Origin of the sequence: Streptomyces guryensis (genome assembly GCF_021261325.1) — a bacterium.
Classification (GTDB): domain Bacteria; phylum Actinomycetota; class Actinomycetes; order Streptomycetales; family Streptomycetaceae; genus Streptomyces; species Streptomyces guryensis.
The window spans coordinates 1-56,241 of sequence record NZ_JAJSBI010000024.1; the positions used below are offsets into that span (position 1 = coordinate 1).

At 70.7% G+C, this 56,241-nt stretch carries 51 protein-coding genes and 1 pseudogene; 20 read left to right on the plus strand and 32 right to left on the minus strand.

Features of this window, described 5'->3' with window-relative positions:
• Positions 1-626 precede the first annotated feature (626 nt).
• Entirely contained in the window at positions 627-1,664 is a 1,038-nt protein-coding gene (gene trpS / locus LJ657_RS35400; RefSeq protein WP_232653012.1) for a tryptophan--tRNA ligase, read from the plus strand.
• Here the strand turns inward: trpS and LJ657_RS35405 are convergent.
• On the minus strand, positions 1,592-2,614 hold the full coding sequence (locus LJ657_RS35405) for a GlxA family transcriptional regulator (protein ID WP_232653013.1): 1,023 nt from the start codon (positions 2,612-2,614) through the stop codon (positions 1,592-1,594). The genes trpS and LJ657_RS35405 overlap by 73 nt on opposite strands.
• A gap of 75 nt (positions 2,615-2,689) precedes the next feature.
• On the opposite strand from LJ657_RS35405, the gene LJ657_RS35410 reads away from it, so the two are divergent.
• On the plus strand, positions 2,690-3,277 hold the full coding sequence (locus tag LJ657_RS35410; RefSeq protein ID WP_232653014.1) for a cysteine hydrolase family protein: 588 nt from the start codon (positions 2,690-2,692) through the stop codon (positions 3,275-3,277).
• A gap of 16 nt (positions 3,278-3,293) precedes the next feature.
• Here the strand turns inward: LJ657_RS35410 and proC are convergent, their stop codons facing one another.
• The 3 genes from proC to LJ657_RS35425 all read right to left on the minus strand — a co-directional run bounded on the left by proC (position 3,294) and on the right by LJ657_RS35425 (position 5,835).
• The gene (proC, locus tag LJ657_RS35415; RefSeq protein WP_232653015.1) at positions 3,294-4,106 is read right to left on the minus strand and encodes a pyrroline-5-carboxylate reductase; all 813 of its coding nucleotides are present in this window, start codon (positions 4,104-4,106) and stop codon (positions 3,294-3,296) included.
• A gap of 131 nt (positions 4,107-4,237) precedes the next feature.
• Entirely contained in the window at positions 4,238-5,032 is a 795-nt protein-coding gene (locus tag LJ657_RS35420; RefSeq protein WP_232653016.1) for an ABC transporter permease, read from the minus strand.
• Positions 5,029-5,835: an ABC transporter ATP-binding protein gene (locus tag LJ657_RS35425; protein ID WP_232653017.1), complete on the minus strand. Its 807-nt coding sequence runs from the start codon at positions 5,833-5,835 to the stop codon at positions 5,029-5,031. The genes LJ657_RS35420 and LJ657_RS35425 overlap by 4 nt, the downstream gene beginning before the upstream one ends.
• Positions 5,836-6,082: 247 nt before the next feature.
• Between LJ657_RS35425 and LJ657_RS35430 the strand changes: the two genes are divergently transcribed.
• Positions 6,083-7,516, plus strand: coding sequence for a SulP family inorganic anion transporter (locus tag LJ657_RS35430; protein WP_232653018.1), 1,434 nt, complete (start codon positions 6,083-6,085; stop codon positions 7,514-7,516).
• On the opposite strand, the gene LJ657_RS35435 is transcribed toward LJ657_RS35430, so the two are convergent.
• The 3 genes from LJ657_RS35435 to LJ657_RS35445 all read right to left on the minus strand — a co-directional run bounded on the left by LJ657_RS35435 (position 7,480) and on the right by LJ657_RS35445 (position 9,663).
• Positions 7,480-8,250, minus strand: a complete 771-nt coding sequence (locus LJ657_RS35435) for a class I SAM-dependent methyltransferase (protein ID WP_232653019.1) — start codon at positions 8,248-8,250, stop codon at positions 7,480-7,482. The genes LJ657_RS35430 and LJ657_RS35435 overlap by 37 nt on opposite strands.
• A gap of 551 nt (positions 8,251-8,801) precedes the next feature.
• Positions 8,802-9,242 (minus strand): EamA/RhaT family transporter, encoded by a 441-nt coding sequence (locus LJ657_RS35440; RefSeq protein WP_232653149.1) that lies wholly within the window; start codon positions 9,240-9,242, stop codon positions 8,802-8,804.
• A 106-nt stretch (positions 9,243-9,348) separates the two neighbouring features.
• Positions 9,349-9,663, minus strand: coding sequence for an SH3 domain-containing protein (locus LJ657_RS35445; protein ID WP_232653020.1), 315 nt, complete (start codon positions 9,661-9,663; stop codon positions 9,349-9,351).
• A 181-nt stretch (positions 9,664-9,844) separates the two neighbouring features.
• Between LJ657_RS35445 and LJ657_RS35450 the strand changes: the two genes are divergently transcribed.
• Complete coding sequence (locus tag LJ657_RS35450) at positions 9,845-11,935, plus strand: serine/threonine-protein kinase (protein WP_232653021.1); 2,091 nt, start codon at positions 9,845-9,847, stop codon at positions 11,933-11,935.
• A 49-nt stretch (positions 11,936-11,984) separates the two neighbouring features.
• On the opposite strand, the gene ilvD is transcribed toward LJ657_RS35450, so the two are convergent.
• From ilvD to LJ657_RS35470, 4 genes are all read right to left on the minus strand, one after another.
• Positions 11,985-13,838: a dihydroxy-acid dehydratase gene (gene ilvD, locus LJ657_RS35455; RefSeq protein ID WP_232653022.1), complete on the minus strand. Its 1,854-nt coding sequence runs from the start codon at positions 13,836-13,838 to the stop codon at positions 11,985-11,987.
• A gap of 125 nt (positions 13,839-13,963) precedes the next feature.
• Positions 13,964-14,578, minus strand: coding sequence for a TetR/AcrR family transcriptional regulator (locus tag LJ657_RS35460; protein ID WP_232653023.1), 615 nt, complete (start codon positions 14,576-14,578; stop codon positions 13,964-13,966).
• A complete protein-coding gene (locus LJ657_RS35465) occupies positions 14,575-15,396 on the minus strand; it encodes a sugar phosphate isomerase/epimerase family protein (protein ID WP_232653024.1) in 822 nt (273 codons plus the stop codon). The genes LJ657_RS35460 and LJ657_RS35465 overlap by 4 nt, the downstream gene beginning before the upstream one ends.
• 149 nt (positions 15,397-15,545) lie before the next feature.
• Complete coding sequence (locus tag LJ657_RS35470) at positions 15,546-16,478, minus strand: Ppx/GppA family phosphatase (RefSeq protein ID WP_232653025.1); 933 nt, start codon at positions 16,476-16,478, stop codon at positions 15,546-15,548.
• Positions 16,479-16,549: 71 nt separating this feature from the next.
• On the opposite strand from LJ657_RS35470, the gene LJ657_RS35475 reads away from it, so the two are divergent.
• Positions 16,550-17,407 carry a DUF3109 family protein gene (locus LJ657_RS35475; protein ID WP_232653026.1) on the plus strand — a complete coding sequence of 286 codons (858 nt, stop codon included), beginning with the start codon at positions 16,550-16,552 and terminating at the stop codon, positions 17,405-17,407.
• Between the two features lie 12 nt (positions 17,408-17,419).
• Here LJ657_RS35475 and LJ657_RS35480 read toward each other — a convergent pair whose 3' ends face one another.
• Positions 17,420-19,090 carry a BACON domain-containing protein gene (locus LJ657_RS35480; RefSeq protein ID WP_232653027.1) on the minus strand — a complete coding sequence of 557 codons (1,671 nt, stop codon included), beginning with the start codon at positions 19,088-19,090 and terminating at the stop codon, positions 17,420-17,422.
• Between the two features lie 237 nt (positions 19,091-19,327).
• On the opposite strand from LJ657_RS35480, the gene radA reads away from it, so the two are divergent.
• Positions 19,328-20,737 carry a DNA repair protein RadA gene (gene radA, locus LJ657_RS35485; RefSeq protein WP_232653028.1) on the plus strand — a complete coding sequence of 470 codons (1,410 nt, stop codon included), beginning with the start codon at positions 19,328-19,330 and terminating at the stop codon, positions 20,735-20,737.
• Positions 20,738-20,817: 80 nt separating this feature from the next.
• Positions 20,818-21,942 carry a DNA integrity scanning diadenylate cyclase DisA gene (gene disA, locus LJ657_RS35490; protein WP_232653029.1) on the plus strand — a complete coding sequence of 375 codons (1,125 nt, stop codon included), beginning with the start codon at positions 20,818-20,820 and terminating at the stop codon, positions 21,940-21,942.
• A gap of 148 nt (positions 21,943-22,090) precedes the next feature.
• Here the strand turns inward: disA and LJ657_RS35495 are convergent, their stop codons facing one another.
• Positions 22,091-22,903 (minus strand): hypothetical protein, encoded by an 813-nt coding sequence (locus LJ657_RS35495; RefSeq protein ID WP_232653030.1) that lies wholly within the window; start codon positions 22,901-22,903, stop codon positions 22,091-22,093.
• 150 nt (positions 22,904-23,053) lie between these two features.
• Here LJ657_RS35495 and LJ657_RS35500 point away from each other — a divergent pair, with 150 nt between their 5' ends.
• The 5 genes from LJ657_RS35500 (at position 23,054) to cseC (ending at position 27,564) form a co-directional block, all read left to right on the plus strand.
• On the plus strand, positions 23,054-24,001 hold the full coding sequence (locus tag LJ657_RS35500; protein ID WP_232653031.1) for an HhH-GPD family protein: 948 nt from the start codon (positions 23,054-23,056) through the stop codon (positions 23,999-24,001).
• A gap of 262 nt (positions 24,002-24,263) precedes the next feature.
• Positions 24,264-24,803, plus strand: a complete 540-nt coding sequence (locus LJ657_RS35505; protein WP_232653032.1) for a SigE family RNA polymerase sigma factor — start codon at positions 24,264-24,266, stop codon at positions 24,801-24,803.
• Positions 24,791-25,423 carry a hypothetical protein gene (locus LJ657_RS35510; protein ID WP_232653033.1) on the plus strand — a complete coding sequence of 211 codons (633 nt, stop codon included), beginning with the start codon at positions 24,791-24,793 and terminating at the stop codon, positions 25,421-25,423. The genes LJ657_RS35505 and LJ657_RS35510 overlap by 13 nt, the downstream gene beginning before the upstream one ends.
• Positions 25,424-25,501: 78 nt before the next feature.
• Complete coding sequence (gene cseB / locus LJ657_RS35515) at positions 25,502-26,206, plus strand: two-component system response regulator CseB (RefSeq protein WP_232653034.1); 705 nt, start codon at positions 25,502-25,504, stop codon at positions 26,204-26,206.
• Positions 26,095-27,564 (plus strand): two-component system sensor histidine kinase CseC, encoded by a 1,470-nt coding sequence (gene cseC, locus LJ657_RS35520; protein ID WP_372488020.1) that lies wholly within the window; start codon positions 26,095-26,097, stop codon positions 27,562-27,564. The genes cseB and cseC overlap by 112 nt, the downstream gene beginning before the upstream one ends.
• 270 nt (positions 27,565-27,834) lie before the next feature.
• Here cseC and LJ657_RS49150 read toward each other — a convergent pair.
• Both LJ657_RS49150 and LJ657_RS35530 read right to left on the minus strand, forming a co-directional pair.
• Positions 27,835-28,077 (minus strand): annotated as a pseudogene (locus LJ657_RS49150) (hypothetical protein); the annotation flags it as partial.
• A gap of 125 nt (positions 28,078-28,202) precedes the next feature.
• A complete protein-coding gene (locus LJ657_RS35530) occupies positions 28,203-29,780 on the minus strand; it encodes an MDR family MFS transporter (protein ID WP_232653036.1) in 1,578 nt (525 codons plus the stop codon).
• Positions 29,781-29,946: 166 nt separating this feature from the next.
• Between LJ657_RS35530 and LJ657_RS35535 the strand changes: the two genes are divergently transcribed.
• A complete protein-coding gene (locus LJ657_RS35535) occupies positions 29,947-30,534 on the plus strand; it encodes a TetR/AcrR family transcriptional regulator (RefSeq protein ID WP_232653037.1) in 588 nt (195 codons plus the stop codon).
• Between the two features lie 13 nt (positions 30,535-30,547).
• Here the strand turns inward: LJ657_RS35535 and LJ657_RS35540 are convergent, their stop codons facing one another.
• Positions 30,548-31,270 carry a M23 family metallopeptidase gene (locus LJ657_RS35540; RefSeq protein WP_232653038.1) on the minus strand — a complete coding sequence of 241 codons (723 nt, stop codon included), beginning with the start codon at positions 31,268-31,270 and terminating at the stop codon, positions 30,548-30,550.
• A gap of 447 nt (positions 31,271-31,717) precedes the next feature.
• On the opposite strand from LJ657_RS35540, the gene LJ657_RS35545 reads away from it, so the two are divergent.
• Positions 31,718-32,317 (plus strand): HAD family acid phosphatase, encoded by a 600-nt coding sequence (locus LJ657_RS35545; protein ID WP_232653039.1) that lies wholly within the window; start codon positions 31,718-31,720, stop codon positions 32,315-32,317.
• Positions 32,318-32,385: 68 nt separating this feature from the next.
• Here the strand turns inward: LJ657_RS35545 and LJ657_RS35550 are convergent, their stop codons facing one another.
• On the minus strand, positions 32,386-34,914 hold the full coding sequence (locus tag LJ657_RS35550) for an ATP-dependent Clp protease ATP-binding subunit (RefSeq protein WP_232653040.1): 2,529 nt from the start codon (positions 34,912-34,914) through the stop codon (positions 32,386-32,388).
• A gap of 430 nt (positions 34,915-35,344) precedes the next feature.
• On the opposite strand from LJ657_RS35550, the gene LJ657_RS35555 reads away from it, so the two are divergent.
• Positions 35,345-36,004, plus strand: coding sequence for an SCO3374 family protein (locus LJ657_RS35555; protein ID WP_232653041.1), 660 nt, complete (start codon positions 35,345-35,347; stop codon positions 36,002-36,004).
• 8 nt (positions 36,005-36,012) lie between these two features.
• Here LJ657_RS35555 and LJ657_RS35560 read toward each other — a convergent pair whose 3' ends face one another.
• The 10 genes from LJ657_RS35560 to LJ657_RS35605 form a co-directional block, all read right to left on the minus strand.
• A complete protein-coding gene (locus tag LJ657_RS35560) occupies positions 36,013-36,348 on the minus strand; it encodes a histone-like nucleoid-structuring protein Lsr2 (RefSeq protein WP_232653042.1) in 336 nt (111 codons plus the stop codon).
• Between the two features lie 262 nt (positions 36,349-36,610).
• Complete coding sequence (locus LJ657_RS35565) at positions 36,611-37,153, minus strand: amino-acid N-acetyltransferase (protein ID WP_232653043.1); 543 nt, start codon at positions 37,151-37,153, stop codon at positions 36,611-36,613.
• A 9-nt stretch (positions 37,154-37,162) separates the two neighbouring features.
• Positions 37,163-37,594, minus strand: a complete 432-nt coding sequence (locus LJ657_RS35570; RefSeq protein WP_269787295.1) for a BlaI/MecI/CopY family transcriptional regulator — start codon at positions 37,592-37,594, stop codon at positions 37,163-37,165.
• Positions 37,595-37,750: 156 nt separating this feature from the next.
• A complete protein-coding gene (locus tag LJ657_RS35575; protein ID WP_232653045.1) occupies positions 37,751-37,930 on the minus strand; it encodes a hypothetical protein in 180 nt (59 codons plus the stop codon).
• Between the two features lie 73 nt (positions 37,931-38,003).
• Entirely contained in the window at positions 38,004-38,663 is a 660-nt protein-coding gene (locus tag LJ657_RS35580; RefSeq protein ID WP_232653150.1) for a hypothetical protein, read from the minus strand.
• A gap of 130 nt (positions 38,664-38,793) precedes the next feature.
• Positions 38,794-39,591 (minus strand): type III pantothenate kinase, encoded by a 798-nt coding sequence (locus LJ657_RS35585; RefSeq protein WP_232653046.1) that lies wholly within the window; start codon positions 39,589-39,591, stop codon positions 38,794-38,796.
• Between the two features lie 9 nt (positions 39,592-39,600).
• Positions 39,601-40,578 (minus strand): carboxylating nicotinate-nucleotide diphosphorylase, encoded by a 978-nt coding sequence (gene nadC, locus LJ657_RS35590; RefSeq protein WP_232653047.1) that lies wholly within the window; start codon positions 40,576-40,578, stop codon positions 39,601-39,603.
• A gap of 5 nt (positions 40,579-40,583) precedes the next feature.
• Positions 40,584-42,305: an L-aspartate oxidase gene (locus LJ657_RS35595; RefSeq protein ID WP_232653048.1), complete on the minus strand. Its 1,722-nt coding sequence runs from the start codon at positions 42,303-42,305 to the stop codon at positions 40,584-40,586.
• Entirely contained in the window at positions 42,302-43,303 is a 1,002-nt protein-coding gene (gene panC / locus LJ657_RS35600) for a pantoate--beta-alanine ligase (RefSeq protein ID WP_232653049.1), read from the minus strand. Before panC ends, LJ657_RS35595 begins: the two co-directional genes overlap by 4 nt.
• Positions 43,300-44,229: a Rossmann-like and DUF2520 domain-containing protein gene (locus LJ657_RS35605; protein ID WP_232653050.1), complete on the minus strand. Its 930-nt coding sequence runs from the start codon at positions 44,227-44,229 to the stop codon at positions 43,300-43,302. Before LJ657_RS35605 ends, panC begins: the two co-directional genes overlap by 4 nt.
• Positions 44,230-44,413: 184 nt before the next feature.
• Here LJ657_RS35605 and LJ657_RS35610 point away from each other — a divergent pair, with 184 nt between their 5' ends.
• Together LJ657_RS35610 and LJ657_RS35620 are read left to right on the plus strand one after the other, a co-directional pair.
• Positions 44,414-45,688: a threonine aldolase family protein gene (locus LJ657_RS35610; protein WP_232653051.1), complete on the plus strand. Its 1,275-nt coding sequence runs from the start codon at positions 44,414-44,416 to the stop codon at positions 45,686-45,688.
• A gap of 361 nt (positions 45,689-46,049) precedes the next feature.
• On the plus strand, positions 46,050-47,153 hold the full coding sequence (locus tag LJ657_RS35620; protein ID WP_232653052.1) for a DUF5937 family protein: 1,104 nt from the start codon (positions 46,050-46,052) through the stop codon (positions 47,151-47,153).
• 20 nt (positions 47,154-47,173) lie between these two features.
• Here LJ657_RS35620 and LJ657_RS35625 read toward each other — a convergent pair whose 3' ends face one another.
• Positions 47,174-47,845 (minus strand): response regulator, encoded by a 672-nt coding sequence (locus LJ657_RS35625; protein ID WP_232653053.1) that lies wholly within the window; start codon positions 47,843-47,845, stop codon positions 47,174-47,176.
• Between the two features lie 113 nt (positions 47,846-47,958).
• Complete coding sequence (locus tag LJ657_RS35630) at positions 47,959-49,161, minus strand: sensor histidine kinase (protein ID WP_232653054.1); 1,203 nt, start codon at positions 49,159-49,161, stop codon at positions 47,959-47,961.
• A gap of 118 nt (positions 49,162-49,279) precedes the next feature.
• Between LJ657_RS35630 and LJ657_RS35635 the strand changes: the two genes are divergently transcribed.
• Positions 49,280-50,293 carry an SAM-dependent methyltransferase gene (locus tag LJ657_RS35635; protein ID WP_232653055.1) on the plus strand — a complete coding sequence of 338 codons (1,014 nt, stop codon included), beginning with the start codon at positions 49,280-49,282 and terminating at the stop codon, positions 50,291-50,293.
• 27 nt (positions 50,294-50,320) lie between these two features.
• Here LJ657_RS35635 and LJ657_RS35640 read toward each other — a convergent pair whose 3' ends face one another.
• Positions 50,321-51,472: an NADH-quinone oxidoreductase subunit D gene (locus LJ657_RS35640; RefSeq protein WP_232653056.1), complete on the minus strand. Its 1,152-nt coding sequence runs from the start codon at positions 51,470-51,472 to the stop codon at positions 50,321-50,323.
• A gap of 31 nt (positions 51,473-51,503) precedes the next feature.
• Between LJ657_RS35640 and LJ657_RS35645 the strand changes: the two genes are divergently transcribed.
• The gene (locus LJ657_RS35645; protein ID WP_232653057.1) at positions 51,504-52,025 is read left to right on the plus strand and encodes a PH domain-containing protein; all 522 of its coding nucleotides are present in this window, start codon (positions 51,504-51,506) and stop codon (positions 52,023-52,025) included.
• Positions 52,010-53,359 carry a PH domain-containing protein gene (locus LJ657_RS35650; RefSeq protein WP_505016526.1) on the plus strand — a complete coding sequence of 450 codons (1,350 nt, stop codon included), beginning with the start codon at positions 52,010-52,012 and terminating at the stop codon, positions 53,357-53,359. Before LJ657_RS35645 ends, LJ657_RS35650 begins: the two co-directional genes overlap by 16 nt.
• A 4-nt stretch (positions 53,360-53,363) precedes the next feature.
• Here LJ657_RS35650 and LJ657_RS35655 read toward each other — a convergent pair whose 3' ends face one another.
• The gene (locus LJ657_RS35655; protein ID WP_232653059.1) at positions 53,364-54,794 is read right to left on the minus strand and encodes a hypothetical protein; all 1,431 of its coding nucleotides are present in this window, start codon (positions 54,792-54,794) and stop codon (positions 53,364-53,366) included.
• A 135-nt stretch (positions 54,795-54,929) separates the two neighbouring features.
• The gene (locus tag LJ657_RS35660; RefSeq protein WP_232653060.1) at positions 54,930-56,057 is read right to left on the minus strand and encodes an alpha/beta hydrolase; all 1,128 of its coding nucleotides are present in this window, start codon (positions 56,055-56,057) and stop codon (positions 54,930-54,932) included.
• Positions 56,058-56,241 lie beyond the last annotated feature (184 nt).

Here is a 56,241-nt window from a genome sequence, read left to right on the forward strand (position 1 = left end):
TTTCCTCCGGGCAGTTTCCCTTCGGTCTTGCGTTTCCGACTCTATCAGACCGTTTCCCGATCCGATTTCCTCGGCGCTTTCCAGGTTCCCGCTTTCGCGTTTCCCTTTCCGGCGGCTCCGACTCTATCAGATCCTTTCGGGCCTGACTCGCAGTCAGAGGGGCTGTCCTCCCGGCCGTTGGGCCGTTCCGACGAGTGAGACTTTAGCGGAATCCCGGCTCCCGAGCTAATCGGGGTCCGCGTCCTTTCGAACGTGGATTCCTCGTTTCGTAAATACGCATACCAATAACACGACGCCAGACAGATCGACTGGTTGTCGAGTAGTGGTTGGTACTTGCGAAGTGGCTGTCCGGGGACCGACCGGAGTCGGCGCTCACGTCGGACAACTCGGAGAACACTACGTAGCGGACGGGGGCGTGTCAACTCGCCTCCGGACGGCACCCGAGAGGCGTACTCTGAGGGCCATGACCACGCGTACGTGTACCCATCAGTGGTGGGCCGCCTGACGGCGGCCGTATTACGTGCGCTCAACGGCCGCCGCCTCGGCGGCCGTTCTCGTTTCTCCCTCCAGAGCTCCTGAGGGTCGGCCGGCCGGGACGGCGGTCTCGACCAGGAGGTGGAGAAGAGATGACGCGGGTTTTCAGTGGGGTCAAGCCGACCGGGCACCTGACGCTGGGGAACTACCTGGGAGCCATGCGGCAGTGGGCTGCGGTGGACCAGCACCGGGCGGATGCGCTGTTCTGCATCGTCGATCTTCATGCGCTCACCGTGGATCACGATCCGGCGCGGGTCCGCAGGCTCAGTCGGCAGGCGGCAACGCTGCTGCTGGCGGTGGGGCTGGATCCGGCGCTGTGCACCGTGTTCGTACAGAGTCATGTCGATGAGCACGCGCGGCTGTCGTACGTCCTGGAGTGCGTGGCGACCGACGGTGAGATGCGGCGGATGATCCAGTACAAGGAGAAGGCTGCGCGCGAGCGTGAGCGGGGTGGGAGTGTGCGGCTGTCCCTGCTGACGTATCCGGTGCTCATGGCGGCGGACATCCTGGTGTACGGGGCGGACGAGGTACCGGTGGGGGACGACCAGGCGCAGCATGTGGAGCTGACGCGGGATCTGGCGGTGCGGTTCAACCAGCGGTACGGGCACACGTTCGTGGTGCCGAAGGCCTCGCTTCCGACGGTCGCGGCGAGAGTGATGAATCTGCAGGAACCGACTTCGAAGATGGGGAAGTCGGACGACTCCGGGCCGGGGATCGTCTATCTGCTCGACGAGCCGGATGTCGTACGGAAGAAGATCACACGGGCTGTGACCGACAGCGGGCGGGAGATCGTGTACGACCGGCAGGAGCGGCCCGGCGTCGCGAATCTGCTGGAGATCCTGGCGGCCTGTACGGGTGGGAACCCGGAGGCATTGAGCGGTGTATATGAGTCGTACGGGTCCTTGAAGAAGGACACCGCAGAGGCCGTGGTCGAGCTCCTCAGTCCCGTACAGGAGAGGCACAGGGCGCTGTGCGCTGATCCTGGCTATGTGGAGGGGGTGCTGCGGGATGGTGCGGAGAGGGCTCGGGCGTTGGCCCGGCCGACCGTGGATGCCGCTTATCGCGCGATCGGGTTGCTGCCGGCTGCTTCTGATACCGGTGCCGAGGTGGTGCTGAACGCGGCGCGGTAGGCGCGCGGGCTGGTGGCGAGGCGCGATGCGAAGTGCTGGCGCATCGTGACCTCGCTACCGAAACCGGCGCGTCGGGCTACTTCGGGCATGGGCAGGTCGGTGCGTTCGAGGAGTTTCTGGGCTGCGGCGATGCGCTGGTCGAGGAGCCAGCGGAGCGGGGGTGTGCCGGTCTGCGCGGTGAAGTGGCGGGCGAAGCTGCGTGGGGACATGCCCGCGTGGGCAGCCAGGTCGGCGACGGTGAGCGGTTCGTGAAGGTGGCGCAGGGCGTGTTCGCGTACGGCGGCGAGGGCGTCGGCGTCGCGGTCCGCGTGAGGGGTGGGGTGCTCGATGAACTGTGCCTGGGTGCCGGTGCGGAAGGGGGCGGTGACCATCGAGCGGGCGATGGTGGCTGCGGCTTCGGCGCCGTGGGCCTGGCGGACCAGGTGGAGGCAGAGGTCGATGCCGGCTGCGGTGCCGGCTGCGGTCCAGAGGTTGTCGTCCTCGATGAAGAGGGCGTCGGGGACGACGGTGACTCGGGGGTGGTGTGCGCGGAGAAGGCTGACGAGGTTCCAGTGGGTGATGGCACGGCGGCCGTCGAGGAGGCCGGCCTGGGCGAGAGTGAAGGCGCCGCCGCACAGGGCCGCGATGGTGGTGCCGTGGGCGTGTGCGCGTCGGAGCGCGTCGAGGACGGGGGTGGGCGCGGGTGTGAGGTGGTCGTCGAGGCCGGGGATCACGATCAGGTCGGCTCGGGACAGCCAGCTGAGGGTGCGGTCGGGGTGGAGGGTCATGCCTCCGCGCATGGGGATGGGGGTGGTGGTGTCGGTGGCGACTCTGCGCAGGTCGAAGGCGGGGGCGTCGCGGTCGGTGCGGTCGCTGCCCCAGACCTCGGTGATGACGGAGACGTCGAAGGCGCGGATGCCAGGGAAGGTGACGAGGGCGACGCGGTATGGGTCCGCTGCGGCGTTCTCCATGGGTGGCAGTAAACCATCGATCGCTGGCTTTTCACCCTCTGGGGCGGTGGTGCTCCCGGCGGCAGGATCGTGGGCATGGAGATCGCAGAGAACGCAGCGCTGGTGGTTGTGGACGTGCAGAAGGGCTTCGACGAGGCCGAGTTCTGGGGCCCGCGGAACAACCCGGAGGCCGATGACAACATCGCTTCGCTCATCGACGTGTGGCAGTCGACGGAGCGGCCGGTCGTGTTCGTACGGCATGACTCGGCGAAGCCCCAGTCGCCGCTGCGGCCGGGGTATGAGGGGAACGAGTTCAAGGAGTACGTGGAGCGGCGGCGTGGGAAGGGGGCCGGTGGGGCTGAGCTGCTGATCACGAAGACCGTGAACTCGGCCTTCTACGGGACGCCGGATCTGGACGCCTGGCTGCGGGCGGAGGGGATCTCGCAGTTCGTGGTGGCCGGGATCCAGACCAATATGTGCGTGGAGACGACGGCTCGGATGGGCGGGAACCTGGGGTACGAGGTGGTGGTCGCGTATGACGCGACGTACACCTTCGATCTGGAGGGGCCGTTCGGCTGGCGGCGGAGTGCTGACGAGGTCGCGCAGGCGTCGGCGGTGTCGCTGCACGGGGGCGGTTTTGCGCGTGTGGTGGCCACGAAGGAGGTGGTGGACGCGGCGGGGTGACCGCCCCCGGCGGACGTCAGTCCTTCTTGCCGGAGGCGAGTTCGCGGCTACGGTCGCGGGCGGCTTCGAGAGCGGCGATGAGGGCGGCTCGGACGCCGTGGTTCTCGAGTTCGCGGATGGCGTTGATGGTCGTGCCCGCGGGGGACGTGACGTTCTCGCGGAGTTTGACGGGGTGTTCACCGCTGTCGCGGAGCATCGTCGCGGCGCCGATCGCCGACTGGACGATCAGGTCGTGGGCCTTGTCACGGGGCAGTCCGAGGAGGATGCCGGCGTCCGTCATGGCTTCGACCAGGTAGAAGAAGTACGCCGGGCCGGAGCCTGAGAGGGCGGTGCAGGCGTCCTGCTGGGACTCGGGGACGCGGAGCGTCTTGCCGACGGCGCCGAAGATCTCCTCGGCGTGGGCGACGTGGTCGGCGGTGGCGTGGGTGCCGGCGGAGATGACGGACATGGCCTCGTCGACGAGGGCGGGGGTGTTCGTCATGACGCGGACTACCGGGGTGCCGGTGGCGAGACGGTCCTCGATGGAGGCGGTCGTGATGCCGGCGGCTCCGCTGATGACCAGGCGGTCGGCGGGGATGTGGGGGGCTAGTTCGTCGAGGAGGGTGCCCATGTCCTGCGGCTTGACCGTGAGGATCAGGGTGTCGGCGGACTTGGCGGCTTCCGGGTTGGTGACCGGGGTGACGCCGTAGCGGGTGCGGAGTTCCTCGGCTCGCTCCGTGCGGCGGGCGGTGACCAGGAGGTCGGCGGGGGCCCAGCCGCCGCGGATCATTCCGCTGAGCAGGGCTTCGCCGATCTTGCCGGTGCCGAGGACTGCGACTTTCTGGGTCATGGCTGGGGTGCCCTCCGGGGGTGCGTCGTCCGGGGTACATCGTCGCACCGGGGGTGGGTGGGCGGCTTGGGTGTCCGGTGGGCGGGACATGGGGGGGGTGCGTGGGGTGAGTGGGGGATCGGGGTGACGATTCACGCTGTCCTGCGCCTCAAGGTTGCGGCACCCAGGCCCAGTACCAGTAGGGCGCAGCCCGCCACGATCAAGATGTCGCGGACGAAGTTGGCGGTCATGTCCGTGTGTTTGAGGACCTCGTTCATGCCGTCCACGGCGTAGGACATGGGGAGGACGTCGGAGATCGTTTCCAGGGCCGGGTGCATGTTGTCGCGAGGGGTGAAGAGCCCGCAGAGGAGGAGTTGGGGGAAGATCACGGCCGGCATGAACTGGACCGCCTGGAATTCTGACGCCGCGAAGGCCGAGACGAAGAGGCCGAGGGCGGTGCCGAGGAGGGCGTCCAGGAGGGCCACCAGAAGGAGCAGCCAGGGGGAGCCTGTGACGTCCAGGCCCAGGAACCACACCGCCAGGGCCGTGGCCAGGGCGGACTGGATGATCGCGAGGGTGCCGAAGGCGAGGGCGTAGCCCGCGATCAAATCGCCCTTGCCGAGCGGCATGGCGAGGAGGCGTTCGAGGGTGCCCGAGGTGCGTTCGCGCAGGGTGGCGATGGACGTGACCAGGAACATCGTGATGAGGGGGAAGATCCCCAGGAGTGAGGCGCCGATGTTGTCGAAGGTGCGCGGGCTGCCGTCGAAGACATAGCGGAGCAGGAACAGCATCACGCAGGGGATGAGGATCATCATCGCGATGGTGCGCGGGTCGTGGCGGAGCTGGCGCAGGACGCGGGCCGCGGTGGCGGCGGTGCGGGAGGCGTTCAGGGCACCGGTGGGGACGGGTGCAGTCGTCGTACCGGTCGTGGTCGTCGTCGTGCTCATCGGGTGGTCTCCTTCTCGTGGGCGGCGGTGGCCGCCTCGTCGACCAGGTGGAGGAAGGCCGCCTCGACTGTTTCGGCGCCGGTGCGGGTGCGCAGGGCGTCGGGCGTGTCGTCGGCGAGGATCTCGCCCTTGCGCATCAGGAGGAGCCGGTGGCAGCGCTCGGCTTCGTCCATGACGTGGGAGGAGATGAGGAGGGTCGCGCCGCGGTCGGCTGCGATGGAGTGGAAGAGGGTCCACAGGTCGCGGCGGAGGACCGGGTCCAGGCCGACGGTGGGTTCGTCGAGGACCAGGAGTTCGGGGGTGCCCAGCAGGGCGACTGCCAGGGAGACGCGGCTGCGCTGTCCGCCGGAGAGGTTGCCGGCGAGGGCGTCGGCATGGGAGGTGAGGTCGACGTCGGTGAGGACGCGGTCGATCTCGTGGCGGCGGTCCGAGGCGGAGAGGGCCGGGGCGAGGATCGCCGTGAAGTAGTCGAGGTTCTGGCGGACGGTCAGGTCGTTGTAGACGGAGGGGGCTTGGGTGACGTAGCCGATGCGGGTGCGGAGGGTGGGGTGGCCGGCCGGGCTGCCCAGGACCGCCAGGGTGCCGGTGACCTTGGCCTGGGTGCCGACGATCGAGCGCATGAGGGTTGATTTGCCGCAGCCCGAGGGGCCGAGGAGGCCGGTGATCTGGCCGCGCGGGACGGTGAAGTCGAGGCCGCGCAGGACGGTGCGGGGGCCGCGGACGACAGTGACGCCTTCGGCTCGGACGGCGGGGGTGAGGGAAGCAGGGGGATCCGCGGGCGGGTCGGGAGAGTAATTCATCATGCGATGAATAATGGTCCGGGGTGGCAGTGCCGTCAAGTGATGTCCCGGGGGTGCGTTGGGCGGCGCAGGCGCGTGGCGGCGCGATCGGAGGCGGCGGGTCCGGTTTACATGCCTCCGCGTTCACCGGCCGGCAACACGAACGGGATGCGGAACCAACTCCCCTTCCCGACAATGGATTTCACTTCGCCGTGCCCTCCCCCCGGCTCGGCACCCACGCATCTCCCTCACCAATGGAGGTGCTGCTGTCATGCGCTGTCGCATACGCAAGGCCGATCTGTTCGCTTCCCTGGTCGTCTTCCTGGTCGCGCTGCCGCTGTGTCTCGGCGTGGCCATTGCCTCCGGAGTCCCAGCCGAGCTGGGGCTGATCACCGGGATCGTCGGCGGGCTGGTGGCCGGGGCGTTGCCCGGCAGCAGCCTGCAGGTGAGCGGGCCGGCGGCGGGACTGACGGTGCTCGTCTACGAGGCCGTCGACACCTACGGCGTCCAGGCGCTCGGCGTGCTGGTGTTCGGGGCCGGGCTGGTGCAACTGGGGCTCGGAGCGCTGCGGCTCGGGCGGTGGTTCCGGGCCGTGTCGGCGGCCGTGGTGCAGGGGATGCTCGCCGGGATCGGGCTGCTCCTGGTCGCCGGGCAGGCGTATGCGCTGGGCGACGCGGCCGCGCCGACGAGCGGGCCGGGGAAGATCGCCGGGCTGGTGTGGCTGCCCGGGCAGGCGGATCCGGGGGCCTTGTCAGTGGCGGGTGCCACTATTGCCGTATTGCTGCTGTGGCCGCGTTGGCGCAGGGGGGCGCGGGTGGTGCCTGCGCCGTTGGTCGCGGTGGCGGTGGTGTCGGCGGTGACCGGGGTGCTCGGCCTGGACGTGCGGCGGGTCGAGGTGCGGGGCCTCGTCGACGCGGTGCGGGTACCGGAGGCGGCGGACTTCGGGCGGCTCACGGAAGTGGGGGTGATCGGGACTGTTGTGGCTTTCGCGTTGATCGCGTCGGCGGAGTCGTTGTTCAGCGCGGCGGCGGTGGACCGGCTGCACCGGGGGCGGCGGACCGACTACGACCGGGAGCTGATGGCGCAGGGCGCGGGGAACGCGGTGTGCGGGGTGCTGGGGGCCCTGCCCATGACGGCGGTGATCGTGCGGAGCGCTGCGAACGTGCAGGCCGGGGCGCGGACCAAAGCAGCTCGGGTGCTGCACGGGGTGTGGCTGCTGCTGTTCACGGTCGTCCTGCCAGGGGTGCTCGGGCTGATTCCGGTGGCTGCGCTGGCTGCGCTGCTGGTGCACGCCGGGTGCCGGCTCGTGCCGGTGCGGGAGGCGCGGGTGCTGTGGCGCGAGCACCGCGGGGAGGTCGCGGTGCTGGCGGTGACCGCTGGGGCGATCGTGCTGGGGAATCTGCTGGAGGGGGTGTTGGTGGGGCTGACGCTGGCCGTGGCGAAGACGGCGTGGGACATCAGCCATGTGCATGTGGAGACCGAGGACCGGGGCGAGGCGGGGATCGTCGTACGGGTGCTGGGGCATGCGACGTTCCTGCGGCTGCCGAAGCTGCTGGACGCGTTGGAGGCGCTGCCGCACGACCGGGAGGTGCGGCTGGAGCTGGGCGGGCTCCGGCATGTGGACCATGCGTGTGCGGCGGCCCTGGAGGGGTGGGCGGCCGCGCGGGGTCATGAGTTGGTGGCCACGAGCAGGTCGACGACATAGGTCTCCTCCAGGATCGCGTCCGGAAAGGCGGCGAGCAGGTGGTCGCGTTCGTCGCCGAGGATGGCCGACCGGCGTTCCTCGCTCTGCACGAGGAACATCGAGTGGCTGCCGATGTTGGCGAGGTGCCTGTCGACGGTGACCGGGCGGCTCCAGCGGACGTGACGGCGGGTGAAATCGAGGGCACCGGTCGGGTCGGCGAGAGCGGCGGGGGCTCCGTTGCCGGTCCTGTCGACCTCGCGTCTGATGCCGAAGTGGCGCTCCAGGCGGTCGGCTTGGGCAACCTGCCACGGGACGTCGAGGTCGGTGGTGTTCCACCACATGGCCAGTGCTCCGCCCGGCCGCAGCACGCGCAGGGCCTCCGGGACCGAGCGGGCGGGCTCGGTCCAGTGCCAGGCCTGGGCGTAGGTGAGGAGGTCGGCGGAGGCCGTGGCGAGCGGCAGCTCGTTGCCGTTGCCCCGGACGATCGGGAGGCCGGGGTTGGCGCGGCGGAACTCGACCGCTATGCCGTCGCCGGGCTCCACGGCGACGACGTCCGCGCCGCGGGCGGCCAGCAGCGCGGTCGCGATGCCCGTGCCGGCGCCGATATCCGCGACGCGCGCGCCCAGGAGGGGGCGGCCTGCCAGATCCTCGATGGCGTCGAAGAGGGCCGGTGGATAGGAGGGGCGGCTGGCGGCGTACTGGGCTGCGGCGGTGTTGAAGGAGTGGGCGCGGGTGGGCTGCGAGGAGGCGGTCATGAGGCCATGGTGGCGCGGGGTGGGTGCAGGGGGCAGCGAGTTTTCGGTGAGAGGACCACGTCACGGCGGGCGGGCCGAAGTCTGTCCTGCGCGGCGAGCTGTGCAGCGCCCGGCTGAGGCCACGGGCCGGTGTGCACCGTCGGGTGGCGGCCTGTGACAGCCACAGCTTCGACGAACGTCAACTTCGTGCGCGTCCCGCCGACCCTGCTTGTGGCGGCTCCGCGGCGCGTGCGCGCTAAGTGGCCGGGCCCGCCATGGCCGAGCGCCCAGCTCAGCAGCGCCTGCCGAACCGGCTGCGGCCAAGCCGAGCCCGGCAGTCCCCGGTTGATCGCCCGAGCCGAACCAAGCCCAGCACCGCTCAGCCGATCGCCCCAGACTGATCGACCCACACTGAGCCGAACTCAGCAGATCAGCCCCAGCCGAAGCCGCCCAGCAGCCCCCGCCGATCAACCCAGGTCGAGCCAAGCCCGCAGCACCCGACAGCCCAACCCAGGTCGAGCCAAGCCCACAGCACCCGACAGCCCGACCCCAGCGGGCCGGAGAGGCACCGCTCAGGAGCGGCGGCGTTTCTTCGATGGGTTGCCTGTGCGGCGGGTGTTGCGCTTCTCGTGTTGTGCGACGGCTGCCTCGTACTCCTCGCGGTGGAGTTTCTCGCCGGGGGCCTCCATGAGGGAGCGGAAGAAGTAGGCGAGGAGGGAGCCGACGAAGCCGATGGCCAGGAGGCCGCGGAGGGAGGCCTGGCGGGCGGGGTCGGGGCGCTTGCTGAAGCCGTCCCAGGTGTTGCGGAAGGCGAGGGCACTGCAGATCGCGAACATGGCGACGACGAGGATGCTCACGAAGGCGCCGCTGTCGGCGATTTGGAGGCCCTGGTAGGCGAGGCGGAGGATCACGCAGGAGGCGGCGGCGCTCGCGAGGGCGCCCGCGGCCACTCCGATACGGCGGAAGGTGTAGCCGTTGTCGTGATTCAGCCAGGTGGCGCCGAAGAAGCGCAGGGGTTCTGGGCGGGGGCCGCCGGTGGAGCCCGCGGTGCCCTCGGTGCCCGGTTTCGTCGCTCACAGGACGATTATGGCGCCGGGTGTGCGCGGGCTCCCCACGGGATCAGCCGCAGCGGGAGGCCACGTAGCCGTCGGTGCCGGTGAGAACGTAGGCGTCCGAGACGTACTCGCCGCTGTCGATGTTGTCCCAGATGTTCGACGTGCCGTATGGGCCCGTCACCGACGTACCGGGCGTCTGGCAGAAGATCGGAACCCGCGAACCCTCGGGCAGCACCCGGACGATCGTGTAGTTGGTGCCCGGGCCGCTCCGGACGTTGAGTCGGACGCCTGGCGCGATTGCATACGTCTGCACGGTTGCAGCAGCCGTCGCTTCCGCACTCACGACACCTGCGGCTTCTTCAGCGCGGTCAACAGACATGAAAACCCTCCCCCGTTGGCCCCATGACTGCCATGGGAGCCAGGTGATTCCCCTGAATCACGCCATGAAACACATGTGCGCAACTCGCAGGCGGAGACTAGCAAGCCGCCTCTGTCTCGCACGAGTCATCGACTAGGCTCCGTGCGTCGCGCGCGCGGACGAACAGCACGGGGGTGGTCCCATGGCGCCTGAACGCAACACCGGAGCGGGCGCGGAAGCGGAACTTCCCGAGTACGCCGGTCACTACCAGCTTGAGTCATGCCTCGGCTCGGGCGGCATGGGCGTCGTGCACCTGGCCCGGAGCACCTCCGGGATGAAGCTCGCGGTGAAGGTCGTACACGCCGAGTTCGCCAAGGATCCTGAGTTCAGGGGACGTTTCCGGCAGGAGGTCGGGGCGGCGCGGCGGGTGAGCGGTGCCTTCACCGCGTCCGTGGTGGATGCGGACCCGGAGGCCGAACGGCCCTGGATGGCCACGCTGTTCATTCCCGGGCCGACCCTCTCCGATCATGTGAAGCGGAACGGCCCCATGGCTCCCGCTCAGTTGCGCCGTCTGATGGCGGGGCTGGCCGAGGCGCTTCGCGACATCCATCGGGTCGGGGTCGTGCACCGAGATCTGAAGCCGAGCAATGTGCTGCTCGCCGAGGACGGTCCGAAGGTCATCGACTTCGGCATTTCTCGGCCAAAGGACAGTGAACTGCGCACCGAGACCGGGAAGTTGATCGGCACACCCCCCTTCATGGCGCCGGAGCAGTTCCGGCGGCCGCGGGAAGTGGGGCCTGCCGCCGACGTGTTCGCGCTCGGGTCCGTTCTGGTGCACGCCGCGACGGGGCGCGGTCCGTTCGACTCCGACAGTCCCTACGTGGTCGCCTACCAGGTAGTACACGACGAGCCGGACCTGACAGGCGTACCGGAGAACCTTGCGCCGCTGGTGCTGCGCTGCCTGGCCAAGGAGCCCGAGGACCGGCCCACGCCCGACGAATTGATGCGCGAACTGCGGTCTGTGGCGGCCTCGTACGACACGCAGGCCTTCATACCGGCCCAGCGGACGGCCGATGTGACAGGCCCCGAGCCTGGGGAGCCGGAACCGCGGCCCCGCAGACGCCCGCGCAGAAAGGCCGTTTTGCCGGCTGTCGCCCTTGTCCTCGTCGCAGTCGGTGCACTCGCCTCGGTTCCGCTGCTCGACGGAGGAGCCAGCGCGCCACGGACCACCACCCGGACCACCACGGCGCCCAGTGCGGCGGTCGGGTTCGGCACCTGGCAGACCACGCCCTTGGCCACCGGAATGCCCCAGTGTTCGTACAGCGGCAAGCTGATCTGTGGACAGTCCGGGCTGGTCTTCGCCCTGGATCCTGCCGATGGCGCCCTGCTGTGGCGGCACTCCGTGGCCACGGCACCAAGGAGTGGGCCGCCGGTCGTCTCGGGCGGCCTCGTGCAGCCCCTGACGGATCAGAGCCGCCGCCTGGAGGCGCTCGATCCGGCCTCTGGCGGCACTCGTTGGAAGCGGACCATGCCTGCATACGACGGTCTGCAACCCGCGGGGAGCATGCTTCTGCTCACCGGGGCCGACGGGCAGGTCACCGGTGTGGACAGCGCCTCGGGCAGGACTCGGTGGGAACGGCGGATCCCCGGCCAGAGCATTCCGTACTTCGCCTCGTTCGCCGGAGATCCGCTGGCCTACGCCACGAGCACCACTGGTGACGGACTGAGCACGCAGGTCGCCGCCATCGCCCCGACCTCCGGTGACGTCCAGTGGGCCACGCGGTTGAGGGGAACGCTCAAGCCATTCGGCGTCTCGGGCGGGGCGGTCTATTTCCTGGCCATCGACAAGGCAACGGGCGGTACCACGGCCATCGTTCGCTACGACGTGCGGTCCGGAGCGGCACGCCGAGTGGCGCTGCCGGTCTCGCGCTTCGGCGCCCGGGCCACCGTACGCGGGAACGTCGTCTATCTTCTGGCCGCCGGCGGTTCACTGGAGGCGATGGACATGGACGCGCGCAGACGCTTGTGGATCCTTGAGACATCCGTGAGCCGAGGCTCTGCGCCCGTCGCCGCTCCTGCCTGTGTGTACTTCACCGCCGCGGACGGGCGCCTGCTCGCCGTCGACGCCCGCAAAGGCACCCTGCTCGGGCAGACCCCACCTCGGCTCGGCAGGGACTCCGGCCAGGTCACAGCCACACTGCCGGCGCCCGTCCTCGCTCACAACCACGTCTACGCCACCGCCCCCGACGGCACCGTCTTCGCGGTGAACGCCCGCAACCCCTCGGCCTGGTGACGCGGAGAGGGCCGCCCCGCAGGGAGCGGCCCTCTCGGAAGTGCGGTGCTCAGCCCAGCTTCGAGACGTCCCGCACCGCGCCCTTGTCCGCGCTGGTCGCCATCGCCGCGTAGGCCCGCAGCGCCGCCGACACCTTCCGCTCCCGGTTCTTGGGCGCGTACACGCCACCCAGGGCCTGCTCGCGGCGGGCGAGTTCGGCGTCGTCGACCAGGAGCTCGATCGTGCGGTTGGGGATGTCGATGCGGATGCGGTCGCCGTGCTCGACGAGCGCGATCGTGCCGCCGGACGCCGCCTCCGGCGAGGCGTGGCCGATCGACAGGCCCGAGGTGCCGCCCGAGAAGCGGCCGTCCGTGATCAGGGCGCAGGTCTTGCCGAGGCCGCGGCCCTTGAGGAACGACGTCGGGTAGAGCATCTCCTGCATGCCCGGGCCGCCCTTGGGTCCCTCGTAGCGGATGACCACGACATCGCCGTCCGTCACCTGCTTGTTGAGGATCTTCTCGACGGCCTCCTCCTGCGACTCGCAGACGACCGCCGGGCCCTCGAAGGTCCAGATCGACTCGTCGACGCCGGCCGTCTTCACCACGCAGCCGTCGACGGCGAGGTTGCCCTTGAGGACCGCGAGGCCGCCGTCCTTGGAGTACGCGTGCTCGGCGGAGCGGATGCAGCCCTCCGCCGCGTCCTCGTCCAGCGCCTCCCAGCGCTCGGACTGGGAGAAGGCCTCGGCGGAGCGGACACAGCCGGGGGCCGCGTGCCACAGCTCCACGGCCTTGGGGGACGGGGAACCGCCACGCACGTCCCAGGTCTTCAGCCAGTCCGCCAGCGAGGGGCTGTGGACCGAGTGGACGTTCTCGTTCAGCAGGCCGGCGCGGTGCAGCTCACCGAGCAGCGCCGGGATGCCGCCGGCGCGGTGCACGTCCTCCATGTAGTACGTGCGGTTCTTCGCGACGTTCGGAGCGACCTTCGCGAGGCACGGCACGCGGCGCGAGACCTCGTTGATCTCCTCCAGGCCGAACGGGACGCCCGCCTCCTGGGCCGCCGCCAGCAGGTGCAGGATCGTGTTGGTCGAGCCGCCCATGGCGATGTCGAGCGCCATCGCGTTCTCGAAGGCGGCGATGGTGGCGACGTTGCGCGGGAGGACCGTCTCGTCGTCCTGCTCGTAGTAGCGCCGGGTGATGTCCATGACCGTGCGGGCCGCGTCGACGTACAGCTGCTTGCGGGCCGTGTGGGTGGCCAGGACCGAGCCGTTGCCGGGGAGGGAGAGGCCGATTGCCTCGGTCAGGCAGTTCATCGAGTTGGCGGTGAACATGCCGGAGCAGCTGCCGCAGGTGGGACAGGCGTTCTCCTCGATACGGAGGATGTCCTCGTCCGAGATCTTGTCGTTCACGGCGTCGGAGATCGCGTCGACCAGGTCGAGGGTGCGGACCGTGCCGTCGACGAGCGTGGCACGGCCGGACTCCATCGGGCCGCCGGAGACGAAGACGGTGGGGATGTTCAGGCGCAGGGCCGCGTTCAGCATGCCCGGCGTGATCTTGTCGCAGTTGGAGATGCAGATCAGGGCGTCGGCGCAGTGGGCCTCGACCATGTACTCCACGCTGTCCGCGATCAGGTCGCGGGAGGGCAGGCTGTAGAGCATGCCGCCGTGGCCCATCGCGATGCCGTCGTCGACGGCGATCGTGTTGAACTCGCGCGGGATGCCGCCGGCCTCGGTGATCGCCTCGCTGACGATCCGGCCGACCGGCTGCAGATGGGTGTGGCCCGGCACGAACTCCGTGAAGGAGTTGGCGACCGCGATGATCGGCTTGCGGCCGATGTCCGCGCCGGGTACACCGGAGGCGCGCATAAGGGCGCGTGCGCCCGCCATGTTGCGGCCGTGGGTGACTGTGCGGGACCTCAGCTCGGGCATCGTCGCTCGCTCCTTCGGAGAGTTCTGACTGAGTCGAGCGTACGCCCGTTGCTCCAAGGGATGGACACGGTGTCCGGAATGCGGGACGTTCGTCTCGTTCAGAGGGCAGGGGGCCTCGCGTCGGGTCACGGCCCGGTCAGGTGCCCCTGCACCACCGGCGCCACGCGCGCGATGATCTGCTCCACGTCCGCCGACACCAGCGGCTCCACCTTGATCACGTACCGCAGCATCGCGCACCCCACCAGCTGCGCGGCCGCCAGCTCGGCGCGCAGCTCCGCGTCCGGCCGGTCCAGCTGGGCGGCGATGCGGCGCAGCAGCTGCGAGGCGATCAGACGGCGGAAGACTGCGGCCGCGGCCTCGTTGTTGACTGCGGAGCGCACGATCGCCAGCAGCGGCGTACGGGTGGTGGGGTTCTCCCAGATGCCGAAGACGAAGCGGGTGAGCCGCTCGCCGACCCCGTCCATCGGACCCTCGGCGAGCGCCTCCGGCGCGTTCAGCGCGGGCGCGAAGGCGACCTCGATGGCGGCCTCGAAGACCTGCTCCTTGGTGCCGAAGTAGTGGTGCACCAGGGCCGAGTCCACGCCGGCCGCCTTCGCGATGCCCCGTACCGACGTCTTCTCGTACCCGCGCTCGGAGAACTCCTCACGGGCCACGGTCAGGATGCGGTCGCGGGTGTCGGCGGACTCCGTGCGGGGACGGCGGCCCCGGCGTCGAGCGGTCGGGTCTGGGGCCTCGGTCACGGTCGGGGCACCCTCACCGCGGAGGCGAGGTGGAGGCGTGTGAAGGCCAGTGCCTCCGCCAGATCGGCCTCGCGTTCGGCGCCGGACATGGCGCGACGGGTGTTGACCTCGATGACGACGTGGCCGTCGAAGCCGGTCAGGGCGAGACGTTCCAGCAGCTCGGCGCAGGGCTGGTTGCCGCGGCCCGGGACGAGGTGCTCGTCCTTGGCCGATCCCCTGCCGTCGGCGAGGTGGACATGGCCGAGGCGGCCTCCCATCCGGTCGACCATGTGCATCGCGTCGGAACGGGCCGTCGCGCTGTGACTGAGGTCGATCGTGAAGTGACGGTAGTCCTCCTTCGTCACGTCCCAGTCGGGGGCGTACGCGAGCATCTCGCGGTCGCGGTAGCGCCAGGGGTACATGTTCTCGACGGCGAACCGCACGTCCGTCTCGTTCGCCATGCGCCAGATCCCGGTGACGAAGTCACGCGCGTACTGGCGCTGCCAGCGGAACGGGGGGTGCACGACGACCGTGGTCGCCCCGAGCTTCTCGGCGGCCGCCTGGGCCCGCTGGAGCTTGGTCCACGGGTCGGTGGACCACACGCGCTGCGTGATGAGCAGGCAGGGGGCGTGCACGGCGAGGATCGGGATGCGGTGGTAGTCGCTGAGTCTGCGCAGTGCCTCGATGTCCTGGCTGACCGGGTCGGTCCACACCATGACCTCGACCCCGTCGTACCCGAGGCGCGCGGCGATCTCGAAGGCCGTCGCCGTGGACTCCGGGTACACGGAGGCCGTGGACAGCGCGACCTTCGCATCCGGGATGCAGACTGGCTCCGCCATGCCGACAGGTTACGGGGTGCGGTAGGTGGTCTGCGGTGCGCCCATTCGCCGTTGTGGGGTTCGCCACGGGCGGGTGCGGCTTTCGTTGTGGCTTGTCGCGCCCCGCGACGGAGTCGCTGATGTCACAGCCCCGCGCCCCATGGGGGCGCTCACACCGAGCCCATGTGGTCCAGTTTGCGCAGGATTACGCCCTCCCTCAGGGCCCAGGGGCAGATCTCCAGGCTCTCCACGCCGAACAGGTCCATGGCGCCCTCTGCCACGAGGGCGCCGGCGAGGAGCTGGCCGGCTCGGCCCTCGCTCACGCCCGGGAGCTCCGCGCGCTGGGACGTCGACATGCCGGCGAGCTGGGGGACCCAGGCCTCCAGGGACTCGCGCTTCAGGTCGCGCTGGACGTACAGGCCCTCCGTGGACCGGGCCGCACCCGCGATACGGGCGAGTTGCTTGAAGGTCTTGGAGGTGGCCACGACATGATCCGGGGCGCCGAAGCGGGCGAACTCGCCGACCGTGCGGGCGATCTGGGCCCTCACATGGCGGCGCAGGGCCCGTATGGACTCCGGGTCGGGCGGATCGCCGGGGAGCCAGCCGGCGGTGAGGCGGCCTGCGCCGAGCGGAAGGGAGACGGCGGCGTCGGGCTCCTCGTCGATGCCGTAGGCGATCTCCAGGGAGCCGCCGCCGATGTCGAGGACGAGGAGCTTGCCCGCGGACCAGCCGAACCAGCGGCGGGCGGCCAGGAAGGTGAGCCGGGCCTCCTCGGCGCCCGTGAGGACCTGCAGCTCGACGCCGGTCTCGGCCTGCACGCGCGCGAGGACGTCGTCGGCGTTGCTGGCCTCGCGCACGGCGGAGGTCGCGAAGGGGAGCACGTCCTCGGCGCCCTTGTCCTCGGCGGCCTGCAGGCACTCCTGGACAACGGCGATCAGTTTGTCGACCCCTTCGGGACCGATCGCTCCGCTCTCGTCGAGCAGTTGGGCAAGGCGCAGTTCCGCCTTGTGCGAATGCGCGGGCAGCGGGCGTGCACCTGGGTGTGCATCCACCACCAGCAGATGCACCGTGTTCGATCCCACGTCGAGGACACCGAGTCTCATGTACGGAACGCTACTGCCACCTGGGCGGTCCTCCGTATGGGATGGCGCCTTGAGACCCGTACGCTGGTCCTGTGCCAAAGACGAAAAGGGCGAAGGACGACAAGGCCGCCAAGTCCGCCAAGGGTTCTTCGCAGGTGAAGCCGGCGCAGTCGGCGAAGCTGTCGAAGAAGGCCAGGGAAGCGGACGAGAAGGGCCTCGACTTCGCACGCGCGTGGGTGGAGTTCCCGGATCCGGCGGACGACGAGCAGGTCTTCCGCTGCGATCTGACATGGCTCACCTCTCGCTGGAACTGCATCTTCGGCAGCGGCTGCCAGGGCATCCAGGCGGGCCGGGCGGACGACGGGTGCTGCACGCTGGGCGCCCACTTCTCCGACGAGGACGACGAGAAGCGCGTCGCCGGGCATGTGGCGAGGCTCACGCCTGAGATCTGGCAGCACCATGACGAGGGCCGGAAGCACGGCTGGGTGTCGCAGGACGAGGACGGCGACCGTCAGACCCGTCCCTTCCAGGGCTCGTGCATCTTCCAGAACCGGCCGGGGTTCGCGGGCGGCGCGGGCTGCTCGCTGCACATCCTGGCCCTGAAGGAGGGCCGCGAGCCGCTGGAGACCAAGCCGGACGTGTGCTGGCAGCTTCCGGTGCGGCGGACATACGACTGGATCGACCGGCCCGACGACACCCGGGTGCTGCAGGTGTCGATCGGCGAGTACGACCGCCGGGGCTGGGGCCCGGGCGGCCACGACCTGCACTGGTGGTGCACGTCGGCGACCTCGGCGCACGGCGCGGGCGACCCGGTGTACGTGTCCTACCGGGCGGAGCTGACCGAGTTGATGGGCAAGGGCGGCTACGACCGCCTCGTGGAGCTGTGCGAGCAGCGCCTGGCCGCGCAGCTGCCGCTGCTGGCGCCGCATCCGGCGGACCCGGTCGACTGACGCGGGCTGCGCTCACGACGCCGTAGGGCTCGGGTCCCCGTTGCCGGCGGGCGGTGGTGTCGGCTCGGACGGGGCGGAGTCGGTGGGGGTGGGCTCCGGGCCGGGGGACGAGGGCGGGGCGCTCGGGGCGGGGGCCGAGGCCGTCGGGGTCGGTTCCGGGCCGGACGAGGGCGGCGGCGTGCCGGGGCCGGTCGGAACGGGGGCGGTCGGGCTGGGCGCGGTGCCGTAACCGCCGATGGAGACGACGGCGCCGGACGGTGAGACCGCCACCTGTGCGCTCCACGGGCCGGACGGCTCGCGCAGGTGGTCGACGTACACCTTGATCGTCGACGATTCACCGGGCGCCAGCGTTCCCGAGGACTGGCTGAGGTAGAGCCAGGCGGCTCCCGTCGACGCGGACCAGTGCACCGGCGCGGATCCGGTAGCGGTGAGGGTGACGAGCGTGGTGTCCCTGTCGTGGCCGGCCGACACCTCGAGGTGTCCGGCGCTCTTGCCGCGGATGCCGGTGACGCTGATGACCTCCACGGAGATGTCGGGCCGCTGGTGGCCTCTCCCGAAGGGGCCGCCGGGCCGGGTGCTGACGTTTCCGGCGTTCTCGTAGCCGCCGCCGGACGCCTCGCCGCCCAGGCTGACGGTGCCGTGCGCCTCGCTGGCGGTGGCGGAGCGGCCGTCCGCGACCGGCTCGGGTGAGCCCCGGTAGGCGGCCCACAGGGCGAACACGGGGGCCGCCACCACGGTGGCGACGACCGTGGTCGTGACGGCACGCGCGCGTAGGCGGTCGCGGCGGGCGGCGCGGTCCTTGGGGTCCATCGGGAAGCCTCGCCGGTCGAACCGGGGAACTGCGTCGCCACGCGCGCGTGGCTGATGGGTGACCGCCATGTGCAGGGCCGCACGGGGTGCTTCGAGGACGGGCAGCTCGGCGGGGGTGATCATCGCGCCGGGCCAGCGGCCCGGGATGGCACGCTCGGCGCTGCGGCGGCAACGCGGGCAGTCGTCGACGTGCCGGACCAGTTCCTTGCGCAGGGCCGAGCTGAGCACCAGCTGGTTGTCGCCGGTGAGCCGGCCGACGTTCGGACAGCCGCCGGTCTCGACGACGGCGAGGGCCGCGCGGGTGCGCTCCACCTCGCAGGCGGCGGAGGCCAGCAGCTCCCGGGTGGTGGCGAGGCTCAGCCCCAGCACCGCGGCGACCTCGTGGGCGGCGAGGTGGTGGCGTACGGCGAGTTCGAGCGCCTCGCGCTGCTCCGGGGTGGTGCCGGCGGCTTCCGGCCAGGCGAGCTGGGCGAGTTCGCGGCGGCGCCGCTCCTGGGTCTCGTCGGCGACGGGGGGCTCGTTCTCGGCGCCGCGCCGGCCCGCCGCGTGCGTGCCCTGACGTTTCTGCTTGGCCTCGGCCAGCTTGCGCAGACAGGCCCAGCGGGCCAGCGCGTACAGCCAGGCACGGCGGTCCCCGGGCGACTCCGGGCCGCGGCGCTTCTCGGCGAGCGCGAGGGTCTCGCCCAGGGCCGCGGTCGCCGTCTCGTGGTCGCACAGCACCGACAGGCAGTAGGTGAACAGCCCGTCCAGATACGGCTCGTAGCGCCCGGGCGGCCGCTGCGCCAGCGTGCGCGCAGCGACACGGTCACGTGCCTCCCGGCGCGCCTGGTCTGCGCCGGTGATGCGGGGCGAGGTCTCCGGGCTGCTGCTCATCCGTGGACCGTAGGCGGCTCGGGATGAACCCTTCTTCCTCCTTGAGCACTTTTAATCCATACGGGTGAAACGATCCCTCAATCGGGTACAGGAACCGCTTGTTCCATGGCTGGTTACCGACGGCGATGGCCGGTTCGCGGAGTGTCGGATCATGTGCCCGGCGGGCGCGCGGCGGGGAGCGGGCTCGGGGGCACCGCAGAGACGGCGTTGTCAGTGGGCTCGGTTACGGTTCTCGACATGGCTGCCCGTACCAAGACCACCAAGGACCGTCCGTCCTACCGCTGCAAGGAATGCGGCTGGCAGACGGCCAAGTGGCTCGGTCGCTGCCCCGAGTGCCAGGCCTGGGGGACGATCGACGAATACGGCGCGCCCGCGGTCCGTACGACGGCGCCGGGGCGCGTCACCACCTCCGCCGTGCCCATCGGCCAGGTCGACGGCCGGCAGGCCACCGCCCGTACCACCGGCGTGGCAGAACTGGACCGGGTGCTCGGCGGCGGGCTCGTGCCCGGCGCGGTGGTGCTGCTCGCGGGCGAGCCCGGCGTCGGGAAGTCGACGCTGCTGCTGGACGTGGCGGCCAAGTCGGCGAGCGACGAGCACCGCACGCTGTACGTCACGGGTGAGGAGTCGGCGAGCCAGGTGCGGCTGCGCGCGGACCGGATCGGGGCGATCCACGATCACCTGTATCTCGCCGCCGAGACCGATCTGGCCGCCGTGCTGGGGCACTTGGACGCGGTGAAGCCGTCGCTGCTGATCCTCGACTCCGTGCAGACGGTCGCCTCCCCGGAGATCGACGGCGCTCCCGGCGGCATGGCGCAGGTGCGCGAGGTGGCCGGAGCTCTCATCCGCGCCTCCAAGGAGCGCGGCATGTCCACCCTCCTCGTGGGCCACGTCACCAAGGACGGCGCCATCGCCGGTCCCCGCCTCCTCGAACACCTCGTGGACGTCGTCCTCAGCTTCGAGGGCGACCGGCACGCGCGCCTGAGGCTCGTCCGGGGCGTCAAGAACCGCTACGGCGCCACGGACGAGGTCGGCTGCTTCGAACTGCACGACGAGGGCATCACGGGCCTCACCGACCCGAGTGGACTTTTCCTGACCAGACGTGACGAACCGGTCCCCGGCACCTGTCTGACGGTCACCCTGGAGGGCCGCCGCCCCCTGGTCGCCGAGGTCCAGGCGCTCACGGTCGACTCGCAGATCCCCTCACCGCGCCGTACCACCTCGGGGCTGGAGACCTCCCGCGTCTCGATGATGCTCGCCGTCCTGGAGCAGCGCGGCCGGATCAGCGCACTCGGCAAGCGGGACATCTACTCCGCGACGGTCGGCGGAGTGAAGCTCTCGGAGCCGGCCGCCGACCTCGCCGTCGCCCTCGCGCTGGCGTCGGCCGCGAGCGACACCCCGCTGCCGAAGAACCTGGTCGCGATCGGCGAGGTCGGACTAGCGGGCGAGGTCAGACGGGTCACGGGCGTCCAGCGCCGACTCGCCGAAGCACACCGTCTGGGCTTCACGCACGCGCTCGTTCCGGGCGACCCCGGCAAGATCCCTGCGGGCATGAAGGTCCTGGAAGTCGCGGACATAGGGGACGCTCTCGGAGTCCTTCCACGCTCCCGTCGCCGAGAGGCCCCACGGGACGCGGAGGACCGCCGGTAGACTTTGCCCTGGTCTCGCCCGTCCGTACGAACAGAATGTGCGACACGGGGGCGCCCAGAACCTGCGACCGGAGGAGTGCAGTGGCAGCCAACGACCGGGCTTCAGCTCCCGGAAAGTCCGGCGGGAGTTCCGGTGCCGATGGCCTGATGCGCGCCTCACTGAGCGCCGTGGCTCCCGGCACGGGCCTGCGTGACGGGCTCGAGCGGGTACTCCGCGGCAACACCGGCGGTCTCATCGTGCTCGGCTTCGACAGGACCGTCGAAACCATGTGCACCGGCGGTTTCGTGCTGGACGTCGAGTTCACGGCCACGCGCCTGCGCGAGCTGTGCAAACTCGACGGCGGCATCGTGCTCTCCTCCGATCTCTCGAAGATCCTCCGGGCGGGTGTGCAGTTCGTGCCCGACGCGACGATCCCGACCGAGGAGACGGGCACCCGGCACCGCACGGCGGACCGGGTCTCCAAGCAGGTCGGCTTCCCGGTCGTCTCCGTCTCCCAGTCGATGCGCCTGATCGCCCTGTACGTCGACGGTCAGCGCCGCGTCCTGGAGGACTCCGCGGCGATCCTGTCCCGCGCCAACCAGGCCCTGGCGACCCTGGAGCGCTACAAGCTCCGTCTGGACGAGGTCGCGGGCACCCTGTCGGCGCTGGAGATCGAGGACCTGGTGACGGTCCGGGACGTCTCCGCGGTGGCCCAGCGTCTGGAGATGGTGCGCCGCATCGCCACCGAAATCGCCGAATACGTGGTCGAACTGGGCACCGACGGGCGCCTCCTCGCCCTCCAGCTCGACGAGTTGATCGCGGGCGTGGAGCCCGAGCGCGAGCTGGTCGTCCGGGACTACGTCCCCGAGCCCACCGCCAAGCGCTCCCGCACGGTCGACGAGGCCCTGTACGAGCTGGACGCCCTCACCCACGCCGAACTCCTCGAACTGCCCACGGTGGCAAGGGCGCTGGGCTACACGGGCTCTCCGGAGGCACTCGACTCCGCGGTCTCGCCCCGTGGCTTCCGCCTGCTGGCCAAGGTGCCGCGCCTCCCGGGCGCCATCATCGACCGTCTCGTGGAGCACTTCGGGGGCCTGCAGAAGCTGCTCGCCGCAAGCGTCGACGACCTGCAGACGGTCGACGGCGTCGGCGAGGCCCGCGCCCGCAGCGTACGCGAGGGCCTGTCCAGGCTGGCGGAGTCGTCGATCCTTGAGCGGTACGTCTGAGCAGGTCGGACGAAGCCCGCTGCGGCTCGACCGCGCCCCCAAAGGGGCGCGGGGCTGTATCAGCATGCGGCTCCGCCGCGCGGGCGCGACCAGCCACGACGGAGCCGCAGACGAAAGACGGCCCACGGCGGCACCCCCGGCGGAGCGCCTAGTCGTCCTTGAGCATGAACGAGATCTGCGACTTCGCGAACCCCGGTGCCGCCGCCTCGACCAGATACGTGCCCGCCCCGGCCGACCCCGCCGGAGGCGTCGCGCACTCGGGAGCGCTCGGCTTCCGGTCCCACTTCACCGTGTAGGTGATGCTGCTGCGGTTGGGCACCCGGAACACCAGGCTGCCGGAGCCCTGGGGGCAGTCGGCGGAGGACCAGTAGTTGTTGTCGCTGCCGGCCTGGGTGATCGTCAGCACCGCGTTCTTCGGCCCGAGGTCGATCTTGCAGTCGAGGCCCGAGGTGTTCGTCGCGGTCAGCAGCAGAGCGGGCGTCTGACCGGGCGAGTAGGTGTTGTGGAGGCTCCTCACCGTCAACCTCACTGCGCTCGTGGTGCAGTTGGGGATGGGGGAGCTCGCCGGAATCGTGTCGCCCCGGCCGACCCCGATGCCGGAGCCGACACCGGCCGTACCGCCGCCGGCCGCCCCGTCGGAGCCCCCGGACCCGGAGTCCGAGCCGGAACCGGACCCCGAACTGTCCCCGGAACCCGACCCGCTGGAGCCCCCGCCGCTCGACTCGTCGCGCCCGCCCGGCGCTTGGCTGATCGCGGGACCCGAACTCGACGGCCCCGCAGTGATCGTGGGTGCGGGGGTGTGGCCGTTCGCCCCGTCGTCCTTCTTGGCGCCGCCGCCACCCGACAGGACGATCCACATGATCAGCAGCGCCAACAAGGCGACCACAGACACGAGTACGACCCTCCGTCGCCAGTAGATGGAGGAGGGGAGCGGCCCGACAGGATTGCGCAGAGATCCCACGGCGCAAACTGTACGAGAGATCAGCGCCTTCGCTGGCCCCACCCGCCGCCGGTTCGTCAACTTTTCCGGATCATCATTCCGGTCCGCACGACGCACCGCGCGCGGGACGGCGGCCCAACCGACCGGGGCCATGGCAGGATCGGAAACGCCATGACTGCGCCCACGAAGCCCCCGCACAGCAGCCCCGCCGACGGCCCGGGCGACGCCCTCGCCGGTTCCCCTCTCGGCGAGGGCCTCCACGACCCCGTCATCGACTGGTTCGACGAGCACGCCCGCGACCTGCCGTGGCGGCTCCCGGAAGCCGGTCCCTGGGGTGTGATGGTCAGCGAGTTCATGCTGCAGCAGACACCTGTGAGCCGCGTGCTGCCCGTCTACGAACACTGGCTGGCCCGCTGGCCGCGCCCCGCCGACCTCGCCCGGGAGGCGCCCGGCGAGGCGGTCCGCGCCTGGGGCCGGCTCGGCTACCCGCGCCGGGCTCTGCGGCTGCACGGCGCCGCCGTGGCCATAACGGAGCGGCACGGCGGGGACGTACCCACCGACCACGCCCAGCTGCTCGCGCTGCCCGGCATCGGCGAGTACACGGCCGCGGCCGTGGCCTCCTTCGCCTACGGGCAGCGGCACGCGGTGCTCGACACCAATGTGCGCCGGGTCTTCGCGCGCGCCGTCACCGGTGTCCAGTACCCTCCGAACGCCACCACCGCCGCCGAACGCAAGCTCGCCCGCGCCCTGTTGCCCGAGGACGAGCAGACCGCCGCGCGGTGGGCGGCCGCCTCCATGGAGCTCGGCGCGCTCGTCTGCACCGCCAAGAACGAGACCTGCCACCGCTGCCCGATCGCCGCGCAGTGCGCCTGGCGGCTCGCGGGCAAGCCCGAGCACGACGGGCCGCCGCGGCGCGGACAGACGTACGCGGGGACGGACCGGCAGGTGCGCGGCAAGCTGCTGGCCGTACTGCGTGAGGCCCACGCGCCGGTGCCGCAGTCGGTCCTCGACCGGGTATGGCACGAGCCGGTGCAGCGCGCGCGGGCGCTCGACGGGCTCGTGGCGGACGGTCTCGTGGAGCCGCTGTCCGGTGGTTTGTATCGGCTGCCGTTGACGTAACCCCTCGTAACGTCACGGCGCATCACACCTCTCCGGCCTGCCAAATCACCCCATAAGCGAGCGATTCAGTACACCTGTTTACCCCGTTCCCATGCCCGTTACACAACCGACGGACAGCCGATTGCTAGCCGAGCGCTGCTTCGGACAACGCCGTGACAACACCTCCGTAGCTTCATTTGCGTGCCCGGCAGAAGCGGGCTGTCACGGAACAGACCGACGGTGATCAAGCCGGCCGGTAACGGGGATCGGGAGGCGGTTCAACATGGCGCAGGGCGAGGTGCTCGAGTTCGAGGAGTACGTCCGCACCCGGCAGGACGCGCTGCTGCGCAGCGCCCGCCGGCTGGTCCCGGACCCGGTGGACGCGCAGGACCTGCTCCAGACGGCGCTGGTGCGGACCTACGGCCGCTGGGAGGGCATCGCGGACAAGCGACTCGCGGACGCCTACCTGCGGCGCGTGATGATCAACACGCGGACCGAGTGGTGGCGGGCCCGGAAGCTGGAGGAGGTCCCGACCGAGCAGCTGCCGGACGCCTCGGTCGACGACTCCACCGATCAGCACGCGGACCGCGCCCTGCTGATGGACATCATGAAGGTGCTGGCTCCCAAGCAGCGCAGCGTCGTGGTCCTGCGACACTGGGAGCAGATGTCGACGGAGGAGACGGCCGCAGCCCTGGGCATGTCGGCCGGAACGGTCAAGAGCACGCTGCACCGGGCGCTCGCCCGGCTCCGTGAGGAGCTGGAGAGCCGCGATCTGGACGCACGCGCGCTGGAGCGTGGGGAGCAGGAGCGTTGCGCGGTCTGACCGACTCGGGCCGAGGGACCTTGCAGGCGGCGTACACGGCGATGGCCGTGCTCGCCGCCCTCGCCCTTTTCGTCTCCGCCTGCGGTACCGGCGGCACCGGAGCCCGTGACGAGGGCCCGGCGCACGCCGACTCGGTGATGGGCGCGGCTGCCTCACCCACACCCAGCCCTTCGAAGACCACGCATGTGGACGCGGTCAAGCTGGTCAAGGACGACCCGATGGTCTCGGCGGAGGTCAAGCGCGACCTGAAGCCGTGCGTCGCGGACGAGTACCCGATCGACGTGTCGTACGGCGAACTGACCGGCGGATACTCCGACGACATCGTGGTGAACGTGCTGACCTGCGGGGACGCGGTCGGTGTCGGCTCGTATGTGTACCGCGAACAAGGCGGTCGGTACGAGAATGTCTTCCGGACCGAGGAACCACCGGTCTACGCGGAGATAGACCGCGGCGACCTGGTGGTGACGAAGCAGGTCTACGAGAAGAATGACCCGATGTCGAGTCCGTCCGGTGAGACCGTGACCACGTACATCTGGGCATCGGGCCACTTCGTCAGGCGGTACAACACGCGCAACGACTACAGCAACGCCGTCGGGGGCGACGCGTCGCCGTCCTCGTGAACCGTTCGGACCGCTCGGAACGATCCACCAAGCAGCAGTGCGTACGCCACGACCGACACGAGAACTGAGAGCAGCGGGATGGCAGACCAGACCCACGTCCTGTTCGTCGAGGACGACGACGTCATCCGCGAGGCCACCCAGCTCGCCCTGGAGCGGGACGGCTTCGCGGTCACCGCGATGCCCGACGGGCTGTCCGGCCTGGAGGCGTTCCGGGCGAACCGCCCCGACATCGCGCTGCTCGACGTCATGGTGCCCGGCCTCGACGGGGTCAGTCTGTGCCGCCGTATCCGCGACGAGTCGACCGTCCCGGTGATCATGCTGTCCGCGCGGGCCGACTCGATCGACGTGGTGCTGGGACTGGAGGCGGGCGCCGACGACTACGTGACCAAGCCGTTCGACGGCGCCGTACTTGTCGCGCGCATCCGTGCGGTGCTACGGCGCTTCGGTCACGCCAGCGGCGGCGACCGGGCTGACGAGGTCCCGGCCGAGGTGGCCGGCGGTGTGCTGAGCTTCGGCGATCTGGAGATCGACACCGAGGGCATGGAGGTGCGCCGGGCCGGGCAGCCGGTGGCGCTGACGCCGACCGAGATGCGGCTCCTCCTGGAGTTCTCCTCCGCGCCGGGCACGGTCCTGTCGCGCGACAAACTGCTGGAGCGGGTGTGGGACTACGGCTGGGGCGGGGACACGCGCGTGGTGGACGTCCACGTGCAGCGACTGCGCACGAAGATCGGCCAGGACCGGATCGAGACGGTCCGCGGCTTCGGCTACAAGTTGAAGGCCTGAGCGGGGACACCAGGGACATGCGGGGGATCTTCCGGAGCCCGGCCGCGGCGAGCGCCGCAGACGGTACGGGCATGCGCACGGGCCTGAGATGGAAACTCAGCGCGGCCATCGCACTGGTCGGCGCGCTGGTGGCGATCGCACTGAGCCTGGTCGTGCACAACGCGGCCCGGGTCTCGATGCTGGACAGTGCGCGCGACCTCGCGGACGAGCGCATCAAGATCGCGCAGCGCAACTACGAGATCCCCAGCCGGACCCTCTTCCCCAACATCAAGATCGACGATCCGCAGCTGCCGTCGGCGCTGCGGGAGAAGGTCGAGGAGGGTCGGCGGGCGACCTATGTGACCGACCGGCGGGGCGGCGGACCGGACATCTGGGCGGCCGTGCCGGTCAAGGACGGGCATGTGCTGTCGCTGCACACCGGGTTCACCGACCGCAGCACCCTCAAGGACCTCGACCAGGCCCTGGTGATCGGCTCCATCGCGGTGGTCCTCGGCGGCAGCGCGCTGGGCGTCCTCATCGGTGGCCAGCTCTCGCGCCGGCTGCGCAAGGCGGCGGCCGCCGCGAACCAGGTCGCCAGAGGCGAGTCGGACGTACGGGTGCGGGACGCGATCGGCGGGGTCGTGCGGGACGAGACCGACGACCTGGCACGCGCGGTGGACGCCATGGCGGACACGCTGCAGCAACGCCTGGAGGCCGAGCGCCGGGTCACGGCGGACATCGCGCACGAGCTGCGCACGCCGGTGACGGGTCTGCTGACGGCGGCCGAACTGCTCCCGCCCGGCCGCCCCACGGAGCTGGTCCTGGACCGTGCCAAGGCCATGCGCACCCTCGTCGAGGACGTGCTGGAGGTGGCCCGCCTCGACAGCGCCTCCGAGCGGGCCGAGCTGCAGGACATCCTGCTCGGCGAGTTCGTGACCCGGCGGGTGGCGGCGAAGGACCCGGCCGTCGAGGTGCGGGTGGTGCACGAGTCGATGCTCACCACCGACCCGCGCCGCCTGGAACGCGTGCTGTTCAACCTGCTCGCCAACGCCGCCCGGCATGGCAAGCCGCCGATCCAGGTCACCGTCGAGGGCCGGGTCATCCGGGTCCGCGACCACGGGCCCGGCTTCCCCTCCGACCTCCTCGCCGAGGGCCCGAGCCGCTTCCGCACGGGCAGCGCCGACCGCGCGGGCCACGGCCATGGCCTCGGCCTCACGATCGCCGCCGGCCAGGCCCGCGTGCTGGGCGCCCGCCTGACCTTCCGCAACGTACGCCCGGCGGGCGCACCGGATCACGTACCGGCGGAGGGCGCGGTGGCGGTGCTGTGGCTGCCGGAGCATGCGCCGACGAACACGGGCAGTTACCCGTTGCTGCCCTAGGAACTCGGGGGTCGGGTGGTGGCGAGCGGCAGCTCCTCCCCCGTCGACGGCCGCAGTCGACGGCCGCAGACCGTCCGTCGCGCCGGTGAAGCACGGGTGCTCCAGGTCGGCCGCCGAGACATGCCGGGCGTCCCGGAATCCGGCCTCGCGAGTCGGCGCGAGGGCCTGCGGCGGCCGGCGGAAGCCGAGGAAAGGGTGTCCCGGCCGCCCGGGCGCCCTCCATGGCACCCGGCGCTGGGCGAAGGTGTCCAGCCCGGCGCCGAGGACGACGTACTGATCCACCCCCTCCTCGGCCCGCTCCACCACCAGATCCTCGACGGGCCGGGGCGCGGGCCACGAGCGAGGCCGAAGGCTCCCCGACCACTCCATTGCGGCGCAAGGGCGCCGGCGGTGATCGCGGCGTTGCCGCCCGCGAACGCCGGGTCGAAGGCGGCCTTGCTCACCAGCCACTCCTCGAACGCCGGAAAGGCGTCCTCGAACCACGGTTCCGCGCCCGGCGTGTGGCGTCGACATCCATGTCGGGCCGCTCGCGCCAGCCGTCCCCGAGATCGGCCAAGCCACCCGCAGTCCGGCACCGGGGCATGAAGAAGGCCCCCCGGGGCGGACACCGACCGGGGGGCCTTCAGCTCATCGACGGATCACACGGCCTCGACAACCGGCGCCTGCGCGACCTCGTCCTGGCCGGGCTTGGACGCGGCCGGTCCCGCCCCGCGCAGCGCGACTTCCTTCACGAACACCGCCGCCGCCAGCGCCCCCACGGCCACGATCGACCCCAGCAGGAAGGCCGAGTGCGTGCCCGAGGACACCGCGTGCTGGTAGGCCTCGCGGGCCACCGCCGGCAGCTTCTCCAGGCTCTTGGCGTCCAGTTGCGCCGACTTCTCGGTGATCTTCGAACCCAGCGCCCCGGCCCGCTCGGTCATGACGTGCTGGACCCGGTTGTTGAACAGCGCGCCCATGATCGCGACGCCGAAGGAGGAGCCGAGCGTACGGAACAGGGTGGTCGACGAGGACGCGACACCCATGTCCTTCATCTCGACGCTGTTCTGCGCGACCAGCATGGTGATCTGCATCAGGCAGCCCATGCCCAGGCCCACGACGGCCATGAAGACACCGGACGTGAAGCGCGAGGTGCCCGTGTCCATGGTCGACAGCAGGTACAGGCCCACGATCATCAGGACGCTGCCGACGACCGGGAACACCTTGTACTTGCCGGTGTTGGTGGTCACCCGCCCGGCCACCATCGAGGTGACCAGCATCGCGCCGAGCATCGGCAGCAGCAGCAGACCGGAGTTGGTCGCGGACGCGCCCTGCACGGACTGCTGGTACAGCGGCAGGAACAGGGTCGCACCGAACATCACGAACCCGGTGATGAAGCCGATGACCGACATCAGCGTGAAGTTGCGGCTGCGGAAGATGTGCAGCGGCACCACCGGCTCCGCGGCCCTGGTCTGCCAGAACACGAACCCGATGAGCGAAGCGACACCGATGCCGATGAGCTCCATGATCCGCGCGGACGTCCAGGCGTACTGCGAGCCGCCCCAGGTGGTGACCAGCACGATCGAGGTGATGCCGACAGTCAGCAGCACCACACCGAGGTAGTCGATGCCTGCCTTGGACCGCTTCTTGGGCAGATGCAGCACCACGCTGATCAGACCGAGCGCGAACACGCCGAGCGGCAGGTTGATGTAGAACGACCAGCGCCAGCCCCAGTTGTCGGTGATGGTGCCGCCGACCAGCGGACCGCCGATCATCGCGAGCGCCATGACGCCGGCCATCATGCCCTGGTACTTGCCGCGCTCCCGCGGCGGAATCAGGTCACCGATGATCGCCATGACACCGACCATCAGACCGCCGGCGCCGAGACCCTGGATCGCCCGGAAGCCGATCAGCTCGCCCATGTTCTGGGCCATGCCGCTGAGCGCGGAACCGATCAGGAAGATCACGATCGAGGTCATGAACGTGGTCTTGCGCCCGAACATGTCACCGAGCTTGCCCCACACCGGGGTGGCCGCGGCGGTGGCCAGCGTGTACGCCGTCACCACCCACGACAGGTGCTCCAGGCCGCCGAGCTCGCCCACGATCGTCGGCATCGCGGTGCCCACGATCATGTTGTCGAGCATCGCGAGCATCATGGTGATCATGAGCGCGAGCAGCACGACCCGTACGCTCTTTGGCTGTTTGTCAGGCTTTGTCTCGACCGTCTCTGTGTCCGCCATCATTCCCACTCCCCTGGGTCCTGCGGTTCCCCCCGGCCGGCCACTTACTTGCCGCCCGGCTAGCTGTCTACACTGGAAAAAGTTAGACCCGTAACTAGCCGGGCGTCAAGTAAGTTATCTGGTCGGGCGAACAGGTAAGTCTGCAGGGAGCGTGAGGAGCGCGAGGATGAGCGGCACCATGGACGGCACCAAGCGGCAGCGCCGCGGCGACACCCGCCAGCGCATCCAGGACGTGGCGCTCGAGCTCTTCGCCGAGCAGGGCTACGAAAAGACGTCTTTGCGCGAGATCGCCGAGTGCCTCGACGTCACCAAGGCGGCGCTCTACTACCACTTCAAGACCAAGGAAGAGATCCTGGTCAGCATCTTCGACGATCTGACCCAGCCGATCCTCGACCTGATCGAGTGGGGCCGACGGCAGCCGCACACCCTGGAGACGAAGCAGGAGATCGTACGGCGCTACAGCGAGACGCTGGCGGGCGCGGCGCCGCTGTTCCGCTTCATGCAGGAGAACCAGGCGACGGTACGGGAGCTGCGCGTCGGCGAGACCTTCAAGGAGCGCATGCAGGGCCTGCGCGAGATCATCATCGACCCACATGCTGACCTTGTCGACCAGGTCCGCTGCGTCAGCGCGATCTTCACCCTGCACGCCGGCATGTTCTTCCTCCAGGAACTGGAGGCCGACCCCGAGAAGAAGCGGGCCGCGATCCTGGAGGTCGCGACGGACCTGGTGACCCAGGCTCACCACAACGCCTGAGCCACCTGCCGCCTCAGACCGTCACGCCCTTGGCGCGCAGGAAGGCGACCGGGTCGACGGCCGAGCCGTAGTTCGCGGTCGTACGGATCTCGAAGTGCAGGTGCGGGCCACTGGAGTTACCGGTGTTCCCGGACCGGGCTATGTGCTGCCCGGTGGCGACGACCTGGCCGACCCGGACGTCGATCCGCGACAGATGGGCGTACTGCGAGTAGGTCCCGTTGCCGTGCCTGATCACGATGGCGTTGCCGTACGCCGGCCCGTCACCGGCGCCGTTGCCGCCCGCCTTGACGACGGTGCCGCCGTGCGCGGCGACGACGTCCGTGCCGCTCGCCACCGCGAAGTCCTGCCCGCTGTGCTTGTGCTGCCACATGCCGCCGGCCTGGTCGAAGCTCGCGGAGAGCCGGTACTTCCTCACCGGGTGCATCCAGGAGGCGGCCTTCTTGGCGGCAGCGGCCTTGGCGGCCTTCTCGGCGGCCACCTTCTTCGCAGCGGCCGTCTGGGCGGCCTTCTTGGCGGTGGCGGCGGCCTTGGCCTGCGCGGCGGCCTGCGCCTTGACGGCGCTCGCCGCGCTGGACGCGGAAACGGCGCTCGCCGCGCTGGACGCGGAAGTGGCATCGGCGGCGGCCGCGACCCCTGCGCCCAGCACGACCGACATTCCCAGCCCGGCGGCCAGGACAGCCGCGCGGCTGCGCAGCAGGGACGTACGGGAAGAGCGGGACGTGACACGCGAAGACATAAGAACCTCTGGGGTCGGGGGCAGAGAAAACCACCCGGCGCACAAGCGGCTGCCGGATGGACCATCCCTTGGTAACCCGGAGACCCTCGAAGCCCAAAACCTGTGATCTACGACGGAAGCTAGTACTTCATCCCAAATCTTCCCTCTCTTTGACACAGCCCCAATAACGGAATAATCGTCCCGCAATAGCAGAATTGCCCCAGAGATTTCAGGGAAGAGACCCTTTTCCCCTCCCGTCGGGCCGACCACTATCCGTCCTAGTACCGGCCACATCGCCTGTGCGGCATGTCACCGGCCGGCAAGATCCACCCGCTCCACGAAAAAAGCGTCATGTGACGCACATCTCTGGCCACTTACCACCCGGTAACCCTACGGTTCCCCTCACGCCACCCTCGGCGCCGAACATGCACAAGACAACGGCATACGGACGTGAGAGGACCCCCCACCATGACGAGCCGACGCCCCTGGGCGCGCCGCGCAGCGGTCACCGCAGTCTCCGCTTCTGCCCTCGTGGCCCTCGCCACCCCCGCGAACGCGGCAACGAGCACTGCGGCGGTCGACTACGCGACCTGGCAGAAGGACTGCCAGACGGTGATGGACCAGGCCCTGCCCTACCTGAAGCAGCGCATCGCCGCGGCCAAGCCGGGCGAGAAGCAGGCGATCGTCTTCGACATCGACAACACCACGCTGGAGACGGACTTCGGCTTCAGCTACCCGCAGCCGGCCAACAAGCCGGTCCTGAACGTCGCCGAGTACGCCCAGGAGCACGGCGTCTCCCTGTTCTTCGTCACGGCCCGCCCGGGCATCATCGAAGAGCCCACGGAGTGGAACCTCGAGCACGACGGCTACGACGTCTCCGGCCTGTACGTCCGCGGCTTCTTCGACCTGTTCAAGGACGTCGCCGCCTACAAGACGGCCCAGCGCGTCGACATCGAGAACAAGGGCTACGACATCATCGCGAACATAGGCAACAGCGCCACCGACCTCTCCGGTGGCCACGCCGACCAGACGTTCAAACTCCCGGACTACAACGGGCAGTTGTCGTAACCGCAGGCAGGCATGACGAAGGGGCCGGTGCTCGAGAGCACCGGCCCCTTCTGGCGTCGCCCTGCGGCTTACGCCTCCTTGCTCAGGTTCGGCCCGGCACCGCCGGCCGCCTGCTCGATCGGCGGGACGTCGGGCAGCGCCGACTTCTCCTCACCCCGGAAGGTGAAGGTCTGGGTCTCGCCCTCGCCCTCGGTGTCCACGACCACGATGTGACCGGGACGCAGCTCACCGAAGAGGATCTTCTCGGAGAGCGTGTCCTCGATCTCGCGCTGGATGGTGCGACGCAGCGGCCGCGCACCCAGCACCGGGTCGTAACCCTTCTTGGACAGCAGCTCCTTGGAGGACTGGGAGAGCTCGATGCCCATGTCCCGGTCCTTCAGGCGCTCGTCCACCTTGCCGATCATCAGGTCGACGATCGCGAGGATGTCGGCCTGGGTCAGCTGCGGGAAGACGACCACGTCGTCCACTCGGTTGAGGAACTCGGGGCGGAAGTGCTGCTTGAGCTCGTCCGAGACCTTGTTCTTCATGCGCTCGTAGTTGGACTTGGTGTCACCCGTGGCGGCGAAGCCGAGGTTGAAGCCCTTGGAGATGTCCCGGGTGCCGAGGTTGGTCGTCATGATGATGACCGTGTTCTTGAAGTCCACGACCCGGCCCTGGGAGTCGGTCAGGCGACCGTCCTCCAGGATCTGCAGCAGCGAGTTGAAGATGTCCGGGTGGGCCTTCTCGACCTCGTCGAAGAGGACGACGGAGAACGGCTTGCGGCGGACCTTCTCGGTCAGCTGGCCGCCCTCTTCGTAGCCCACGTATCCGGGGGGCGAGCCGAACAGACGCGACACCGTGTGCTTCTCGCTGAACTCCGACATGTCGAGGGAGATCAGCGCGTCCTCGTCACCGAAGAGGAACTCGGCGAGGGCCTTGGAGAGTTCGGTCTTACCGACGCCGGACGGGCCGGCGAAGATGAACGAACCACCGGGGCGCTTCGGGTCCTTGAGGCCCGCGCGCGTACGACGGATCGCCTTCGACAGCGCCTTGACAGCGTCGACCTGGCCGATGACCCGCTTGTGGAGCTCATCCTCCATGCGCAGCAGACGCGAGGACTCCTCCTCGGTCAGCTTGAAGACCGGGATGCCGGTGGCGGTCGCGAGGACCTCGGCGATCAGCTCGCCGTCGACCTCGGCGACGACGTCCATGTCGCCGGCCTTCCACTCCTTCTCCCGCTTGGCCTTGGCGGCCAGGAGCTGCTTCTCCTTGTCGCGGAGGGAGGCGGCCTTCTCGAAGTCCTGCGAGTCGATCGCGGACTCCTTGTCGCGGCGCACGCCGGCGATCTTCTCGTCGAACTCGCGGAGGTCCGGCGGCGCCGTCATCCGGCGGATGCGCATCCGGGAGCCCGCCTCGTCGATCAGGTCGATCGCCTTGTCGGGGAGGAAGCGGTCCGAGATGTAACGGTCGGCCAGCGTCGCGGCCTGGACGAGGGCCTCGTCCGTGATGGAGACACGGTGGTGCGCCTCGTACCGGTCGCGCAGACCCTTGAGGATCTCGATCGTGTGCGGCAGGGACGGCTCGGCGACCTGGATGGGCTGGAAGCGGCGCTCCAGGGCCGCGTCCTTCTCCAGGTGCTTGCGGTACTCGTCCAGCGTGGTCGCACCGATGGTCTGCAGCTCACCGCGGGCCAGCATCGGCTTCAGGATGGAAGCCGCGTCGATGGCACCCTCGGCGGCACCCGCACCGACCAGCGTGTGCAGCTCGTCGATGAACAGGATGATGTCGCCGCGGGTGCGGATCTCCTTGAGCACCTTCTTCAGGCGCTCCTCGAAGTCACCGCGGTAGCGGGAGCCGGCGACCAGGGCGCCGAGGTCGAGGGTGTAGAGGTGCTTGTCCTTGAGGGTCTCGGGCACCTCGCCCTTGACGATGGCCTGGGCGAGACCCTCGACGACGGCGGTCTTGCCGACGCCGGGCTCACCGATCAGGACCGGGTTGTTCTTGGTGCGGCGGGACAGCACCTGCATGACCCGCTCGATCTCCTTCTCGCGCCCGATGACCGGGTCGAGCTTGGACTCACGAGCGGCCTGGGTGAGGTTCCGGCCGAACTGGTCGAGGACCAGGGACGTCGAGGGGGTGCCCTCGGCAGGCCCGCCACTGGCGCCGGCGGTCTCCTTGCCCTGGTAACCGGAGAGCAGCTGGATGACCTGCTGCCGCACCCGGTTGAGATCTGCGCCCAGCTTGACCAGGACCTGGGCGGCGACGCCCTCGCCCTCACGGATCAGGCCGAGCAGGATGTGCTCCGTGCCGATGTAGTTGTGGCCCAGCTGAAGGGCCTCGCGGAGCGACAGCTCCAGGACCTTCTTGGCACGGGGGGTGAAGGGGATGTGCCCGGACGGGGCCTGCTGGCCCTGGCCGATGATCTCCTCCACCTGCTGGCGGACCGCCTCGAGCGAAATCCCGAGGCTCTCAAGGGCCTTGGCGGCGACACCCTCACCCTCGTGGATCAGGCCCAGGAGGATGTGCTCGGTGCCGATGTAGTTGTGGTTGAGCATCCGGGCTTCTTCCTGAGCCAGGACGACAACCCGCCGCGCGCGGTCGGTGAACCTCTCGAACATCGTTAATCGCTCCTCAGAGCGGTCAGGCAGTGGGGGGAACTTCCCGCCCCTGTCCTTCCGCAGCTTAGTCCCGCAAGCGGGGACCGCTCATTCCAACTGCCGACACCGTCGATGGCCTCCTGACCCGTGACGCCGACATCTGCTCCAACCCGATGGTGCGAGACGATGTTCCCGCAGGCCAGGTGGTTACCCTCACCATCAGTACGCCGATGGCGAACGTGAGACCACCTTGCCTGCGTGTCGCCCCCTCCCACTAGGGATGTCTTACCCGCTGGGACTGACACTCCATGCCGCGCGCACCGGTTCGCTCCGCTATGGGCGAACAACCTTGCACTACCCCGCACCCCCGCGCGCCCCCTTTTCAGGCACTCTGCGCATCCACTAGAACACCCAGCGTAACCCGCAAGCCCTTCGGGCGGTTGCCCTTGGCATGGTTGGCAGCCTCTCCACGGTCCCGCTCCCTCGTCGGCCGCTCGATCCGGACGACCGGGTCAGGCGGTTCTACGAGAACGAACTGGGCTGGGCGACAGTGCCCGCGCGCGCGGCAGACCCCGGATCTCCGGTACGGCTCCGCGTGGGCGACCGCTTCGACGTCCTGGACGTCCCCGCCGAGGCGGGCCTGGCCGGTCTGCGGCATCTCGCGCCTGGCTCTCCGGTGGCCGTACAAGGGGACCGGATCCGGCTGCTGGTGGCCGCGGGCAGCGCGGACGAACTGCCGGGGCTGCTGGACTGGCTGGAGTGGGGCGCGCTGACGCTCGACCTCGGGGCGCTCGGCCCGGGCTGCGTCATGGACGCGCCGCTGCCGCCCGGGACGCCGCCGTCCGACGTACGGCCCGCGGGTCTACGGCCTGCGGGGGTACGTCCTGCTGGCCGCTCGGGCATGCAGGGGGCCGCCGTATGGCTGCGGCCCCCCGAGTGGCTGCGGCCCCCCGAGCCGGGGTGCGCGGTCGAGGCCTCGCTGCCGACGCTGTCGGCTGTGAGGGGCGGTGGGGGCGCCCCCGATCTCGTACGACTTGTGGACACGGTGGCGACGCGGTGCCACCGACTGCGGCTGCGGCGCGCGTGCGCCCAGCCCCTGGCCCTGCCGTAGACCAGCGATCAGGCGTTGGCCTTCTCGTAGGCCTCGCGGATCGACGCCGGAACACGGCCGCGGTCGTTGACCTCGTAACCGTTCTCCTTCGCCCAGGCGCGGATCTGCGCGGTGTCCTGGCTGCCACCGGTGGCGGCACGCGCCTTTCCGCGTCCGCCGGAGGCACGGCCTCCGGTACGACGACCACCCTTCACGTAAGGCTCGAGAAGCCCACGGAGCTTGTCCGCATTGGCGGTCGTGAGATCGATCTCGTAAGTCTTGCCGTCCAACGCGAACGTGACGGTCTCGTCCGCCTCGCCGCCGTCGATGTCATCGACAAGAAGGACCTGAACCTTCTGTGCCACCGGATTTCCTTTCATCCAAAACTTGAGGGCCGGGGGTCTGCGGCGTCCGCCGTTTCGCCGTCCCCTGTTATATGCAGTACTGCAGTACGTCGGAAAGCAAACCGCTTTTGCCGGAAAAACACAAACCCCTCGGAGAGACCGAGCGCGAGACCCAGTGCCGGAGCCGAGTGCTGGGCACACACCCACTCCGTCCGGAAACATACGCGTTTCGGACATAGGGAACCCGGGCATGGGCGGCGGAATGCGTCATGGTGATCGGCGATCACAGATGCAGAAGCATCCGGCTGTTGCCCAAGGTGTTCGGTTTCACCCGTTCGAGACCCAGGAACTCCGCTACGCCTTCGTCATAGGAACGCAGTAGCTCCGCGTAGACATCGGTGTCTACGGGTGTCTCACCGATCTCGACGAAGCCGTGCTTGGCGAAGAAGTCCACTTCGAAGGTCAGACAGAAAACGCGACGAACACCCAGCCAGCGCGCGGTGTGCAGCAACTTCTCCAGCACCTGGTGCCCGACACCGGCGCCCTTCAGGCCGGGCTTCACCGCGAGAGTGCGGACTTCCGCGAGGTCTTCCCACATCACGTGCAGCGCGCCGCAGCCGACCACCTCGGCGTTGTCGTCCCGTTCGGCGACCCAGAACTCCTGGATGTCCTCGTAAAGGGTGACCGTCGCTTTGTCGAGCAGGATGCGGCCGCGGACGTACGTGTCAAGGAGACGGCGCACGGCCGGGACATCGCTGGTGCGGGCCCGCCGGACAGTGATGGCTTTAGCGCTGACTTCGGGACCTTCGGGACTCTCTGCTGACATGAGCGGACGCTATCGCCCGTCACCCTCCTGTGCCGACCCGGGGTTCTCGCCGGCGGTATCGCTGCCGGTATCCGGGGCCGCTTCGGGTGTTTCCGGCCCTTGGACGATGCGCACGGCGTCACTGAGGGCCCGTCTCTGTTCATCGCTCATCATCCCGAAGAAGGCGACGAGAGCGGCTGCGGGGTTGTCGCTCTGCGACCAGGCGTCGTTCATCAGAGCGGCCGCGTAGGCGGCCCTGGTGGAGACGGCCTCATATCGATAGGCCCGGCCTTCCGCCTCGCGGCGCACCCAGCCCTTCTGATGGAGATTGTCCAAAACGGTCATCACCGTGGTGTACGCGATGGACCGTTCCTGCTGAAGGTCTTCCAGGACTTCTCGAACGGTCACCGGGCGGTTCCACTTCCACACCCGCGTCATGACCGCGTCTTCGAGTTCTCCCAATGGGCGAGGCACACCTCAGCACAATAGTGGGAGAACTCTCCATTGGCGTGCCGGACGGGCATGTTCACTGGCATACCCGAACAAAAAGGGCGTACGACTCGACGGCGCGGGCGCGCGCAGGAGTCGTACGCCGGTGGGGCGCCGTGGGGAGAGGGCTCAGCCGTCGGTCCTGGCGGGGGCCTGCCGGACCCCCTCGGCGTGCGCGAGGGCGGCGTCGACGGCCGCGTCCTCCTTGGCCTTGTTGGCCCCGCCCTGGGTCTTCACGATCACCCTGATCACGCCGATGAAGAACACGGCCATGACGACCGGGGGCACAAGCGCGGAGAGGTAGTCCATGCGTCCAGGGTAGCCACGGGCCGGCGGGGCGGGCGGGGCGGGGTTGGGGTGGTTCCGGGCGGTTCGGGCCGGGTCAGCCGGCGGCGAGGTGCCGGGGCGGGGTGGAGCCGGACGGTGGGGTGGGTTTGCGGCGGGGGAAGACCTCGCCCGGGGTCGGAATGGGACGGGCCGGTTTCGGGGCCGCCGGGGCGGGGGCCGGCTTGGGGGCCGCCGGCTTCTCCGCGGGCTTCTTCTCGGGTTTCCTCGCGGGGTCCCGGTCGATCTCCGGCCCGGCGTGCGTCCCGGCGCCCCTGAGGCCGCCCTGAACGGCCGTGAGGCGATTGCGGGCGGCCGGGACGGTCGGGGCTGCCGCGCCGGCCGGATCGCGCGCCAGGCGGGCGCGTACGTCCTGCTCCGCGAGCATCCGGCAGCGGCCCAGGAGCACGGAGGCGGCCGGGTTGCCGCGCAGCGCCCGGAGGGCGGCGAGGTCGTCGGGGTCCGGGCGGTACCCGGCACCCAGCGCCTCCTCGAGGAGTACGAGGTAGTCGGCGCTGGTGCCGGGCAGGGCGGCGCGGTAGCGCGCGAGGTCGGCCACCAGGAAGGCACGCAGCCTGGCGCCCTCGCGCATGGCTTCGTCGAGGGATTCGGCGAGCCGGAGACAGTCCTGGACGTCCCCGGCAGGAGTGGGGCCTGACTGAAGGGCGAGGGCGAGGGCGCGGCGGAGCACACGCAGCTCCTCCACGCCGAACGCCATGCCGCCGCGGGATCCGTATGGCGTGGGCATGCGGCGACGATACGCGCTAATCAGACAAATTCGACATATTTCGACATAGGGGGCGGGTGTGGCGCAGTTTGAGGCACCCGGTTGCGCCGCGGGGCCGCCCTCACATGCGGGACACGTTGCGCTCGTACACCAGCCGCAGCCCGACCAGCGTCAGCCACGGCTCGTGCTCGTCGATCACCGACGACTCGCCCAGCACCATCGGTGCCAGCCCGCCGGTGGCGATCACCGTCACCTCGTCCGGGTCCTCCGCCAGCTCCCGCGCCATCCGGCTCACGACCCCGTCGACCTGTCCGGCGAACCCGTAGATGATCCCGGACTGCATCGCCTCGACCGTGTTCTTGCCGATCACGCTCCGCGGCCGGGCCACCTCGATCTTCCGCAGCTGCGCGCCCCGGACGCCGAGCGCCTCCACGGAGATCTCGATACCGGGCGCGATGACGCCGCCGATGTACTCACCGCGCGCGGAGACCGCGTCGAACGTCGTGGCGGTACCGAAGTCCACGACGATCGCCGGGCCGCCGTACAGCTCGACGGCGGCCACCGCGTTGATGATGCGGTCGGCGCCGACCTCCTTGGGGTTGTCGGTCAGGATCGGCACGCCCGTCTTCACGCCCGGCTCCACCAGCACGGCGGGCACGTCGCCGTAGTACCGGCGCGTCACCTCACGCAGCTCGTGCAGCACGGACGGCACGGTCGCGCAGATCGCGATGCCGTCGATGCCGTCGCCCAGTTCGTCGCCAAGCAGCGGGTGCATGCCCATCAGGCCCTGCAGCAGCACCGCCAGTTCGTCCGCCGTGCGGCGCGCGTCGGTGGAGATGCGCCAGTGCTCGACGATGTCGTCCCCGTCGAAGAGGCCCAGGACGGTGTGCGTGTTCCCTACGTCGATCGTCAGCAGCATGGCCGGTACCTACTCCGCCGCTCGCAGGTCGAGGCCGATGTCGAGGATCGGCGAGGAGTGGGTCAGGGCTCCTACGGCGAGGTAGTCGACGCCGGTGTCGGCGTACGCCTTCGCGTTCTCCAGGGTGAGCCGGCCCGACGCCTCCAGGGCCGCGCGGCCGTGCACCAGGGCCACCGCCTCCTCGCACTCGCCGGGTGTGAAGTTGTCCAGCAGGATCAGGTCGGCGCCGGCGTCGACGACCTCGCGCAGCTGGTGCAGGGTGTCGACCTCGACCTCGATGGGGATCTCGGGGAAGGTCTCCCGTACGGCCTTGAAGGCCTGTGCGACACCGCCCGCGGCGACGACGTGGTTGTCCTTGACCAGGGCCGCGTCCGACAGCGACATGCGGTGGTTGACGCCGCCGCCGCAGCGGACCGCGTACTTCTCCAGGGAGCGCAGGCCCGGCGTCGTCTTGCGGGTGTCGCGCACGCGTGCCTTCGTGCCCTCGAGAACGTCCGCCCACGCGCGCGTGGCGGTCGCGATGCCCGACAGGCGGCACACCAGGTTGAGCGCACTGCGCTCGGCGGTGAGCAGGTCGCGCGTGCGCGTGGTGACCGACAGGAGCTTCTGCCCGGCCGCCACCCGGTCGCCGTCCTCGACGTGCCGCTCGACCTCGAACTCGTCCGTGCAGACCACCGAGATCACCGCTTCGGCGACCCTGAGGCCCGCCACGACGCCCGCCTCGCGCGCGGTGAAGTCGGCGGTGGCGACGGCCTCCTCGGGGATGGTCGCGACGGTCGTCACGTCCACACCGTGGTCGAGGTCCTCCTGGATGGCGACGTTTGCGATGTCCTCGACCTCCACGGGGTCGAGTCCGGCGTCGGCCAGGAGCTGGGCGAGCGCCGGGTCGAGCCCGCACTCCAGGTACTCCGCGTCGGCGTCCGCGCCGCAGGCGCAGCCGTCGCCGCAGCCTCCGGTCGAGGCGAGGGGAAGGTCGGGGGTGCTCACTTCTGTCACTGCTCCTGGGGACGGTGCTGCTGCCGGGTCGGGGGGAAGTCTGGGGTGTCCGTGGTGTGTACGGCGAGCGTCCGGTCGGGATTGAGCCGTACGACGATGTGGCGCCGCCACGCGGCGTCGTCGCGGTCGGCGCGGTCCTCGCGCCAGTGGCAGCCGCGGGTCTCCTCACGCAGCAGGGCAGCGGTGACCAGGACGCGGGCCACGCACAGGAGGTTGGTGGCCTCCCAGGTGTCGACGCCGGCCTCGGACGTCTTGCCGTTCTCGTCGAGGGCGTCGCGGGCCTCGGTGTGCAGCTGCTGGAGCTGTTCGGCGGCCTTGGCGAGGGACTCGGCGGACCGCAGGACGCCCGCACCGTCCGTCATGATCCGCTGGATCGCGAAACGGTCCTCGGGGGCGAGGAGCGGGTGCGCGGGCACCTCGGGGTGCTCGACCGGTTCGGGCACGCGCGCGTGGAGGCCGCTCTCCGCGTGGGCGGCGGCGATGTCCTCCGCGATGCGCTCGGCGTAGACGAGGCCTTCGAGGAGGGAGTTGGAGGCGAGGCGGTTGGCGCCGTGCACGCCGGTGCAGGCGACCTCTCCGCACGCGTACAGGCCGGGGACGGTCGTACGGCCCTGGGAGTCGGTGCGGACGCCGCCGGAGGCGTGGTGGGCGGCCGGGGCGATCGGGATGGGCTCGGTGATCGGGTCGATGCCGTTGGCGCGGCAGGCGGCGAGGATGGTCGGGAAGCGGTGCTGCCACATCTCGGCGCCGAAGTGCCGGGCGTCGAGGAACATGTGCTCGGCGTCCTGCTCCTGCATGCGGCGCAGGATGCCCTTGGCGACGATGTCCCTGGGCGCGAGCTCGGCCAGTTCGTGCTGCCCGACCATGAAGCGCACGCCGGCGGCGTCCACCAGGTGCGCGCCCTCGCCGCGCACGGCCTCGGAGACGAGCGGCTGCTGGCCCTCCGCCTCCGGGCCGAGGAACAGCACGGTCGGGTGGAACTGCACGAACTCCAGGTCGCTCACCTCGGCGCCCGCGCGCAGGGCGAGCGCGACGCCGTCGCCGGTGGACACGGACGGGTTGGTGGTCGCGGAGAACACCTGCCCCATGCCGCCGGTGGCGAGGACCACCGCGGGGGCGTGCACGGCGCCCACGCCGTCGTGCTGGCCTTCGCCCATGACGTGCAGGCTCACGCCCGCCGTCCGGCCGTCGGCGTCGGTCAGCAGGTCCAGCACGAGCGCGTTCTCGATGGTGCGCAGTCCACGCGCGCGTACCGCCTCCACGAGCGCCCGGGAGATCTCCGCGCCGGTCGCGTCACCGCCCGCGTGCGCGATCCGGCGACGGTGGTGTCCGCCCTCGCGCCCGAGCTGCAGGTCGCCCTCTTCGGACTCGTCGAAGTGCGCGCCGGTCGCGATGAGGCGGCGTACGGCGTCGGGGCCCTCGGTGACGAGGATGCGTACGGCCTCCTCGTCGCACAGGCCCGCGCCGGCCACCAGGGTGTCGTCCAGGTGCTGTTCGGGGGTGTCGCCCTCGCCCAGGGCGGCGGCGACGCCGCCCTGCGCCCAGCGCGTGGAGCCGTCGTCGAGGCGGGCCTTGGTGACGACGACCGTCTTCAGGCCGACGGCCTCGCAGCGCAGGGCGGCGGTCAGGCCGGCCACCCCGGAGCCGACGACGACCACGTCGGCGGAGATGGCCCACCCGGGGGCGGGCGCGTGCAGTCGTATGCCTGTGCTGGTCACGAGGCGGCTCCGAGGGTTCCGAATACGAGTGGGATGTTGTCGATCAACCGGGTCGTCCCGACCCGGGCGGCGACGGCGAGGACGGCCTCGCCGGTGAAGTCGTCCTCGATCTCGCTGAAGTCGGACGGGTCGACCAGGGCCAGGTAGTCCAGTTCGAGCGGCGGAGACAGCCGCGCGGCGTCGTCGAGGACCAGCCGGGCGGCGGCGCGGACGGCCGTCGGGGCACCCGGGAGCGCCTTCGCGACGGCGTGCGCGTCGGCGGCCGCACGGGACTCCCCTATGGCGCTGAGCGCCTCGGCACGCGCGTGCGTGGCGGGCACTTCGCGGGCACGCGCGCGCAGCGCCTCCTGGGCCGCGTGCCGGTCGCTGCCCGCGAACAGCGCCCGGGAGAGGCTGAGCGCCGTGCGCCGCTGCTCGGGCGAGAGGTAGCGGTTGCGGCTGGAGAGGGCGAGGCCGTCCTCCTCGCGCACCGTGGGGACGCCGACGATCTCGACGCCGAAGTTCAGGTCCCGCACCATGCGGCGGATCAGGGCGAGCTGCTGGGCGTCCTTCTCGCCGTACAAGGCGGTGTCGGGGCGGGTGAGGTGCAGCAGCTTGGCGACGACGGTGAGCATGCCGTCGAAGTGGCCGGGGCGCGAGGCGCCCTCCAGGCGCGCCCCCATGGGGCCCGCGGTGATGCGGACCTGGGGCTCGCCGCCCGGGTAGACCTCGTCCGCGGAGGGCGCGAACACGGCGTCCGCGCCGGACTGTTCGGCGATCTTCAGGTCGGCGTCCAGGGTGCGCGGGTAGCGGTCGAGGTCCTCGCCCGCGCCGAACTGCAAGGGGTTCACGAAGACGGTGACGACGACCTCGCCGCCCGGTCCGGCGATCTCGCGGGCGGTGCGGATCAGCGTGGCGTGGCCCTCGTGCAGGGCGCCCATGGTCATCACCACGGCGCGGCGGCCGGTACGCGTGCGTGCGTGCAGTTCGTCGGCGGTGCGCAGCAGGGTGGTGGTCATCGGGCGTCTCCCTCGGCGCCGTCGGTCCCGGTGGCGAGCACCCCGAGGAGGTCCTCGGCGAGCTCCGGCTTCAGCAGTCCGTGGGCGAGCGCGCGGTCGGCGGTGGCGCGGGCCATCGCCAGGTAGCCGGCGACGGTCTGCGGGGCGTGCTTGCGCAGCTCAGCGACGTGCGCGGCGACCGTGCCCGCGTCCCCGCGCGCGACGGGGCCGGTGAGGGCCGCGTCGCCGGAACGCAGGGCGTTGTCGAGGGCGGCGCCGAGCAGCGGGCCGAGCATCCGGTCGGGGGCCGCGACGCCGGCCTCGCGCAGCAGCTCCATGGACTGGGCGACCAGCGTCACCAGGTGGTTCGCGCCGAGTGCAAGCGCCGCGTGGTAGAGCGGGCGCATCTCCTCGGCGATCCATTCCGGTTCGCCGCCCATCTCGATGACGAGGGCCTCGGCGGCCAGCCGCAGCTCCTCGGGCGCGGTGACCCCGAAGGAGCATCCGGCGAGGCGCTGGACGTCCACAGGGGTGCCGGTGAAGGTCATCGCCGGATGCAGGGCCAGCGGCAGCGCGCCCGCGCGCAGGGCGGGGTCCAGGACCTTGGAGCCGTACCGCCCGGAGGTGTGCACGAGCAGCTGCCCCGGCCGTACGGCCCCGGTCTCGGCGAGCCCCTCCACCAGGCCGGGCAGCGCGTCGTCCGGGACGGTCAGCAGGACCAGGTCGGCGCGCTCCAGGACCTCGGCGGGCGGCATCACCGGCACGTCGGGGAGCAGCTGCGCGGCGCGCCTCCTGGAGGCGTCGGAGACTCCGGAGACGGCCACCGGGCGGTGCCCGGCGAGCTGGAGGGACGCCGCCAGCGCGGGGCCCACCCGACCGGCGCCCACGACGCCGACGGTGAGCCGCGCGGGGCGGTCCCTGGGGTCTGGCTGTTGGCTTGTACTCACGCGACGGCGGCCTTCCCGTTCCAGTCCGCTCCGGGTACCGGACGATTTCTCGTCATGTTAACGCGATCGGTTCGAGGGGCGTTCGGTTGTCCACAGGCTGTGGGTTACGCCACGCGTCGGCGCACGGGAAAGCCTGTGGAAATCCGAGTGCTCGGCCGGACCCGTGCCAGGCATGATCCGAGGCATGAGCGATGCGGCGCAGCAGGTCGAGCAGCACTCCGACCGGACATCGAACGAAGACGAGGAACAGACATCGGACGACGAGCGGCGCACGCGACGCCGTGAGCGGCGCATCGCCGCGTACCGGAGCGCGGAGCGCGTCCTCGCGCGCCCCGGTTTCCTGGGCACGCTCCGGGAGCGCCTGGCGCTGCTGGACAGCGCGCAGGGTCTGTACGACCTGGACGAGCCGGCGGACATCTACGGCAACGGTGTCGTGGAGGCCCTGGAGGAGAAGGTCGCGGGCCTGCTGGGCAAGGAGGCCGCCGCGTTCTTCCCGACGGGCACGATGACCCAGCAGGTGGCGCTGCGCTGCTGGGCGGGCCGCACCGGCAGCCCCACCGTCGCCCTGCACGCACTGGCCCACCCCGAAGTACACGAGCGCAATGCGTTCAGCCAGGTCAGCGGGCTGCGCCCGGTACGGGTGACGAGTGAGCCCCGTCTGCCGACCGCCGACGAGGTACGCGGCTTCGAGGAGCCCTTCGGGGCGCTGATGCTCGAACTGCCCCTCAGGGACGCCGGCTTCGTGCTGCCGTCCTGGGAGGAACTCACCGAACTCGTGGAGGCTGCCCGCGAAAGGGACGCGGTCGTGCACTTCGACGGGGCGCGCCTGTGGGAGTCCACCGTCCACTTCGGCCGCCCCCTTGACGAGATCGCGGACCTGGCCGACAGCGTCTACGTGTCGTTCTACAAGTCCCTCGACGGCTTCGGCGGCGCCGCGCTCGCGGGCCCGAAGACCCTGATCGACGAGGCGAAGACCTGGCGGCACCGGTACGGCGGCCAGATCTTCCAGCAGTTCCCGACCGTGCTGTCGGCCCTCGCCGGGCTGGAGCGGGAACTCCCGCGGCTGCCCGGGTATGTCGCCCACGCGCGCGTGGTGGCCGACGCGCTGCGCGAGGGGTTCGCGGCGGCCGGGGTGCCCTGGATGCGCGTCCATCCCGAGGTGCCGCACACAAACGAGTTCCAGGTCTGGCTGCCGTACGACCCGGACGTCCTCGCAGAGGCCGCCGCCCGGCACGGCGAGGAGACGGGCACCCTCCTGTTCGCGGACTCCTGGGACCCCAAGGGTCCGGGTCTGGCCGTCACGGAGGTGTACGTCCGCGCCGCGGGCCTGGAGTGGACGGCCGACGACGTCAAGGCGGCGGTCGCCGAGTTCGTGTCCCGGCTGGCCGAGGAGGCCGGCAAGGCGGAAGCGGTCGGCACGGCGGAAGCGGTCGGCACGGCGGGGGCGACCAGCAAGTAGAGCGCGGCCGCAGACGCTGCCACCGGCCCAGGGCCTGCCGTATCCGCCCGTGGCCCGGGCGCCCGGCGAGGACCGCGCGGAACTGCCGGTGGTCGCGCGGCTCGCGCACGACCTGCCGGTCGTCGGTACCGGGCGCGGGCGGGCCGGGCACGCCGAGCCTGCGGGCCCGGTAGGTGTCGGGCAGGTACTGCTGCGTGATGTTCATGGCTGTTGCCCCTCTCGGGACGTGGAGTCAGGGATTCGTGGGCTCCGCGGCTGCCCCGGTGGTCCCAGGCTGCGCCCGCCGCCGTGACGTCGCGTCGATTGACGGCCGCCGTCAATCGACGCCGGCGTTGTCAGTGGCGGGGCGCACCATGAGGTCATGAGCGTGCACATCGACATCGCGGGGCTGCGGCCGGAGGGGGTCGCCGTCGTCCCCTCGCCCCTGGCCGAGCTCGGCATGGCGCTGCACGCGCTGTCCGAGCCGGGGCACCATCCCGGTCTGCAGGGCTGGGTGACGTGCGTCACGGCCCGGCTCGGCTCCCGTCTCGCCGACCGCATGTGCGAGGCGGACTTCCTGTGGCGGACGACGTTCTCGGACCTGTTCCTGCCGTACGCGGGCATCCCGGGCGGCACCGCGCTCCCCGGGTCCACGCTCGCCGAAGAGCTGGACCTGCTGGACAAGCTGACGGACGAGCAGTTCGTGGACGCCGCCCTGGAGTTCAGCTGCGCGATGCCCCACGGAGACGGGCCCAGCCCGCTCGTCGACGCCGGGCTGCGCCGGCGCGCTCTTGAGCTGGCCGCCGCGCGGGGGCCGCAACAGGTGCGGTTCAGCGAGCTGTTGCTGACCGATCCGCCGAGGATCCGGGCGTGGCTGCGCCAGTTCCTGCAGGACTGTGACGAGGCGTTCTTCGCGGAGGCCTGGTCCCGGCTGCGCCACCAGCTCACGGCGGACGCCCGCCACAAGACCGATCTCCTGCGCCGCAGGGGGCTGGCCGAGGCACTGGCCGCCGTGTCCCCGGTGGTCGCCCTGGACGAGGCCGCCGATCGGATCACGGTCGACAAACTGAGCGTGGGCCGTACGGCCACCCGGGACGGTGGCCTCCTGCTCGTACCGACCAGCTTCGGCTGGCCCCACCTGTCCGTCCTCTACCGGCACGGCTGGCAGCCGGTGCTGCACTACCCGGTCGGTTCCCCCGAGCTCGCCGCTCCGCCCTCCGTCGAGCAACTGGCCCTGCGCATGACGGCCCTGTCCCACCCCGTCCGGATGCGCATCTGCCGCTATCTGGCCCGCAGCGCCCACACCACGAGCGAGCTGGCGCAGACACAGGGCATGACGGCCCCGGAGATATCCCGCCATCTGAGCGTCCTGAAGAAGGCGGGCCTGATCACCACGCGCCGCCGCGGCCGGTACGTCCAGCACCAGCTGGACATAGCGGTCGTGGCCCGGCTCGGCAGCGACTTCCTGGAAGGAATACTCCGCTAGGGCCCGTACGAACCGAACCGTCAGCCGTGCCCGCCGGCGCGCACCAGACCCGTCTCGTACGCCAGGACGACCACCTGGACCCGGTCCCGGAGCCCCAGCTTCGTCAGGATGCGACCCACATGGGTCTTCACGGTCGCCTCGGACAGCACGAGCCGGGCGGCGATCTCCCCGTTGGACAGGCCCTGCGCGACCAGGATCATGACCTCGCGCTCGCGTTCGGTGAGCCGCTCCAGCTCCTTGTGCCGGGGCTCCTTCCCGACGCTCGGGAGCATCGGAGCGAACCGGTCGAGCAGACGGCGCGTGGTCGACGGGGCCACCACCGCGTCGCCGCTGTGCACGGCGCGGATGGCGGCCAGGAGTTCACCGGGCGGCACGTCCTTCAGCATGAAGCCGGAGGCGCCCGCCTTCAGCCCCGAGAAGGCGTACTCGTCGAGGTCGAAGGTGGTCAGGATGAGCACCTTCGGGGGCTCGGGCTCCGAGCAGATGCGGCGGGTGGTCTCCACGCCGTCGAGCTTCGGCATACGGACGTCCATGAGCACCACGTCGACGGCGGTCGAACGCAGCACCTGAAGGGCCTCGACACCGTCCCCCGCCTCGGCGACGACTTCCATGTCCGGCTGGGCGGCGAGCACCATCCGGAACCCGGTGCGCAGCAGCACCTGGTCGTCGACGAGCATCACGCGGATCGTCATCGGGACCTCTTCCGTTCTCTTCGTTGCGGCGGATTGCGTTTGCGGCGGAATCCGTCTGCGGGGAATCTGTCGGCGGGGGCGTTACAGGTGTCAACGAGGGGCGTACGTGGGCGTCAGTGCGCGGGTTTCAGCGGGAGCAGCACACTGATCCGGAATCCCCCGCCTGGGCGCGGGCCCGCGTCCAGGGTGCCGCCGACCATACCGACCCGTTCGCGCATACCGATCAGGCCGTGGCCCTGGCCGTCGGCGCCGCCCTCCTCGTACAGCTCGTGCGGGGCGCCCTTGCCGTCGTCCTCGACGAGCAGGCCGAGGCCGTCGTCGAAGTAGACCAGGCGCACGCTGGCGCCCGCGTTCGGCCCGCCGTGCTTGCGGGTGTTGGTCAGCGCCTCCTGCACAATGCGGTACGCGGTGAGCTCGACGCCGCTGGGCAGCGGTCGCGGGGTGCCCTCGACCTTGAAGTCGACGGGCAGACCGGAGGTGCGGCACTGCTCGATCAGCTCGTCGATCTGGTCGACGTCGGGCTGCGGAACGTACTCGCCGACCTCCTTGTGCTCACCGGTGCGCAGTACGCCGAGCAGGCGGCGCATCTCGGCGAGGGCCTGGCGGCCGGTGGAGGAGATGGTCTCCAGGGCCTTCTTGGCCTGGTCGGGGGCGGCGTCCAGGACGTAGGCGGCGCCGTCGGCCTGCACCACCATCACCGACACGTTGTGCGCGACGACGTCGTGCAACTCGCGGGCGATCCGGGCGCGTTCGGCCGCGACCGCGACCTTGGCCTGCGCCTCCCGCTCCTTCTCCAGCCGGGCGTTGCGCTCCTCCAGCTGCGCGAAGTAGGCGCGGCGGGTGCGGATGGAGTCGCCGAGCACCCAGGCGAGCGCGAAGGGCACGGTCAGGAAGACCATGGTCGCGAGGTTGCCCAGCGTGCTGGAGTGCGCGTTCGGCCAGCGCAGTTGCGCCATGGGTGCCGCGCACAGTCCCACGGCCAGCGCGAGCCACGAGGCCCAGCGGGCGCCCGTCGCGGCCACCGTGTAGACGATCACCAGCATCGCGAAGTCCGCGGGGATCGTCTCGACGTTCAGCATCACCTGCGCCAGGCCGAGCCCGATCGCCAGCAGCAGCATCTTCTCCGGCATACGGCGGCGCAGCGCGATCACCAAGCACAGCAGGAGCACGATCGGAACGATCAAAACCGGCGAGTCGGTGCCCCGGGCCCCCTGGCGGGCAGCCTGGCCCACCACCGAGATCCCGAACAGGAAGACGGCCCAGAAGGTGTCGACCCCTGTCGGGTGCCTGCGGAGGAAGTCATAGAGGCGCTGCACGTGACCCAGCGTAGGGAAGCAAGATGCGTGCAGGGGTCAACCGGAGGACCGATCCGCGCCCGGCGCACATACTCCCCAAGGTGGAGGCTGTGTTCTCCTGCGCGCTTAGCCTGGGCCCGTGACGGAAGAGACATCGAGCCCGTGGCAGGGCTGGCGGACGGCGGCCGAGTCCGCGCTGTACGGGTCCGACGGCTTCTATCGCAGGCCGGAGGGCCCCGCCGGACACTTCCGTACGTCGGTGCATGCGTCCCCGCTGTTCGCCGAGGCCGTCGCCCGGCTGCTGTGCCGTGTCGACGAGGCCCTGGGCCGGCCCGGCTCGCTGGCCTTCGTCGACATGGCGGCGGGCCGGGGTGAGCTGGTCGGCGGCGTGCTGGCGGCGCTGCCCGCCGAGGTGGCGGCACGCACGCGTGCGTACGCCGTCGAGATCGCCGGCCGCCCCGAGGGCCTCGACGAACGCATCGCGTGGCTCACCGAACCGCCGCAGCAGGTCAGCGGGCTGCTGTTCGCCAACGAGTGGCTGGACAACGTACCCGTCGACATCGCCGAGGTGGACTCGGCGGGCGTACCACGGCAGGTGCTCGTACGGCAGGACGGGGCCGAACGGCTCGGGGAACCGGTCGGCGGTGCGGAAGCGGAGTGGCTCGCCCGCTGGTGGCCGCTGCCGGCCGAGGAGGGACTCCGGGCCGAGATCGGGCTCCCCCGGGACGAGGCCTGGGCGGCCGCGGTCTCCTCGCTGGACCGGGGGCTCGCGGTCGCCGTCGACTACACGCACACCCTGGATGCGCGCCCACCGTTCGGCACGCTCACCGGCTTCTGCGCGGGGCGCGAGACGGCGCCCGTGCCGGACGGGTCGTGCGACATCACGGCGCACGTCGCACTGGACGCGTGCGCGGCGCGCGGGTCGGTGCGGATGCTCCCCGGCGCGCGCCTTCTGCCTCAGCGCGATGCCTTGCGCGCCCTGGGGATCGCGGGCACACGCCCCCCGCTCGCCCTCGCGTCCACCCGGCCTGCGGCCTACGTACGAGCCCTCGCGAGCGCCGGTGAAGCCGCCGAGCTCACCGCACCCGGCGGCCTCGGCGACTTCGGCTGGCTGCTGCAGCCGGTGGGAATTGCGGACGCACTCGTCGGCTGACGGCGCCCGCCCCGGCTCGCCGCCGCCCTACTTGTCGATGTCCCCGACCACGAAGAACAGCGACCCCAGGATCGCCACCATGTCCGCGACCAGCGTCCCCGGCAGCAGTTCCACGAGCGCCTGGATGTTGTTGTACGAGGCCGAGCGCAGCTTCAGCCGGTACGGGGTCTTCTCGCCCTTGCTGACGAGGTAGTAGCCGTTGATGCCGAGCGGGTTCTCGGTCCACGCGTAGGTGTGGCCCTCGGGCGCCTTCAGGACCTTGGGGAGCCGCTGGTTGATCGGCCCGGGCTCCAGCTCGGCGAGCCGGTCGAGGCAGGCGTCGGCGAGGTCGAGGGCGACGTGGGTCTGCTCCAGGAGCACCTCGAAGCGGGCGAGACAGTCGCCCTCCTGCCGGGTGACGACCTTCAGGGTGTCCTGCAGTTCGCCGTACGCGAGATACGGCTCGTCGCGGCGCAGGTCGAAGTCGACGCCCGAGGCGCGCGCGATCGGCCCGCTCACGCCGTAGGCGTGCACGGTCTCGGGCGCCAGCGCGCCCACGCCCCGCGTGCGCCCCCGGAAGATCTCGTTGCCGAGCACGAGGTCGTCGTACACGTCCATGCGCGAGCGCACGGCGGCGACGGCGCCGCGCGCGCGTGAGGCCCAGCCCGCGGGCAGGTCCTCCTTGAGGCCGCCGACGCGGTTGAACATGTAGTGCATACGGCCGCCGGAGACCTCCTCCATGACGTTCTGGAGTACCTCGCGCTCCCGGAACGCGTAGAAGACCGGGGTGATGCCGCCGAGCTCCAGCGGGTACGAGCCCAGGAACATCAGGTGGTTGAGCACCCGGTTGAGCTCGGCGAGCAGCGTGCGCGTCCACACCGCGCGCGTGGGCACCTCCATGCCGAGCATGCGCTCCACGGCGAGGACGACACCGAGCTCGTTGGAGAAGGCCGACAGCCAGTCGTGGCGGTTGGCGAGCATGATGATCTGGCGGTAGTCACGCACCTCGAAGAGCTTCTCCGCGCCACGGTGCATGTACCCGATCACCGGCTCCGCGTGCACGATGCGCTCACCGTCCAGCACCAGGCGCAGCCGCAGTACGCCGTGCGTGGACGGGTGCTGCGGACCGATGTTGAGCACCATGTCGGTGCTCTCCGCGGCGCCGCCGATACCGAACATGGTCTCCGTCGTAGGAGTCATGGACCCAGTCTCTCCTACGTACGCTGGCCGTATGGAGACGGGGAGCCCCCAGAACGCGGGGACAACGGGGACGGCGGGGGACGGGCCGGCGGAGCCGGTGTGGACCGGGCTGCCGCCCGGACTGCTGCGGATGCGCCGGCTGCTGCTGGTGGTGTGGCTGGGACTGCTGGCCCTCGCCCTGGGCCTGCTGCTCGGGCTGCTCGTCGGGCCCGGGTGGGCCGCGTTCGCGCTGCTGCCGCTCGCGCTCACGGCCTGGGGCTGGGTGCTGCTGGGCCGCAACTGGCGCTCCTGGCGGTACGCCGAGCGCGCCGACGACCTGCTGATCAGCCGGGGCGTGCTGTGGCGCGAGGAGACCGTCGTACCGTACGGGCGGATGCAGCTGGTCGAGGTGACCTCCGGGCCCGTCGAGCGGCACTTCGGGCTGGCCAGCGTGCAGCTGCACACGGCGGCCGCGGCGACCGACGCGACCATCCCGGGCCTGGACCCGGCCGAGGCGGAGCGGCTGCGCGATCGGCTCACCGAGCTCGGCGAGGCCCGATCGGCGGGTCTGTGACCGCGCCGGGCGTCGACGACGCCGTACGTGCGAAGGAACCCGCCACCGAGCGGCGGCTGCATCCCGTGACCCCCCTGAGGCGGGCGTGGGCGCCAGTGGCCGTGGTCATCGGGTGGGCCATGCACGACCCCGGCCAGGCGCAGCAGCAGATGACCAGGCTGACGACCACGACCCTCCTGGTCGCGCTCGCCGTCCTTGTCCCGGCCGCCTCTCTGTACGGCTTCCTGACCTGGTGGTTCACTCACTTCGCGGTGACCGAGACCGAACTGCGGATACGGACCGGCCTGCTGTTCCGGCGCACCGCGCACATCCGGCTGGAACGCATCCAGGCCGTCGACGTCACCCAGCCGCTCCTCGCGCGCGTGGCGGGTGTCGCCAAGCTCAAGCTCGACGTGGTGGGGACCGACAAGAAGGACGAGCTCTCCTTCCTGGGGGAGCGCGAGGCGCGTGAACTGCGCGCGGAACTGCTCGCACGCGCCGCCGGTTTCGCGCCCGAGACGGCGCACGAAGTCGGCGAGGCGCCGGTGCGCGAGCTGTTGCGCACGCCTGCGCGCGACCTCGCGATCTCCGTCCTGCTGACGGGCGCCACCTGGTGCTCCCTGGCCGCCGCGCTGGTCGTCCCGCCGCTGCTCTGGCTGGCCACCCACAGCGTGTGGACGGTCCTCGCGACCGGCGTGCCGCTGCTGGGCGCGGCGGGCGCGAGCAGCGCGGGCCGGTTCGTCGGCGAGTACGACTGGACCGTGGGCGAGTCACCGGACGGGCTGCGCATCGACCACGGACTCCTCGACCGTACGCACGAGACGGTGCCGCCCGGCCGGGTGCAGACCGTGCGGATCGTGGAACCACTGCTGTGGCGGCGGCGCGGATGGGTGCGGGTGGAGCTGGATGTGGCCGGTTCGTCCAACTCCGTGCTGGTGCCGGTCGCTCCGCGGGCGGTCGCCGAGTCGGTCGTCGCGCGCGTGCTGCCCGGGGTGACCGTGCCCCCGGCCGAGGCGCTGTCACGGCCCCCCGGGCGGGCCGGGCGGTGCCTGCCGGTGTGGTGGCGGGGCTACGGAATCGCCGTCACCGACACGGTGTTCGCCGCCCGGCACGGCCTGCTGCGCCGGAGCCTGGCGCTCGTACCGCACGCGAAGGTGCAGAGCGTACGGCTGGCTCAGGGGCCCTGGAAACGGCTGTGGCGGCTCGCCGACGTCCATGTGGACACGGGGGCCGACAAGACCGTTACGGCCCGGCTGAGGGACGCACGGGAGGCGGCGGAGCTGCTGCGGGGGCAGGCCGAGCGGTCACGGACGGGGCGCAGGGACGCCCGCCCGGACCGCTGGATGGCGCCGTAGGCGGTCAGGAAACCGCGCTGCGCAGCCCCTGCACGTCGATCTGCTCGGTCTCGTCGTGGGCCGTCAGGTCGATGACCTGGCCGACGCCGCGGGCCTCCTCGTCGGCCGGCTTGAACGCCGCCTCGGCCTCCGCCTTGTGGACGGCGAGCGCCTCCTGGCCGACCACATCGGCGAGGTCCTCGTTCTGCACGGCTTCCAGGGCGTCCTGTGCGTGCTCCGTCTTCGTACCGAAGAAGTCGAATCCGCCCTCGACCGCCGGACGCCGCACGGGCGCGGCCGGTACGACGGCCACCGCGGTCGGCTCGACGAAGTGACCGGCCGGCTGCCGCACGGCCTGGGCGGCCGGGACGTGCCTGGCCGGAGTGGTGGCGGCCGCGCGCTCATGCCCGTCGACCGCCTGGGACTGCCCCTGCGACTCATCCTCCTGGGCCGGGGCCTCGGTACCGCCGTCGGCGGTGGCCGCGGGCTCGGCGGCGACGGGCTCCGTCGTGGCCGCCTGAGCCGCCGTCGAGCCCGAACCGGCCTTCACCGTCACCGACTCGCGCTTCGGGGAGGCATCCTTCGAAGGCTCGTCGCCCTTGGGGGAACCGCCGCCCTTGGGGGAACCGCCGCCCTTCGGGGAATCGTCGTCCTCGGGGTCGGTGACGTCCTCGACCTCGGCCTCGGCGCTCGCCGCGTCCGGGGAGTCCGCCTCGCCGTCCGCGCCGTCGTCCTTCGGAGAACCGTCGTCGTCCTTCGCGGAACCCTCGTCGTCCTTCGGAGAACCGTCACCGTCCTCGTCGAACTTCGTCAGCGCCGCCTTCGCCCGCAGAAACAGCTGGGAACCCTCCGGGGAGAAGATCGCCGGCGCCGCCGGCTCGTCGGCAACGCCCTCGGAGACGTCCGCCGAGGCAGCCACAGCCTCGGTCTCCGCCACGGGCTCCGTCTTCGCGGCCGCCGTGCCGGCCACCGGCACGGGCGGCAGCGCGCGGGCCGGGGCCTCGGCCTCGATCTCCAGCAGACGGCGGCCCTCCAGGGCGCTCGCCCGCTCGGTCTCGGCGGTGGCGTACCGCCGCAGCAGCGCCGCGTGCTCGTTGCGCAGTCCCGCCAGTTCGGCGCGCTTCGCCCGCAGCCGCTGCTCCAGCTTTGCGCGCAGCTCGCGCGACTCCTCGAGGTCGGTCTCCAGCTCGGCGACCCGCTCCTCGTGCCGCCACTCGTCGCTCGCACGCGCGCGCGTGAGGTCGGCGACCTGCTTCCCGGCCTGCGTGTCCCAACGGCGCATGACGGCCGCACCGACGACCGCCGTCGCCGCGGCGGCCGCGGCTATGACACGGAGCACGGCCTGTTGCGAGAACACCCACGGACCGAAGGCGCAGACGAAAGAGACGCCTGCGATCGCCGACGGTGGCAGCAGTCTGTGCAAGGGCGGGGAATGGCGGTGACGTCCACGTGGCATGGCCAGAAACTTACCGCGCGTAGGCGAGTGTTGGTGCCCCGCCCCGCAAAAACACAACCATACCGAAACGTTCACAGGGCATCAGGAATTGGCCTTTGCCGAATTCAGCAAGATCATCCCCTGGCGGAACCCTGGTCACCGCTCGCTCAGCCGCCCGCTCATCCACTGCAGCGTCGCGGGAATCTCCCGCCGCCAGGTGTTGAAGTTGTGGCCGCCGCTGTCAAGGATGATCGACGAGATCCGCGTCCGGTTCGTGGTCCGCACACCCTCTATGAACTTCAGCGTCGCCTTGTAGTTGGATTCCCCGATCTTGCTGCTGGTGACGAGCAGTGAAGTGTCCGGGGCGGGCAGGTGCTTGATGCACCACCACAGGTCGGCGCGGTTGCGCAGCCCCTTGTCGCCCTGGAAGAGATCGCCCGTGGTGGGGTCGATCGGCGCCTTGTAGTACGGCGACAGACCCGCTGCCGCGGCATACACGCCGGGGTGGTGCATCGCGAGCTTCAGCGCACAGTAGCCGCCCGTGGAATCGCCGATGATGCCCCAGCTGCCCGGCTTTTTGCCCACCCTGTAGTGCGCGAGTACGGCGTCGGGCAGGTCCTTGGCGAAGAACGTCTCCGTCTTCGGACCGCCCGGGATGTCCACGCATTCCGTGTCCCTCGGCGGTGACACGGTCGGCCGCAGCATCACCAGGATCATCGGCTGCATACGGCCGTTCTTCGCGAGGCCCTGGGCCGTACTCGGATAGTGCAGTTTGTCCACGAGCGCCTGGGCGGTGCCCGGATATCCGGTGAGGACTACGGCCGCGGGGAACGTACGCGTGCGGTACTGCGGCTGGAAGTACTCCGGCGGCAGATACACATACGCGGGTGTGGCGATGTTCGTCGTACGCCCGACGATGTCGACCTTCTGGACCTGGCCGGCCGCCTGTGGCTGGGAACCGCCCACTCCACGCACGCGTGCCGTGTCGATCACCTGCAGCGGGCCGCCGGATCTGCCGAGCCCGGTGTGGTTCACGACCACCCCCTGGTCCTTCTCCTGGCCGAAGAGGTCCGCCCAGCTGGCGTAGAACCCGAAGGCCTGGTTGGTGGCGAGGCCTACCGACAGGAAGAGGGCCAGCTGGGTGCCGAACAGCAGGCCGACACGTCCACTCACAGCTCGCCAGTTGCGCCGCGCCAGGCGCGGCCACAGCCACACCGTGCCCACGAACAGCAGTACCGCGAACATCACTGCCAGCAGCAGCACTTTGTTGCTCGTAAGACCCATGACCTGCTTCCTGCCTGCGGTTTCCACCCGGATCCCGCGCACTTTCGCGAGAGCTTGTCCGGAACTTTCCTCTGCCTTTGGACCGGCTTTGAGGAGAGGTTGGAACCTTGCTCCCCGAGACACCGTCCTAGAGGGCGCAATGTCGCCGGATGCCCGAATCGGGTCCGGATCCAAGGTCTCTCGC

Excerpts from the sequence above, each read along its gene's own strand:
- trpS (WP_232653012.1), top strand. The coding sequence starts at position 627 with ATGACGCGGGTTTTCAGTGGGGTCAAGCCGACCGGGCACCTGACGCTG.
- LJ657_RS35405 (WP_232653013.1), bottom strand. The coding sequence starts at position 2,614 with ATGGAGAACGCCGCAGCGGACCCATACCGCGTCGCCCTCGTCACCTTC.
- LJ657_RS35410 (WP_232653014.1), top strand. The coding sequence starts at position 2,690 with ATGGAGATCGCAGAGAACGCAGCGCTGGTGGTTGTGGACGTGCAGAAG.
- proC (WP_232653015.1), bottom strand. The coding sequence starts at position 4,106 with ATGACCCAGAAAGTCGCAGTCCTCGGCACCGGCAAGATCGGCGAAGCC.
- LJ657_RS35420 (WP_232653016.1), bottom strand. The coding sequence starts at position 5,032 with ATGAGCACGACGACGACCACGACCGGTACGACGACTGCACCCGTCCCC.
- LJ657_RS35425 (WP_232653017.1), bottom strand. The coding sequence starts at position 5,835 with ATGATGAATTACTCTCCCGACCCGCCCGCGGATCCCCCTGCTTCCCTC.
- LJ657_RS35430 (WP_232653018.1), top strand. The coding sequence starts at position 6,083 with ATGCGCTGTCGCATACGCAAGGCCGATCTGTTCGCTTCCCTGGTCGTC.
- LJ657_RS35435 (WP_232653019.1), bottom strand. The coding sequence starts at position 8,250 with ATGACCGCCTCCTCGCAGCCCACCCGCGCCCACTCCTTCAACACCGCC.
- LJ657_RS35445 (WP_232653020.1), bottom strand. The coding sequence starts at position 9,663 with ATGTCTGTTGACCGCGCTGAAGAAGCCGCAGGTGTCGTGAGTGCGGAA.
- LJ657_RS35450 (WP_232653021.1), top strand. The coding sequence starts at position 9,845 with ATGGCGCCTGAACGCAACACCGGAGCGGGCGCGGAAGCGGAACTTCCC.
- ilvD (WP_232653022.1), bottom strand. The coding sequence starts at position 13,838 with ATGCCCGAGCTGAGGTCCCGCACAGTCACCCACGGCCGCAACATGGCG.
- LJ657_RS35465 (WP_232653024.1), bottom strand. The coding sequence starts at position 15,396 with ATGGCGGAGCCAGTCTGCATCCCGGATGCGAAGGTCGCGCTGTCCACG.
- LJ657_RS35470 (WP_232653025.1), bottom strand. The coding sequence starts at position 16,478 with ATGAGACTCGGTGTCCTCGACGTGGGATCGAACACGGTGCATCTGCTG.
- LJ657_RS35480 (WP_232653027.1), bottom strand. The coding sequence starts at position 19,090 with ATGAGCAGCAGCCCGGAGACCTCGCCCCGCATCACCGGCGCAGACCAG.
- radA (WP_232653028.1), top strand. The coding sequence starts at position 19,328 with ATGGCTGCCCGTACCAAGACCACCAAGGACCGTCCGTCCTACCGCTGC.
- LJ657_RS35500 (WP_232653031.1), top strand. The coding sequence starts at position 23,054 with ATGACTGCGCCCACGAAGCCCCCGCACAGCAGCCCCGCCGACGGCCCG.
- LJ657_RS35505 (WP_232653032.1), top strand. The coding sequence starts at position 24,264 with ATGGCGCAGGGCGAGGTGCTCGAGTTCGAGGAGTACGTCCGCACCCGG.
- cseB (WP_232653034.1), top strand. The coding sequence starts at position 25,502 with ATGGCAGACCAGACCCACGTCCTGTTCGTCGAGGACGACGACGTCATC.
- LJ657_RS35530 (WP_232653036.1), bottom strand. The coding sequence starts at position 29,780 with ATGGCGGACACAGAGACGGTCGAGACAAAGCCTGACAAACAGCCAAAG.
- LJ657_RS35535 (WP_232653037.1), top strand. The coding sequence starts at position 29,947 with ATGAGCGGCACCATGGACGGCACCAAGCGGCAGCGCCGCGGCGACACC.
- LJ657_RS35540 (WP_232653038.1), bottom strand. The coding sequence starts at position 31,270 with ATGTCTTCGCGTGTCACGTCCCGCTCTTCCCGTACGTCCCTGCTGCGC.
- LJ657_RS35545 (WP_232653039.1), top strand. The coding sequence starts at position 31,718 with ATGACGAGCCGACGCCCCTGGGCGCGCCGCGCAGCGGTCACCGCAGTC.
- LJ657_RS35550 (WP_232653040.1), bottom strand. The coding sequence starts at position 34,914 with ATGTTCGAGAGGTTCACCGACCGCGCGCGGCGGGTTGTCGTCCTGGCT.
- LJ657_RS35555 (WP_232653041.1), top strand. The coding sequence starts at position 35,345 with ATGGTTGGCAGCCTCTCCACGGTCCCGCTCCCTCGTCGGCCGCTCGAT.
- LJ657_RS35565 (WP_232653043.1), bottom strand. The coding sequence starts at position 37,153 with ATGTCAGCAGAGAGTCCCGAAGGTCCCGAAGTCAGCGCTAAAGCCATC.
- LJ657_RS35575 (WP_232653045.1), bottom strand. The coding sequence starts at position 37,930 with ATGGACTACCTCTCCGCGCTTGTGCCCCCGGTCGTCATGGCCGTGTTC.
- LJ657_RS35580 (WP_232653150.1), bottom strand. The coding sequence starts at position 38,663 with ATGGCGTTCGGCGTGGAGGAGCTGCGTGTGCTCCGCCGCGCCCTCGCC.
- LJ657_RS35585 (WP_232653046.1), bottom strand. The coding sequence starts at position 39,591 with ATGCTGCTGACGATCGACGTAGGGAACACGCACACCGTCCTGGGCCTC.
- panC (WP_232653049.1), bottom strand. The coding sequence starts at position 43,303 with ATGACCACCACCCTGCTGCGCACCGCCGACGAACTGCACGCACGCACG.
- LJ657_RS35610 (WP_232653051.1), top strand. The coding sequence starts at position 44,414 with ATGAGCGATGCGGCGCAGCAGGTCGAGCAGCACTCCGACCGGACATCG.
- LJ657_RS35620 (WP_232653052.1), top strand. The coding sequence starts at position 46,050 with ATGAGCGTGCACATCGACATCGCGGGGCTGCGGCCGGAGGGGGTCGCC.
- LJ657_RS35625 (WP_232653053.1), bottom strand. The coding sequence starts at position 47,845 with ATGACGATCCGCGTGATGCTCGTCGACGACCAGGTGCTGCTGCGCACC.
- LJ657_RS35640 (WP_232653056.1), bottom strand. The coding sequence starts at position 51,472 with ATGACTCCTACGACGGAGACCATGTTCGGTATCGGCGGCGCCGCGGAG.
- LJ657_RS35645 (WP_232653057.1), top strand. The coding sequence starts at position 51,504 with ATGGAGACGGGGAGCCCCCAGAACGCGGGGACAACGGGGACGGCGGGG.
- LJ657_RS35655 (WP_232653059.1), bottom strand. The coding sequence starts at position 54,794 with ATGCCACGTGGACGTCACCGCCATTCCCCGCCCTTGCACAGACTGCTG.
- LJ657_RS35660 (WP_232653060.1), bottom strand. The coding sequence starts at position 56,057 with ATGGGTCTTACGAGCAACAAAGTGCTGCTGCTGGCAGTGATGTTCGCG.